We start from the raw sequence: 57,671 nt of genomic DNA on the forward strand, positions 1-57,671 counted from the left end.
CCCGATAGCGGTGTGTCAGGTTCAGAAACCGTGACTGACACACCGCCATCGGGAGCAAGCCCCCTCCCACAGTGACAGCGTTAAGCCTTAACTGACTGGCATTAGGGCTTACCCCTTACTTTTTAAGCCCCGCCGGGCCATTGCCGATCTGCCACACAAACGGCGGCTCGGTGCCATTGATCACCCAATCGCCGACAATCCGCGCCTTGTAGATCACCGGGTTGTGGGATGACACGGTGCGCGCATTGCGCCAGTGGCGGTCAAGGGCTTTGCCCTGTCGTACGTCCGACGCGCCCAGCGCGTTGAACAATTCAGTGGTGGCGCGCTGGATCAATGCCGACACCACCACCTGCGCCGTCGCCGATTCAATTTCAGCCGCCACATTGGCTTCGCGTTCTGCCGCATCGTCTCCCGCAAAGCGCGCCAGGTAGGCCCGTTGCGCCGGTACGGCAGCTTTCAAGGCGCTGGCCTTGGCGGCATACACCCACGCGGCGACTTCGCCCACCACTTGCTGAACCTGTGCGTCCTGGCTGACATGCGCGGCATTGCCATGGCTGTAGATACGCTTGCGGCTGCGCACTTGGTGAGCCACGTCATTGAGTGCCGCCTGGCCAATCCCGGCCAGGCTCGCCAGCAACACCAACTGGTAGAACGCAGTCTGGTATTTGAAGCGGGTGGAAAAGTCGATGACGTTTTCAGCTTCCACCTGCGCCTCAATAAACCGTGTGGTGCCACTGCCGGTGGTGCGCTGGCCAAAACCGTCCCAGTCGTCGCTTTGCACCACGCCGGGCTGGTGCGTGCGGGTGGCGGCGATCACATCGGCGCCGGTGTCGCTGCGCTGGGCGTAGACGTCGATCCAGTCCGAGAACAGGCTGCCGGTGCTGTAGAATTTTTCACCGTTGAGCCGCCACTTATCGCCGTCGGGGCTGACCTGCGTGACCACCTCACCGATGGCGACATTGCCGATTTCGGTCCAGGCACAGCCGACGAGGTCGCCGTCGACAAAACGCTTGAACCACAGGTCGCGCCCGGCACTCGGTGCTGCATTCAAGCGGTCTTCGGCAAAGGCAAAATGCCCGCGCAGGGCTTGGGGGACGTTTGAATCGGCTGCGGCGAGCTCGATCAACAGCTCGAACAACTGGGGCAACGAGGCACCGCCACCGCCGTATTCCACTGGGACCCGCACGGCGCCAAAACCGGCTTGCTTGAGCCACTCGATCGGCTCGTGGGGCAGGGTGCGGGTATGTTCGCGTGCAACCGCGCCCTCGGCGATACGCTGGAAGATCGGCCGGAACCGTGCGGCCAAGGTGGCGTAGTCAACGCCGACGGACAGCGGGTTGATGATGTGTTGCTCAGTCATGGGGAACAGCTCCTCGGCAGTGATCAAGTCCTGAGGCAATTGCACAGTCCGTGCCGGGCTTGCGGGCCAGTGTTTACGGGGCAAGCGCGGCGGCGCACTGTTGCTCCAGCAACAGCGGATCGACAAATAGACAGGTTGCGCGCCAGCCGCCGCCCGGCGTGCCAACCTGCTTTATTCGCCGCAGCGCCTGTAGTACGGGCCTTTGCCTGAGCCTGGCATGCTTGCTGCTCAAGCCCTCGTACATCCCTTGTGTGAGGTACAGCCAGATGAGTCAGCAAGCCGTGAAATTCGCCTATTGGGTGCCCAACGTCAGCGGTGGGCTGGTGGTCAGCAAAATCGAACAACGCACCCATTGGGGCATCGACTACAACCGCAAACTGGCGCAATTGGCCGAAGCGGCGGGCTTTGAATACGGCCTGACGCAAATTCGCTTTACCGCAGGTTACGGTGCGGAAAACCAGCATGAATCCGTGGCGTTCAGCCATGCGCTATTGGCGGCGACCACCAAGCTCAAGGTCATCGCCGCGATCCTGCCGGGGCCCTGGCAACCGGCGCTGGCGGCCAAGCAGTTGGCGACCATCGACCAGCTCACCAACGGCCGTATCGCGGTGAACATTGTCAGCGGCTGGTTCAAGGGCGAATTCCAGGCCATTGGCGAGCCCTGGTTGGAGCACGATGAGCGCTACCGCCGTTCCGAGGAGTTTATCCGCGCCCTCAAAGGCATCTGGAGCCAGGACGACTTCACCTTCAAGGGCGACTTCTACCGTTTCAACAACTACACGCTCAAACCCAAGCCCCTCGGCCAGCCGGAAGTGTTCCAGGGCGGCAGCTCGCGGGCCGCGCGGGACATGGCGGCGCGGGTGTCGGACTGGTACTTCACCAACGGTAATACCCCCGAAGGCATCAAGGCCCAGGTCGATGATATTCGCGCCAAGGCCGCAGCCAATCACCATTCGGTGAAAATCGGCGTGAATGCCTTTGTGATCGCCCGCGACACCGAAGAAGAAGCCCAGGCCGTGCTGGCGGAGATTATCGACAAGGCCGATGCACAAGCGGTGAATGCCTTTGGCGATGCAGCCCGACAGGCCGGCCAAGCGTCACCGGAAGGCGAGGGCAACTGGGCCAAGTCCAGCTTCGAGGACCTGGTGCAGTACAACGACGGCTTCAAGACCAACCTGATCGGCACGCCGCAGCAAATCGCCGAGCGCATTGTTGCGCTCAAGGCCGTGGGAGTGGACCTGGTGCTGGCCGGCTTCCTGCACTTCCAGGAGGAAGTCGAGTACTTCGGCCAGCGCGTATTGCCGCTGGTACGCGAGCTGGAGGCCAGGGCCGGCGTCAAACAGGTGGCCTGAGCAGCGGTTTTTCCAGGCGCAGGGCGGCGGTGTGGTCGGCGTAGTAGTCGTTGATCAGGGCTAAGCGCCGATAACCGTTGCGCTCATACAAGGCGAGGGCAACCGGGTTATCGGTGCGCACTTCCAGGCGCAGGGCGGCGCAGCCCTGCTCCCGTGCGCGGGCCTCCATATGCGTCAGCAATTGCATACCCAGGCCGCAGCCGCGCGCAGCCTGGGTGATCGCAATCGAATACAAGCGGGCCAGGGCGCTGCCGCGCCGCAACAGCAGCAGCGCATAGCCGAGCAACTGCCCGTCACGTTCAGCGACCCACAACTGCCCATGCGCTCGGCTGATCATCCACTGAAAACTGCGTAACGAAAGCCGATCGCTGGTGAAACACTGCTGTTCCAGTGCCATCAATTCGGGCACGTCCGCCAAGGTTGCAATGCGCAAAGAAAGAGCCATATGACCGCCGTAAAAGTTGCGTAACGAAACGGGACTTCTCTAAAAGATCGTGCTTAATAGAAAAGGTCGAGTTCTCTAAAGCGGATCAAATATTATGTCGGCGGTAAACAGTCATTGGCGTGAAGTATCCGAGCAAACTGTCGCGGCGACAATAACCTCCGAGGGTTATTTTTCCAGCGTACCCAGACGTCCAAGCCAAGTTGTGATCATTGTCGAACGCAAGGAAGACTGGGCTTCCTACTTTCCCAGCGAAGACATCGTCACTGCCCAGGAATACCTGGAACAAACCCGCGAAAGCGAGCCGGGCAAGCGCGTGCAGGTCATCAACCTGTGCCGCAGCTACAAGTACCTGGGGCACGGTTACTATTGCTCGTTGCTGGCCGAGGCGCGCGGGCACAAGGTGATTCCGTCGGTGCGCACCATCAGTGAATTGACCAGGAAGTCGCTGTATGGTTTGTCCCTGGATAACTTGGATAAAACCCTCGATAAAGCCTTGAGTCATCATCTTTACAGCAATACCGAAGGGTTTACCCTGACCCTTTACTTTGGCCGAACGCATATAGACGCGTTGCAGGAATTGGCCCGCCAGTTATTTGAAACGTTCCCCTGTCCGATTTTGTTAGTTGAGTTTCGCAAACATAACGGTTGGCATATCGAAGGGGTCAAGTCCGGCGTATTGCATAAGTTGCGCGATGATCAGGAAGACCAGTTCGCCCATGCCCTCGACAACTACAGCCGCAAGATCTGGCGCCAACCGCGCTCCCGTCGATTGGCGCGTTATGACTTGGCCATCCTGCATGATCCCCAGGAGCAACTGCCACCGTCCAACGCCCGCGCACTGGAGAATTTCGTGCGGGTCGGCAGGGGCCTGGGGATTGATGTGGAACTCATCGAGCGCAAGGATTACTCACGCCTCGCCGAATATGACGCCTTGCTGATCCGCGAGACCACCAGCGTCGACAACCACACGTATCGCTTCGCCAAAAAGGCCGAGAGCGAAGGGCTGGTGGTGATGGACGATCCGGCATCGATCCTGCGCTGCACCAACAAGGTCTACCTCACCGACCTGCTCAACAGCCATCAACTGGGCATGCCCGCCACCGAGATCCTCTATAAGGAACGCCCGCAGGATTTCGAGCGAGTCGGCGAACGCCTGGGCTTCCCGCTGGTGTTGAAGATCCCCGACGGTTGTTTCTCCCGTGGCGTGATCAAGGTGGAAAGCCAGGCGGCCTTGCTCAAGGCCACTGCCGAGTTGTTCGAACATTCCGTACTGTTATTGGCCCAGGAGTTTTTCTACACCGAGTACGACTGGCGCATCGGCGTCCTCAACCGCAAGCCGATTTTTGCCTGCCAGTACTTCATGTCCAAGGGCCATTGGCAGATCTATAACCACAAAGCCATCGGCCAGGACATCAACGGCGAGTGCCGCACCCTGGCCGTCCACGAAGCGCCCAAGGCGGTGGTGGAGCTGGCGGTGAAAACCGCCAACCTGATCGGCGACGGCCTCTACGGCGTGGACCTCAAGCAATCCGGCGACAAGGTGGTGGTGATCGAGGTGAACGACAACCCCAACCTTGATGCGGGCATCGAAGATGCCTACCTGCAAGATGACCTGTACGGCCTGGTGCTGGAGGAGTTTGTGCGGCGCCTGGAGTTGAAGCGCCAGGGGCAGGTCTGGTAATACCCGGTGTTTGCCGCCTGTAGGCGCGCGCTGGCTCGCGAAAAACGTGCTGCCTGAATGAGCGCGGCGCCTGTGAGTTTTTCGCGAGCAAGCTTCCCCTACAGGAGCTGGGTCAAACGGCGGGCTGCAGCGTCAGCACCTCGAACCCGTCCGCCGTCACCGCCACGGTATGCTCCCATTGTGCCGACAAGCTATTGTCCCGGGTCACCACGGTCCATCCATCCTTCAGGCTGCGCACTTTCGAGCTGCCCTGATTGAGCATCGGCTCCACCGTGAACACCATCCCTTCACGCAACTCCATCCCGGTGCCGGGCCGGCCGAAGTGCAGGATCTGCGGTTCTTCGTGCATCTGGCGCCCAATCCCGTGGCCGCAATACTCACGCACCACACTGTACCCATTGGCCTGCGCATGGCTCTGGATCGCATGCCCGATATCCCCCAACCGTGCGCCGGGCCTGACCTGGCGGATGCCGGCCCACATCGCCTCAAAGGTCTTTTCCACCAGCCGCTGGGCTTTGGGGGCCACGTTTCCGATCATGTACATCTTGCTGGAGTCAGCGATAAAGCCGCCTTTTTCCAGGGTGATGTCGATATTGATGATGTCGCCGTCCTTGAGGATATCCTTGGCGCTGGGCATGCCATGGCACACCACTTCATTGATCGAGGTGTTGATGCAGAACGGGTAGTCGTATTGCCCCAGGCTCGCCGGGCGGGCCTTGAGGTCGTTGCGGATGAATGCCTCGACGGCACTGTCCAGCTCCAGGGTTGAGCGGCCGGCGGCGACAAGGCCGTCGAGCAGGGTAAACACCTGGGCCAGCAGGCGCCCGGCTTCACGCATCACGGCCAGTTGTGCGGGGGTCTTGATCATCAACTGCGGCCTCGGATCAGGTCGGGTTTGTCCAGCAACAGCTTATTGATCAGTTCGTTATAGGGCAGGTGCGGGTTGAGTTCGGCGAGCAGGCCGATCTTGATCCAGAATTCGGCCTGGGCGTTGATGGAGCGGTCCATGGCGGCGCTGGCCAGGCGTAGTTGTTCGTGCAACGGGTCGGTGATCTTGATGATGCCCATAGGGTTCACTGCGTAAATGGAATATACAAAGCGTATATGTTTCATATATCGTTCGTAAAGCCCGGCGGATAAATCGAGCGTGAGCATTGACTTGCCCGCGGGTCGCCGGTTAATTTCGTTGCATGACATTTCAAGCCTTCCGCAGCCATCCAAGCATTATTACCGCCATTCCTCATTTGGCGGGATAGCACACGGCTGCACCTAAACCCGCCCTAGAGGCGGGTTTTGTTTTTCCGACTCCTGGGCGCCTGACACACCACCAGGAGCCACCCATGACTACCCTGCGCGCCGTCCAGTCCACCGACACGAGCCTGCTTGAGCACTACGTGAAAAAGATCCTTGCCGCGCCGGTTTATGACCTGGCGGTGCGCACGCCCCTGCAAGCCGCGCCGGCGCTGTCGGCGTTGCTGGGCAACCAGGTGTTGCTCAAGCGCGAAGACCTGCAACCGACGTTCTCCTTCAAGATCAGAGGGGCCTACAACCGCCTGGTGCAACTGACGGCCGAACAAAAGGCCCGAGGCGTAGTGACGGCGTCGGCGGGCAATCATGCCCAGGGGGTGGCGCTGGCGGCGCGTGAGCTGGGGATCCGCGCGCGCATTGTCATGCCGTGTACCACGCCGGAGTTGAAGGTGTTGGGCGTACGCTCGCGTGGCGCCGACGCGGTACTGCATGGGGAAAGCTTCCCGTTGGCCCTGGCCCACGCGCTGCAACTGGTCGAGACCTCGGGTTGCACGTTTGTCTCGCCCTTTGATGACCCGGATGTGATTGCCGGCCAAGGCACGGTTGCCATGGAAATACTGCGTCAGCAGCAGGGGCCGCTGGACGCGATCTTCGTGCCGGTGGGGGGCGGTGGTTTGATCGCCGGCATCGCGGCGTATGTGAAATACCTGCGGCCGCAAGTGCGCATCGTCGGGGTCGAGTCCGAAGGCTCCAGTTGCCTGTTGGCCGCCCTGCAAGCGGGCGAGCGGGTGGTGCTGCCCAGTGTCGATGGGTTTGCCGATGGCACGGCGGTGGCGCAGATCGGCGCGTACGGGTTTGAGATCTGCCACAACTGGGTAGATGAAGTCATCACCGTAAGCAACGACGAATTGTGCAGTGCCATCAAGTTGATCTACGACGATACCCGCTCCATCACCGAGCCTTCCGGCGCACTGGCGGTGGCTGGGCTACGCCGTTATGTGGCGCAACGTGATGTGCGCGGGCAAACGTTGGTGGCGGTTAATTCAGGGGCTAATATCAACTTTGATAGTTTACGACATGTTGCTGAAAGGGTCGCCGCACAAGGTCCGGTTTAATACAAGTGCGTAAGTTAAACGTTTAATCAGCGGGTTTCGACGAAAGTTCACCCGGTATAACCGGGGCATGCGTCAAGTTATATGAATCAGCCGTGTGCTTATGAGGAATGGTTACAACGCACCTTGAGTTTGCCGAGTAGGCTGATGGAGGTAAGCGTCTTCCAGGGTCGGCAAGACGTGGCAAGGCACATGCCTGCCGGACACACCATGATGTAGTTGGCAGTCTCATAAATATAAGGAGAGGTTGGTCATGCTTTCGGAATTAGAACTTCGCAGCATTATTGAAGGAAGTTTCCTGCCCAAACGGTGCGAATGCACCAAAGCCGAAGATGCTTCGCTGACGATCAAAGTCTTTGACGACCAGGATCGTGACCGGGTGGATTTGGAAGTCAAAGGGATAAACGCGGACACACTCGACAGCAGTCGAGCCATTTGTAACCTGATCACCGGGTTGCGTGAAGACCTCCGGCAAGCCCATGCACCCGTCCTGCAAAGAGTTGGCGGACGTGGCTATTACTAGGCCGACGCCTGAGGTTGAGTGACTGAAGACCGGTGGGCCTGGATACATCCCAGGCCCAGTGCCGTTACCGTGGCCGCCGCGAGCAGGCGGGCGGGGTGTGCATTTTCCTGATGCTTCATTCACAACTCAGTTCTGAAAGTCGCAGGCTTCGGACATCTTCCGGTAGCCCACGTCTTCCACCTTGCCTGCCTTGTCCACGAATTTGATATCCGCATTGATGACCTTGCACTCGTCGGTATCGGTTTCGTGCATGGCGATCACTCTGTCGATGTTCAATGGCATCCCGTATTGATATTGCACGGGTTTGGCCGCAGCCGGCGAGGTATCGGCCTGGGCCATGCCCGAGCCTGCCGCCAGAGCCAATGTGCCGGTGAACAGGCCGGTAAACAGTAAGGTACGCAGTTTCATGATGGTGCTCCGCAAAGGGTTCGACTTCACTGTCGACCGGCGGGATTAACCATCGATTAATTTTTTCCTGGCTGACAAAACCTTCATGAACCCAACTGGTGGCGATACGGCAGGTCCGGTCCGGTCTTGCTGCAGGTCATGGCGGCGGCGCGGATGGCAAAGCCGAGCATGCTGTCCACCTGCGCGCGGGTCAGCTGCTGCAGGCCCTCCACCGAATCCAGCTGTTGCTCGGTCAACCAGGCAATCAGCGCAGCCTGGAAGGTGTCACCCGCCCCCACGGTATCGGCCATCACCACCTTGACTGCCGGTTGCGACCACGTGCCGTGCTGGCGGCTGAATACGCTGGCGCCATCGCCGCCGCGGGTGAGGAATACCAGCTGGCAACGGTGCTGCAGCCAACCTTGCAGCACGCTTTCCGGCGATTGCTCGGGGTAGAGCAGGTGCAGGTCTTCATCGCTGACCTTGATCAGGTCGGCATGCTTGACCAGCTCGGCCACGCGGTCGCGCCATAGCTGGATGTCCGGCTGCGGGTTGAGGCGCACGTTGGGGTCGAGGCTGATCAAACGCTTGCCGCTTTCGCGCTTGACCAGGCTCAGCAGGGTGTCGCCCACCGGCTGTACCACCAGTGAAAATGAGCCGATATGCAAGCCACGAATGTCTGCGCCCAGCTCGGGTAGATGGGCGATCTCCAGCAGTCGGTCGGCACAGCCTTCACCACGGAAGTTGTACTGCGGCGAGCCATTGGCGCCCACGGCAACCATCGACAACGTGGTGGGTGCGGCAAACTCCACCAGGAATTGCTCATCTACGCCCTCGTCCTTGAGCACCTGCAGCAGGCGTCGCCCCAGGAAGTCGGTCGACAACCCGCCGAACAGACCGGCCGCGATACCGAGACGGCGCAGGCCCACCGCCACGTTGAACGGCGATCCCCCGGCAATCGCCTTGTAATTGACCTTGGAAGCCTGCCCGCTGGCATCTTCTTCGCTGAAAAAATCGAACAGCGCTTCGCCACACACCAGATACATAGTCGTTCGCTCTTAAAGGGTTGCCACGAGCTGCTGGTAGCGCTCGTAAGCCTGTTGATAGGCACTGACATTGCTTGCCACCGGCAGGGTACGGCTGGTGGGTTCGACACTCACACATTTGTCGCAGAGGCTGGCCAGGGATTCGCCGGACTGGCTCCACGCGGCCTGGATCGCCGCGCCCAGGGCGGCGGCTTCGCTTTGTTCGGTGCACACCACTTCGGTGTTCATGATATCGGCGACCATCTGCCGCCACACCGGGCTTTTCGAGCCACCGCCGATCAGTCGGATACTCTGGCTTTGCAGGCCGGTCTGGCGCAGCAGATCCAGGCCGTAGCGCAGGCCGAAGGTGGTGCCTTCGACCACGGCGCGGCACAGGTTGGCGCGAGTCAGGTTGGTCATGGTCAAGCCGTGCAGGCTGCCGGTGGCGTGGGGCAGGGCGGGCACGCGTTCGCCGTTGAGGAACGGCAGCATGCTCACGCCCTCGGCGCCGACCGGGGCTTGCGCGACCAGGCTGTTGAATGCCGCCAGGTCGAGCTCGAACAACTCGCGAACCACCCCGGTGGCATTGGTCAGGTTCATGGTGCAGATCAGCGGCAGCCAGCCGCCGCTGGATGAGCAGAAGGTCGCCACCGATGCCTGCGGGCTGACGCTGGGTTGGTCGGCAAAGGCATACACGGTGCCCGATGAGCCCAGGCTCATGGTGATGACGCCCGGGGCAATATTGCCGGTACCGATGGCGCCCATCATATTGTCGCCGCCACCGCTGGAAACCACCGCGCCGGGATTGATGCCCAGGCGTTCGGCGATGGCCGGCAGCACGCTGCCCACCGTCTGGTTCGCCTCGATCAGCTGCGGCAACGCGGCCTCCAGGCGGCCGCTGGGGTCGATGTGCTGGAGCAGGTCCAGATCCCACCTGCGGGTGCGCACATTGAAGTAACCGGTGCCTGAAGCATCGCCGTATTCCGCGACGGCGCGGCCGGTCAGCCAGTAGTTCAGGTAGTCGTGGGGCAACAGGATATGGGCGATGCGGGCGAATACATGCGGGTGTTGTTCGCGGGTCCAGAGCAGTTTCGACACGGTGTAGCCCGGTGCGATCGCCACACCGAGACGTTCCAGCGAGCCTTGTTCGCCCCCCAGATACGCGAGCAGGCGCTCGTTTTCAGGCGTGGTTTCGGTGTCACACCACAGTTTGGCCGGGCGCAGTACCTGGCCCTGGTCATCGAGCAAGACCAGCCCGTGCTGTTGGCCGGAAACACCGATGCCGAGGATGTCCTGGCCATCCACACCAGCCTGTTGCAGGGCGCGGTGAGTGGCTTCGGTAAAGGCGTCGAGCCACTCCTGAGTGTGCTGCTCGCGCCGGCCGTTGGCACCGCTGATCAGTGTATGCGCGGCGGCGCCCAGGCCCAGGACTTTGCCGCTGGAAGCATCAAGGACGATGGCCTTGGTGCCCTGGGTGCCACAGTCGATGCCAAGGAACAGGTTTTGCCGGGTCATGGTGGGGTGCTCAGCATTATTGTTTGATGGTAAATGCGGTCAATGTGGGAGGGGGCTTGCTCCCGATAGCGGTGCACCAGTCAATACAGACTTAACTGACCCACCGCTATCGGGAGCAAGCCCCCTCCCACAGTTTCAAGCCGGTTTCTTCAGCAGTTGCTCCAGGGTTCGGGTGACGCCGTGATCGCGCAAGCTGGAAAAGCACCGTTCAAACGCTGCCACAAACTCAGGCGAATTGGGAATAGCCGTGCCGAAAATCTCTTCAACCGCGAGCAGGCGTCGGCTGATCAAGGCGTCATCGCTCACCAGCCCCTGGCAGAATTCGGCACGCGGGTCGGGGATCTTGTAGCTCACGCCATTCTCATCCACACCCTTCAAATACAGCGCCCAGGCGGCGACTACCAGTGCTGCGCGTTCAGTCTCCCGGCCGTCGGCAATCAGGCGATTGATCGTCGGCACGGTGAACTTGGGAAACTTCGACGAGCCGTCGGAACACACGCGCTCCAGCTGGTCGGCGATCGCCCGGTTGGAAAAGCGCTCCACCAGGCTCTGTTTATAGTCGCTCAGGTTGATGCCCGGCACCGGTGCCAGGTTCGGCGTGACGTCCAGGTCCATGTAGGCACGCATATAGGCCACAAACAGCGGGTCGTTCATGGTCTCGTGCACAAACCGGTAGCCCTTGAGAAAACCCAGGTAGGTCAGCGCCAGGTGGCTGCCATTGAGCAGGCCGATCTTCATTTCTTCATACGGCGTCACGTCGTCGGTGAACTGCACGCCGACCTTCTCCCACGCCGGGCGGCCGTTGACGAAGCGGTCTTCGAGTACCCACTGCACAAAGGGTTCGCACACCACTGGCCAGGCATCGTCGATGCCATGCTCATCATGCAGTTGCAGGCGATGGGCGGTGCTGGTCATCGGGGTGATGCGGTCGACCATGGCGTTGGGAAAACTCACGTTGGCCTTGATCCAGTCGTGCAGCTCGGCGTTGTGCAGGGCGGCAAATGCCAGCAGCGCTTTGCGGGTGACCGCGCCGTTGTGCGGCAGGTTATCGCAGGACATCACGGTAAATGCCGGAGTGCCCGCCGCACGGCGTTGGGTCAACGCCGCGCAGATGAACCCGAACACCGTTTTAGGTGCGTTCGGGTGGGCCAGGTCGTGCTGGATCTGCGGCAGATGGGCCATGAACTCGCCGGTGCTGTCGTCGATGCAGTAACCGCCTTCGGTGATGGTCAGCGAAACAATGCGAATCTCGGGGCTGGCCAGTTTGTCGATCAGCGCCCGGGCACCGTCTTCGGCCAGCAGCATGTCGCTGATCGAGCCGATCACGCGCACTTCGGTGTCGTCGGTATCGCCCAGTTCATACAGGGTGAACAGGTAGTCCTGGCCGGCCAGGTCGTCGCGGGCCTTGCGATCCTCGCTGCGCAGGCCGACGCCGCAGATGCTCCAGTCCAGGCCCTCGCCGGTATTCATCAGGGCATCGGTGTAATACGCCTGATGCGCACGGTGGAAACCGCCGACGCCAATATGGGCGATGCCTTGGGTGGTGTCGGCAATCGCATAGGCCGGCAGTTTCACCTGCGGCGCCAGTTGAGTGAGGTGCTGTTTATTCAGTTTCATCACAAGTCTCGCGAAATCAGGCGGCGGCGCGCAGTGGGCGGGCCACGGCGACACCCTCGGTATCGAATAGATGGCAGTGCGCCGGGTCCAGGTGCAGGTGCAGCGTTTCGCCGTACTGGCTGGCCATGTCGCCGCGAATGCGCAGGGTCAAAGGCTCGCCGCTGGCGGTCACGACATGGCAGAAGGTGTCACTGCCCAGGCGTTCGCCGACGTCGGCGGTGACGGTCAGCGTGGTCTGGCCGGGTGCGGCGATTTCCAGGTGCTCCGGGCGAATCCCCAGGGTCACGGCACTGCCCACGCTCAAGCTGGCGCTGCTCAAGGGCAGGTTGATCAGGGTGCCGGCGTCCAGCTGCACGGCGCAGCCTTGGCTGTCGACGCGGGTGACCTGGCCTTTGAGGAAGCCCATTTTCGGCGTGCCGAGAAACCCTGCCACAAACAGGTTGGCCGGCCGGTGATACAGCTCCAGCGGCGAGCCGACTTGCTCGATGCGGCCACTGTTGAGCACCACCACCTTGTCGGCCAGGGTCATGGCTTCGACCTGGTCATGGGTCACGTAGATCATGGTCGCTTGCAGTTCCTTGTGCAGGCGTGCCAGTTCCAGGCGCATCTGCACGCGCAGCGCGGCGTCGAGGTTGGACAGCGGCTCGTCGAACAGGAATATCTTCGGGTTGCGCACAATCGCGCGTCCAATCGCCACGCGTTGGCGTTGGCCGCCGGACAGTTGCTTGGGCTTGCGCTCCAGCAACGGACCCAGTTCGAGAATGCGAGCCGCTTCGCTGACTTTGCTTTCAACCAGTTTTTTGTCGACACCGGCCAGGTCCAGGGCAAACGACATGTTCTTGCGCACACTCATGTGCGGGTACAGCGCATAGGTCTGGAACACCATCGCCAGGTCGCGCTTGGCCGGGGTCACTTCGGTGATGTCGCGGCCATCCAGTTCGATGGTGCCTTCGGTCACCTCTTCCAGGCCGGCGATCAGGCGCAGCAGGGTCGATTTACCGCAGCCCGATGGGCCGACGAACACCACGAACTCCTTGTCGTTCACTTCCAGGTCGACGCCCTTTATGATCGAGAAGCCTTCGAAGCCTTTTTGCAGATTGTTGATTTTCAGGTTGGCCATGATGGGCCTCCATCTTCAAATTATTATCAGGAAACCGTTACTTCACGGCGCCGAAGGACAAACCGCGCACCAGCTGTTTCTGGCTGATCCAGCCAAAGATCAGGATCGGCGCACAGGCCAGCGTCGACACGGCCGACAACTTGGCCCAGAACAAGCCTTCGGGGCTGGAGTACGAGGCGATCAGCGCGGTCAGCGGGGCGGCGCTGGACGAGGTCAGGTTCAGCGACCAGAACGCCTCGTTCCAGCACAGGATCAGCGACAGCAACACGGTGGAGGCCAGGCCGCCCTTGGCGATCGGCAGCAGCACGCGGACCATTTCCTGCCACAGGGTGGCGCCATCCAGGCGGGCGGCTTCGAGGATGTCCTTGGGGATGTCCTTGAAGTAGGTGTAAACCATCCAGACCACGATCGGCAGGTTGATCAGGGTGTAGATGATGATCAGCGCAATCCGTGTATCCAACAGGCCAAAGCTCTTGGCCAGCAGGTAGATCGGCATCAATACACCCACCGGCGGCAGCATCTTGGTGGACAGCATCCACAGCAGCGTGCCTTTGGTGCGCTGGGTTTCGTAGAACGCCATGGAGTAGGCGGCCGGCACCGAGATCAGCAGGCACAGGGCGGTAGCGCTGAAGGAAATCACCACGGAGTTCCAGGCGTACGCAAAGTAATTGCTGCGCTCGTTGATGTGCAGGTAGTTCTCCAGCGTCGGCGTGAAGATGAACTGCGGCGGCGTGGCAAAGGCATCGATTTCAGTCTTGAAGCTGGTCAGCACCATCCAGAAGATTGGGAAGAAAATCAGGATCGCGATGGCCCAGGCCAGCGTGCCGAGCAACACACTTTGCAGGCGGCGGGATTGTTGAAGCGTCATGGCGCGGCCCTCAAGGCTTGTCAGTCAGGTTTTTGCCGATCATCCGCACCAGGATGATCGCCGCGATATTGGCGATGACCACGGCGATCAAGCCGCCGGCCGAGGCCATGCCCACGTCGAACTGCACCAGCGCCTGGTTGTAGATCAGGTAGGCGAGGTTGGTCGAGGCGTAGCCCGGGCCACCGTTGGTGGTGGTGAAGATTTCGGCGAACACCGAGAGCAGGAAGATGGTTTCGATCATCACCACCACGGCAATCGGGCGCGCCAGGTGGGGCAGGGTCAGGTGCCAGAAGATCGCGATGGCGCCGGCACCGTCCAGGCGCGCCGCCTCCTTTTGTTCCTGGTCGAGGGATTGCATGGCGGTCATCAGCAGCAAAATGGCGAAGGGCAGCCATTGCCACGACACGATGATGATGATCGACAGCAACGGGTAGTGCGCCAGCCAGTCCACCGGCTCGGCCCCGAACAGCTTCCACACGGCGGCGAGAATCCCCGAGACCGGGTGGAAAATCAGGTTCTTCCAGATCAGTGCTCCGACGGTGGGCATGATGAAGAACGGCGAGATCAGCATCACCCGCACCAGGCCGCGGCCGAAGAACTCACTGGCTTCCAGCAGGGCACTGATCAGCACGCCGAACACCACGCTGATCAGCAGTACGCTGCCCACCAGTAGCAGGGTATTGGTCGCGCCGGGCAGGAAGCCCGAGTCGGTGATGAAGTAAGTGAAGTTTTCCAACCCCACGAATGAGTTTTCGCCGGGGTAGAGCAGGTTGTAGCGGATCAGCGAAAAGTACAGGGTCATGCCCAGCGGTACGATCATCCACAACAGCAGCAAGGCTACTGAAGGGCTGACAAGGAACCAGCCAGGGTTGGCCAGGCGGTTTTTGGCGGGTGTATTCATGGTATTCAAGGCCAGTACAGAGCGAGAATCGGAGTGCGGTCAGGGTGGGAGGGGGCAAACCCCCTCCCACATTGACGGTGAGATGCCTGGGTTACTTGGGGTAACCGGCCCGCTTCATTTCACGCTCGGTGGTGGTTTGCGCGGCGCTCAAGGCCTGGTCCACCGTCTGCTGGCCCGTCAGCGCACCGGAGAAGAACTTGCCAACCTGGGTACCAATCGCCTGGAACTCAGGAATGGTCACCAACTGGATACCGATATACGGCACCGGCTTGAGCGTCGGTTTGGTCGGGTCGGCGACTTTCAGCGATTCCAGCGTCACCTTGGCGAACGGCGCGGCCTTCATGTATTCGTCGCTGTAGGTCGACTTGCGCGTGCCTGGCGGCACATTGGCGATGCCGTCGGTCTTGGCCACCAGTTGGCTGTATTCCTTGGAGGTGGCCCAACTGGTGAACACCTTGGCGGCGTCCTTGGCTTTGGAGCTGGTCGGGATCGCCAGGCTCCACGAGTACAGCCAGGACGTGCCCTTATCGGTTTTCTCGTGGGGGGCGAAGGTGAAGCCGACGTGGTCAGCCACCTTGCTCTGGGTTTTGTCGGTGACAAATGAGCCGGCCACGCTGGCGTCGACCCAGATCGCGCATTTGCCGCTGTTGAACAGCGCCAGGTTTTCGTTGAAACCATTGCTGGACGCACCGGGCGGACCGGATTTCTTCATGTTGTCGACGTAGAAGGTCAGCGCGTCCTTCCACTCAGGCCCATTGAATTCCGGCTGCCACTTCTCATCGAACCAGCGTGCGCCGTAGCCGTTGGCCAGGGTGGTGATCAGCGCCATGTTCTCGCCCCAACCGGCTTTGCCACGCAGGCACAGGCCGTACTGCTCTTTGGTCTTGTCGGTGAGTTTGGCGGCGAATTCGCCGATCTGGGTCCAGGTGGGATGTTCGGGCATCGTCAGCCCGGCGTCCTTGAACAGGTCGGTGCGGTAATAGGTGATCGAGCTTTCGGCGTAGAAAGGCAACGCGTACAGCGAGCCTTTGACCGACAGGCCGTCACGCACCGAAGGGAATACGTCGTCGAGGTCGTAGGACGCCGGCAGATCCTTCATCGGCTCCAGCCAGCCTTTGGCGCCCCAGAGTGCAGCTTCGTACATGCCGATGGTCAACACGTCGAACTGCCCGCCCTGGGTGGCGATGTCGGTGGTCAAGCGTTGGCGCAATACGTTTTCTTCGAGCACCACCCAGTTCAGCTTGATCTCCGGATGCTCGGTCTCGAAGGTTTTCGAGAGCTTTTGCATGCGGATCATGTCGCTGTTGTTCACGGTGGCGATGGTCAGGGTTTGCGCGCCAAAGCTGACGGCGCTGAGGGTCATGCAGGTGGTCATGCAAGTAAAGGCAAGCAGAGATTTTGCTGTGAACTTCATCGCGCACTCCATTTCCGCGCCCAGAGGGCTACAGAAGGACAGTTATTGTTGTTGTGTCTTCCCACAGGGAGTCAGGAAGAGTGTGCGTTGATTACAGCCTTGAAATGGGGAGGTGACAAATCCTTGGGAGCACTTCGGCTGATACTTTTTTGCACTCGCTGCCGGTGACTGAAAGCTTCAGGCCAGGTTCTGCTCAGTCAACCGCTGCACCGCCAAACGCCGATAGTGGGACGGGGTCATGCCCTTGAGCTGCTGAAAGCGTCGGTTGAAGTTGGAGATGTTGTTGAAGCCGGATTCAAAACATACATCCGTCACCGCTTTATCGCCGTCGGCCAGCAGTTCGCAGGATTTGCTGATGCGCAGTCGATTGACGAATTCGATAAACGTGCGCCCGGTGGCCTGTTTGAAGACTCGTGAAAAATAGGTCGGCTTCATCCCCAGGTAGTCCGCCACTTCTTCCAGCGGCAGCTCGCGTGCGTAGTGGGCAAAGATATAGTCCACCGCGCGGTTGGTGCGGTCGATGCTGTGTTCATCCGCCAGTTGCGGGGTGGTGACGCCCGAGAGCAACTGGTAGTCCTCGCAGGCGCTGAGCACCTCCAGCAGGATGAAGAAGTGCCCCAGGCGCGCCATGCCCTGGGCGTCTTCGATACGTTGCATCAAGGTCATGGCTTGGGCGATGGTCTTTTTGCAGCGAAATTCGATGCCGTACTGTGCCCGCTCCAACAGCGGCGCCAAGGTCTTGAGTTCGGTAAAGATCTGGCTGCCGTTCTCCAGCAACTCATCGGTGAAATTCACCAGCATGTCGCGCTTGGGCACCACCTCGTCTTCCTCCACCTGGCTGATCCAGTTGTGGGGCAGGTTAGGGCCGGTGAGGAACAGGCTTTCCGGGTAGAAATTGCCGATATAGTCCCCGATAAACACCTTGCCGGAGCTGGCGACGATCAGGTGCAGCTCGTATTCCTTGTGGAAGTGCCAGCGCACCAGGGGGCAGGGGAAACCATGCTGGCGATAGATGATGGACAGGCCGTTGTGGTCGTCCATCAGCTCGTAGGAAGGGTCGGTGATTCGCGTTGCTCGGGTCATGCTGCCGTCGCTTTATTGTGGTTGCTGCGTAGGATAATGCCCCGTTGCATGCAACCTCGCCAGCCTCGGCGTTTAAGGCAGGCGGTTTTTTGCCTCAATCCACTGGGACATGTACTGGGTGCTTTTATGGGCATGGTGACGCAGCATGCTGCCGGTGAAGTTATCCCGTCGATGGGCCGCAAGCCGGCTGCGGCACTCCTCCAGGCACGCCACCAACGCCGGGCCGTGGACGTTCTGATCATAGCGCCGGGCCAGTAGCTGGCGGCCGTTTTCCTGGGCCTGGGTCCAGCGCTCGCGGTCTTGATACAACGCCACGGCCGCCGCAGCCAGGGCGGATGCACTCTGCTCGATCATGCCGGGCCAGGGTTGCTCGTCGCCCATGGCTTCGGCGCCGATCGGCGTGGTGATGTTCGGGGTGCCGCAAAGCATGGCATCCGCCAGTTTGCCTTTGATGCCGGCACCGAAGCGCAAGGGCGCCAGGCAGATACGCGCTGCGGTCATCACCTGCAAGGCGTCTTCGGCCCAGTTCATCACATGGAAACCCTGGGCTGGGTTGTGCAGGGCCGTGGCTTTGGGCGGGGTGTAGGCGCCGTAGATATGCAGCTGGACGCCGGGCAATTGCTGGCGGATCAGCGGCCAGAGGCTGTTTTTCATCCAGAGCACCGCATCCCAGTTCGGGGCGTGGCGGAAGTTGCCGATGCTGAGGAAGTGCGCACGGTCTTCAAAGGGCGCAAAGGGCTCGGTAGGGGGCGCCATCATCAGCGGGCACCAATGGAGCAGGGCCGCCGGCACCTTGAACTGCTCGGTGAGCAGGCGGATTTCCAGGTCGGAGATCATCAGGCTGATGTCACAGCGGTAAATCGCGGCGATCTCGCGCTTGGCCAGGTCGGTGTCGGCCATGCATTGGAATGCCGGTTGCAAATCGGCGCAGAACAGGGCGCTGAAGTCATCACCGTCGGGGTCAGCCTTGAGATGCTCCTTGAGGCGCTGATGGCGCGCATCGCGCAGGCTTTGCAGGTCTGAGGTTTCCAGTACGCGCAGGGCATCCGGGCAGCATTTTTCCACGCGCCAGCCGAACTGTTCTTCCATCATGAAACGGTCGAACAGCACGATATCCGGGGCCAGTTCGCGGATAAAGTCATCGAAACTGCTGTTATTGAGTTCGATGGCGCGTTCGGCAATGCCCAGTGCCGGCAGGTCGGCCTTATGTTCGCCAATGGTGGCGGGGCTACTGAAGGTAATGTCCCAACCTTGTGTAAGAAAGCTCTCCAGGATCTGCATCATATGCCCGCCTGCGGCAGAAGAACGGGGTTCCGGCCAGACGTAACCAATGACCAGGACTTTGGTGGCGGGCTGATTCATCAACGACGAGTTCCTTGAGGGGCGGGCGAAAGCGCGCAATTAAACCACAACGGCACGACATGACAATTTGTGTACGGCGGTAGGTAGCGACGGGACTTTGTGGTTAACTTCCGCCTCTCGAATTCGTTTCAATAAACCAGCATAAGGATTCTGTTCATGGCTCAAGTCACCCTTCGTGGTAACCCTGTGCAAGTTGAAGGCGAACTGCCGCAAGTCGGCTCCCAGGCCCCAGACTTCACCCTGACTGCCGCTGACCTGTCGGACGCCACCCTGGCGACCTTCGCCGGCAAGCGCAAAGTGCTGAATATCTTCCCAAGCGTCGACACGCCGACCTGCGCGACTTCGGTGCGCAAGTTCAACGCCCAGGCCAATGACCTGAGCAACGCTGTCGTGCTGTGCATCTCCTCGGACCTGCCATTCGCCCAAGCGCGTTTTTGCGGTTCCGAAGGCCTGGAAAACGTGAAGAACCTGTCGGACTTCCGCAGCGCTGCGTTCTCCGAAGACTACGGCGTAAACATCGTTGATGGCCCGCTGCGCAGCCTGACCGCGCGTGCCGTGGTGGTACTGGACGAAAACAACAACGTGCTGCACAGCGAGCTGGTTTCCGAAATCGGCCAGGAACCGAACTACGAAGCAGCCCTGGCTGTTTTGAAGTAACTGTTTCTGCGCGTGACTGTCGTTTTGCAGTAACACGCGTGATGCATGCTTGCGGCCTGGCCTAGTCCAGGCCGTTTTTATTTGCGTCTCAGATGCTTAGCGAAATAGCGGGCCGACTAAGCTCAGAAGTTAAAACTTGTAAGTCCAAGGTAAATAGCCGGTAAAGGCGCTTTTCTTAATGCGCCCCAGTGCTTATCTTTCAGCCTCCCAAAGAAGAAGCTCTCGCGCCCAATGGTTGATCAATCCATGCAATCCTCCCCCCGTAAGTCCCGCCGTTGGTTGTTCGGCCTGTTTGTGCTGCTGGTCATCGCCGGCCTGTGCTGGAAGTTCTGGCCTGGCAGCAGCCACAAGGACGCCGCCGCACCGAAGTCGGAAGGCCGCGCCGGCAAGTCGGGGATGATGCGGCCGGGCTTTGGCGGCTCCACCGGCCCGATCCCGGTGCGCGTGGCACCGGCGGTGCAAGGGGAGTTCCCGGTGTACTACAAGGCATTGGGCACGGTCACCGCCCTCAATACCATCAATGTACGCAGCCGGGTGGGCGGTGAGTTGGTGAAGATCGCCTTTGAAGAAGGGCAGATGGTCAAGGCCGGCGACCTTTTGGCGGAAATCGACCCGCGCAGTTACCAGAACGCCTTGCTCCAGGCCCAGGGCACGCTGTTGCAGAACCAGGCCCAGTTGAAAAACGCCCAGGTCGATGTGCAGCGTTATCGCGACTTGTATGCCCAGGACAGTATTGCCAAGCAAACCCTGGACACTGCCGAAGCGCTGGTCCTGCAATACCAGGGCACGGTCAAGACCAACCAGGGCGCGGTAGACGACGCCAAACTCAACCTCGAATTCACCAAGATCCGCGCCCCCATCAGTGGGCGAGTGGGCTTGCGTCAGGTCGACGTGGGCAACCTGGTGTCCGCCAATGACACCACCTTCCTTGCAGTGATCACTCAAACCCAGCCGATCAGCGTGGTCTTCACCCTGCCGGAAAACACCCTCGACACCGTGCTCGCCCGCTTTCACGCCGGCAACAAGTTGCCCGTGGAAGCCTGGGACCGTGGCGACGTAAAGAAACAGGCCGTCGGTGTGTTGCAGAGCCTCGACAACCAGATCGACGTCACCACCGGCACCCTGAAGTTCAAGGCGCGCTTCGATAACAAGGATCAGGCGCTGTTCCCCAACCAGTTCGTCAATGTGCACCTGCTGGCCGACACCCTGCACAATGTGGTGTTGGCACCGTCCGCCGCGATCCAGTTCGGCAATAACGGCACCTTTGTCTACAAGCTCGACGGCGACAAGAAGGTCAAGATGCAGCCGTTGGTGGTCGGTGATTCCGATGGCGACAACACGGTGATCAAGGAAGGTCTGGTCGCCGGTGACCGTGTGGTGCTGGAAGGCACCGACCGCTTGAAGGATGGCAGCGAAATCGAAGTGGTCAACGACAGTAGCGAAGTGCCGACCACCCCGACCGAGCACCTGCAAGGCAAACCCGCGGCAAAAGAGAAGACCGGTGCTGACGCCGGCAAGGCGCAAAAGGTCGGTTCATGAACCTGTCGCGGCTGTTTATCCTTCGCCCGGTCGCCACCACCCTGAGCATGCTGGCCATTGTCCTGGCCGGCATCATCGCTTATCGCTTGCTGCCGGTATCGGCACTGCCCCAGGTGGACTACCCGACCATCCGGGTGATGACCCTGTACCCCGGCGCCAGCCCGGACGTGATGACCAGCGCCGTCACCGCGCCCCTGGAGCGCCAGTTCGGCCAGATGCCCGGCCTGACCCAAATGGCATCCACCAGCTCCGGCGGCGCGTCGGTGCTGACCCTGCGTTTCAACCTCGACATCAATATGGATGTCGCCGAGCAGCAGGTACAGGCCGCGATCAACGCCGCCACCAACCTGCTGCCCAAGGATCTGCCGGCACCGCCGGTGTACAACAAGGTCAACCCGGCGGACACTCCGGTACTGACCCTGGCCATCACCTCCAAGACCATGTTGCTGCCCAAGCTCAATGACCTGGTCGATACACGCATGGCGCAGAAAATCGCGCAGATCAGCGGCGTCGGCATGGTCAGCATCGCCGGTGGCCAGCGCCAGGCCGTGCGCATCAAGGTCAACCCTGAAGCGCTGGCGGCCAACGGGTTGAACCTGTCGGACGTGCGCACCCTGATCGCCGCGTCCAACGTCAACCAGCCCAAGGGTAACTTCGACGGGCCGACCCGTGTGTCGATGCTCGACGCCAACGACCAGTTGGTCTCACCGCAGCAATATGCCGAACTGATCCTGGCCTACAACAAGGGCGCGCCGCTGCGCCTGAAAGACGTGGCACAGATCGTCGACGGCGCCGAAAACGAGCGTCTGGCCGCCTGGGCCAACGAAAACCAGGCCGTGCTGTTGAATATCCAGCGCCAGCCGGGCGCCAACGTGATCGAAGTGGTGGACCGCATCAAGGCGCTGTTGCCGAGCATCACCGACAACCTGCCGGCCGGCCTCGATGTGACGGTGCTGACCGACCGCACCCAGACCATCCGTGCCTCCGTCACCGACGTGCAACATGAACTGCTCATCGCCATTGCCTTGGTGGTAATGGTGACCTTCCTGTTCCTGCGTCGTTTCAGCGCCACGATCATTCCGTCGATCGCCGTGCCGCTGTCGCTGGTCGGCACCTTTGGCGTGATGTACCTGGCGGGTTTCTCCATCAACAACCTGACGCTGATGGCCCTGACCATCGCCACCGGTTTCGTGGTGGATGATGCGATCGTGATGCTGGAGAACATTTCGCGTTATATCGAGGAGGGCGAGACGCCACTGGCGGCGGCACTCAAGGGCGCCAAGCAGATCGGCTTCACCCTGGTCTCCCTGACCCTGTCGCTGATCGCGGTACTGATTCCGCTGCTGTTCATGGCCGATGTGGTCGGGCGGCTGTTCCGTGAATTCGCCATTACCCTGGCGGTGGCGATCCTGATTTCCCTGGTGGTGTCCCTGACCCTCACGCCGATGATGTGCGCACGTCTGCTCAAGCGCGAACCCAAGGAAGCCGAGCAGGGCCGCTTCTACAAGGCCAGCGGCGCCTGGATCGACTGGCTGATCGAAGCCTATGGGCGCAAATTGCAGTGGGTGCTCAAGCATCAACCGCTGACCTTGCTGGTGGCCGTCGCCACCCTGGGCTTGACGGTATTCCTGTACCTGGTGGTGCCCAAGGGTTTCTTCCCGGTGCAGGACACCGGCGTGATCCAGGGGATTTCCGAGGCGCCGCAGTCGATTTCCTTTGCGGCCATGAGCCAGCGCCAGCAGGAGTTGGCCAAGATCATCCTGGCTGACCCGGCGGTGCAAAGCCTGTCGTCCTACATTGGCGTAGATGGCGACAACGCCACCCTCAACAGCGGCCGCTTGCTGATCAACCTCAAGCCCCATGGGCAGCGCAACTTGAGCGCGGCCCAGGTGATTACCCGCCTGCAACCGCAAATCGACAAGCTGGTGGGGATCCGCCTCTTCATGCAGCCGGTGCAGGATCTGACTATCGAAGACCGCGTCAGCCGCACGCAATACCAGTTCAGCATGTCCTCACCGGACGCCGAGCTGCTGGCGCTGTGGAGTGACAAACTGGTGCACGCTCTCAGCCAGCTGCCGGAGCTTACCGACGTCGCCAGTGACCTGCAGGACAAGGGTTTGCAGGTGTTCCTGGTGATCGACCGCGATGCGGCCTCGCGCCTGGGCGTCAGCGTGTCGACCATCACCGATGCGCTCTACGATGCGTTCGGCCAGCGGCAGATCTCCACCATCTACACCCAGGCCAGCCAATACCGCGTGGTCTTGCAGGCCCAGTCCGGTGAAACCCTGGGCCCGGCGGCGCTGAACCAGATCCACGTGAAAACCACCGACGGCGGCCAGGTGCGGCTGTCGAGCCTGGCCCATGTGGAACAGCGCCAGGCCCAACTGGCGATTGCCCACATCGGCCAGTTCCCGGCGGTGATGATGTCGTTCAACCTGGCCCCTGGCGTCGCGTTGGGCAAAGGCGTGGAGCTGATCAACCAGACCCAGAAGGACATCGGCATGCCGATCGGCGTGCAGACCCAGTTCCAGGGGGCGGCCCAGGCCTTCGAAGCGTCACTGTCGAGCACCTTGCTGCTGATCCTGGCGGCGGTGGTCACCATGTATATCGTGCTGGGCGTGCTGTACGAGAGCTACATTCACCCGATCACCATCCTGTCGACCTTGCCGTCCGCCGCCGTGGGGGCTTTGCTGGCGTTGCTGCTCAGCGGCAATGACCTGGGCATGATCGCGATCATCGGCATCATCCTGCTGATCGGTATCGTGAAAAAGAACGCGATCATGATGATCGACTTCGCCCTCGACGCCGAACGCAACCAGGGCCTGGACCCGCAGACGGCGATCTATCAGGCGGCGCTCTTGCGTTTCCGGCCGATCCTGATGACCACCCTGGCCGCGTTGTTCGGCGCGGTGCCGCTGATGCTGGCCACCGGCTCCGGTGCGGAGTTGCGCCAGCCGCTCGGGCTGGTGATGGTCGGTGGTTTGCTGGTGAGCCAGGTCCTGACCCTGTTCACCACGCCGGTGATCTACCTGTACTTCGACCGCCTTGGCCGTCGTTGGCGCAAAGAGCCGCAAAGCCTGGAGCCGGTTGAGTCATGAACCTGTCCGGACCTTTCATCCTCAGGCCGGTCGCTACCATGCTGCTGAGCCTGGCGATCCTGTTGCTGGGCGGCGTGAGTTTCAACCTGTTACCGGTGTCGCCGCTGCCGCAGATCGATTTCCCGGTGATCGTGGTGTCGGCCAGCTTGCCCGGTGCCAGCCCCGAGGTGATGGCATCGACCGTGGCGACGCCGCTGGAGCGTTCGTTCGGCGCGATTGCCGGCATTACCACCATGAGCAGTTCGTCGAGCCAGGGCTCTACGCGGGTGATCCTCGCATTCGACTCCGGGCGTGATATCAACGGCGCCGCACGGGAAGTCCAGGCGGCGATCAACGCCTCGCGCAATCTGCTGCCCAGCGGCATGCGCAGCATGCCGACCTACAAGAAGATCAACCCGTCGCAGGCACCGATCATGGTGCTGTCGCTGACCTCCGATGTGCTGCAAAAGGGCGAGCTGTACGACCTGGCTTCGACCATCCTGTCCCAGAGCCTGTCCCAGGTGCCGGGTGTGGGCGAAGTGCAGATCGGTGGCAGCTCCCTGCCTGCGGTGCGTATCGAGCTTGAGCCCAAGGCCCTCGACCAGTATGGCGTGGCCCTGGATGACGTGCGCAACACCATCGCCAATGCCAACCAGCGCCGGCCCAAGGGCTCCCTGGAAGACAGCGAACGCAACTGGCAGATCCAGGCCAACGACCAGTTGGAAAAGGCCAAGGACTACGAACCGCTGCTGATCCGCTACCAGAACGGTGCTGCCTTGCGCCTGGGCGATGTGGCCAAGATCAGCGATGGCGTGGAAGACCGCTACAACAGCGGCTTCTTCAACAATGATGCGGCGGTGCTGTTGGTGATCAACCGCCAGTCCGGCGCGAACATCATCGAGACGGTGCGCCAGATCAAGGCCCAGTTGCCGGCCTTGCAAGCGGTGCTGCCGTCCAGCGTCAAGCTCAACCTGGCCATGGACCGCTCGCCGGTGATCACCGCCACCCTGCATGAAGCCGAGATGACCTTGCTGATTGCGGTGGCCCTGGTGGTGCTGGTGGTGTACCTGTTCCTGGGTAACTTCCGCGCCTCGCTGATCCCGACCCTGGCGGTGCCGGTGTCGTTGGTGGGGACCTTTGCGGTGATGTACCTGTTCGGCTTTTCGCTGAACAATTTCTCGCTGATGGCGTTGATCCTGGCCACCGGGCTGGTGGTGGACGATGCCATTGTGGTGCTGGAGAACATCTCCCGGCATATCGACGACGGCGTGCCGCCGATGAAGGCGGCCTACCTGGGCGCCCAGGAAGTCGGCTTTACGTTATTGTCGATGAACGTGTCGCTGGTGGCGGTGTTCCTGTCCATCCTGTTTATGGGCGGTATCGTCACCAGCCTGTTCCGTGAGTTTTCCATCACCTTGTCCTCGGCGATCATCGTCTCGCTGGTTGTGTCGCTGACCTTGACCCCGATGCTCTGCGCCCGTTGGCTCAAGCCCCATGTCAAAGGGCACATGACCGGTTTGCAGCGCTGGAGCCAGCGGGTCAACGACCGCATGGTCGCGGCGTATGCCACCAGCCTGGACTGGGTGTTGCGTCATCGGCGCCTCACACTGCTGAGCCTGTTGATCACCGTGGGGGTCAACATTGCGCTGTACGTGGTCGTGCCCAAGACCTTCATGCCGCAGCAGGACACCGGCCAGTTGATCGGGTTTGTGCGCGGTGACGACGGGCTTTCGTTCGGCGTGATGCAGCCGAAGATGGAAACCTTCCGCAAGGCCATCCTCAAGGACCCGGCCGTGCTCAGCGTGGCCGGGTTTATCGGCGGCAACAACGGTACCAATAACGCGGTGATGCTGGTGCGCCTCAAGCCCATTGCCGAGCGCAAGATCTCGGCCCAGGCGGTCATCGAGCGTTTGCGCAAGGATGTACCGTTGGTGCCGGGCGGGCGCCTGTTCCTGATGGCCGACCAGGACCTGCAATTTGGCGGCAGCCGTGACCAGAGCAGTGCGCAGTATTCCTACATCCTGCAAAGCGGGGATCTGGCCGCGTTGCGCACGTGGTTTCCGAAAGTGGTGGCGGCGTTCCACTCACTGCCGGAACTGACGGCCATCGACGCCCGTGAAGGCCGTGGCGCCGCACAGGTGACATTGATCGTCGACCGCGACCAGGCCAAGCGCCTGGGCATCGACATGAGCATGGTCACGGCGGTGCTGAATAACGCTTACAGCCAGCGGCAGATTTCCACCATCTACGACAGCCTCAACCAGTATCAGGTGGTGATGGAGGTCAACCCGAAATATGCCCAGGACCCGATCACCCTCAATCAGATGCAGGTGATCACCTCCACGGGTGCGCGGGTGCCGTTGTCCACCATCGCTCATTACGAAAACAGCCTGGCCGCCGATACCGTGCGGCACGAGGGCCAGTTCGCCTCGGAAAACATCGCCTTCGACCTGGCGCCTGGCGTGACGGTGGAGCAGGGCACTGCCGCCATCGAACGAGCGGTGGCCAAGGTCGGTTTGCCGGAAGATGTGATCGCCAAGATGGCCGGCACGGCCGATGCGTTTGCGGCGACCCAGAAGGGCCAGCCGTTCATGATCCTCGGCGCGTTGGTGGCGGTGTACCTGGTGTTGGGCATTCTGTATGAAAGCTACATTCACCCTCTGACGATCCTGTCGACCTTGCCGTCGGCGGGGGTGGGCGCATTGCTCTCCATCTACCTGCTGGGCGGCGAGTTCAGCCTGATCTCCTTGCTGGGGCTGTTCCTGTTGATCGGGGTGGTGAAGAAAAACGCGATCCTGATGATCGACCTGGCCCTGCAACTGGAACGTCATGACGGCATGAGCCCGCTGGAATCGATTCGCAGCGCCTGCCTGTTGCGCCTGCGGCCGATCCTGATGACCACGCTGGCCGCCATCCTCGGTGCCTTGCCGTTGCTGCTCGGCGCCGGCGATGGTGCGGAAATGCGCCAGCCTCTGGGCCTGACGATCATCGGCGGGCTGGTGTTCAGCCAGATCCTGACCCTTTACACCACTCCGGTGGTCTACCTCTATCTCGACCGCGCGCGCCACCGTTTCAACGCCTGGCGCGGCGTGCGTACCGATGCTGCCTTGGACACTGCGCTATGACCGATTCAACCTTTGCCCAATTGGCCATGAGCATGCCCCGTGGTTCCCGCCTGGCCGGCCTGGTGCTCTGCGGCGCTTTGCTCAGCGCCTGTGCCATCGGCCCGGACTACAAGCGCCCGGACGTTGCCGAGCCCGCGCAATTCAAGCAAGCCCAGGGCTGGCGCCAGGCGACCCCCAGCGACGCCCTGGCCCGTGGGGCCTGGTGGGAGTTGTACGGTGATCGCCAACTGAATGAACTGGTGGAACGCCTGAATAATTCCAACCAGACCGTGGCCCAGGCCGAAGCGCGCTTTCGCCAGGCCCAGGCCCAGGTGCGCAGCGCCCGTGGGGCGTTTTTCCCCACGGTTGACTTGAGCGTCGGGAAAACCCGCGCCAGCCAGGGCACCGGCAGCAGCAGCGCCAGCCTCAGCAGCTCCAGCAGCGGCATCCGCGACACCCTCAACGCCCAACTGGGGGTGAGCTGGGAGGCGGATGTGTGGGGCAAGCTGCGCCGTGGCCTGGAGGCCAACGAAGCCACCGCCGAGGCCAGCTCGGCGGACCTGGCGGCGATGCGTTTGAGCCAGCAGTCAGAGCTGGTGCAGGACTACCTGCAACTGCGCGTCATGGATGAACAGACCCGCCTGTTGCAAGCCACGCTGGAGACTTACCAGCGCTCGCTGAAAATGACCGAAAACCAATACCGCGCCGGTGTGTCGGACAAGGCGGCCATCGCCCAGGCGCAAACCCAGCTCAAGACCACCCAGGCCAGCCTGATCGATCTGATCTGGCAGCGCGCGCAGCTGGAAAATGCCATCGCCGTATTGATCGGCGAAGCTCCGGCCAACTTCAACCTGGCGGTGAGCAAGAGCATTCCGACGCTGCCGCAGGTGCCGGTCAGCGTGCCTTCACAGTTGCTTGAGCGTCGCCCGGACATTGCCTCCGCCGAACGTTCGGTAATCGCTGCCAACGCCAATATCGGTGTGGCCAAAGCCGCTTATTACCCGGATTTGACGTTAAGTCTGGCGGGCGGTTATTCCAGCAGCACCTATGCTGACTGGATCAGCCTGCCGAACCGCTTCTGGTCGGTGGGGCCGAAACTGGCCATGACTCTGTTGGATGGCGGCCAGCGCTCGGCGGAAGTCGACCGTACCATGGCCTCTTATGATGAGACCGTGGCCAAGTATCGCCAGACGGTGCTCGATGGTTTCCGTGAAGTTGAAAACTACATGGTGCAGTTGAAGGTGCTGGAAGATGAGGCGGTAGTCAGCAACGAAGCGCTGCAATCGGCCCGCGAATCGCTGCGCTTGACCGAGAACCAGTACAAGGCGGGGCTGATTGGTTATCTGGATGTGGTCACGGTGCAGGCGACAGCCTTGAGTAATGAACGCACCGTGTTGACCTTGCTGCAGACTCGGCTGGTGGCGAGTGTGCAGTTGATAGCGGCGTTGGGCGGGGGATGGGATGGGCATACGTCGGCAGAGGGCAAGGACTGATAGGGGGCGAACCGTTGTTGCGGTGCCGGGGCCCCGGCGGCCGGCTTTTTGGAGCGACTGGAATGTAGAAGCGAGCTTGCTCGCGAAAAACCTCAACGATAACGCGTGTTGCCTGAATGAACGCGGTGCCTGTGAATTCTTCGCGAGCAAGCTCGCGCCTACAGGGGCAAATGCCACTAGTGGCATTTTGACGATTAAGCGAGCCGCCGATAATTTTTCTCGCTACAATCGCCGCCTTTTCCATCTGGTACGGGTTTTTTTCAGCCCCGTCGGTTCTGAGAAAACCCATGCTCATCGGTAGTTATTCTCCCTCTCTGGTGGTGATTTCCCTGTTCGTGGCGATCCTGGCGTCCTATACCGCGCTGGACATGGCCGGCCGCATCGCGACCACCCAGGGTCGTGCGGTGTATTTATGGATGACCGGCGGCGCATTGGCGATGGGCGTGGGGGTGTGGTCCATGCACTTTATCGGCATGCTGGCTTTGCGCCTGCCGTTTGCATTGGGATTCGACGTCGAGATCACCGCGCTATCGTTGCTGATTGCGGTCTTGTCCAGCGGCTTTGCCCTGTGGCTGGTCAGCCAGCAACGCCTGCCTGTTTGGCAACTGGGGTTCGGTGCGTTGGTGATGGGCGCGGGTATCAGCAGCATGCACTACACCGGGATGGCGGCGATGCGCATGACCCCGGGCATCGACTACGACCCCAGCCTGTTTGGCGCATCTTTGCTGATCGCCGTGGTGGCCTCGGGCGCTGCGTTGTGGATCGCCTTCAACCTGCGGCGTAATACGCCGTATGTCCGCTTGGCCCGCGCAGGCGCGGCAGTGGTCATGGGGGTGGCCATCGTCGGCATGCACTACACCGGAATGGCGGCCGCCCAGTTTGCCGAAGACAGTTATTGCGGCGCCGCATTGTCGGGGCTGAGTGGCAAAGGCCTGGATAATCTGGTGCTGGTCACCAGCCTCTCGGTACTGATCATTGCGTTGTTGACCTCCTTGCTGGATGCTCGACTGGAGGCGCGTACCGCCGTGCTGGCCGACTCCCTGACGCTGGCCAACCAGGAACTGACCCACCTGGCCTTGCACGACATGCTCACCGGGTTGCCCAACCGCATGTTGCTTTCCGACCGCATCCAGCAAGCGATGCAGACGGTGAACGAGCAGGGTGGCTGCTTCGCATTGATGTTTATCGACCTGGACGGTTTCAAACCGGTCAACGATGCCTTCGGCCACCACATGGGTGACCAGTTGCTGCGCGAAGTGGGTGTACGCTTGCGCGAAGACCTGCGCAGCCAGGACACCCTGGCCCGTATCGGTGGCGATGAGTTCGTGCTGCTGGTGCAACTGATGCAACCGGACGACGCCATGAGCCTGGCCGCGCGCCAGGTCGACCTGATCAACCGCACGTTCAGGGTGGCCGAGCATGACCTGCAGATCTCCGCCAGCGTCGGTATCGCGTTGTTCCCGGGCAATGGCAATAGCCCCGAAGACCTGTTGATGAACGCCGATGCCGCTATGTATCACGCCAAGGGCATGGGCAAGAATGGCTACAGCTTCTTCGATGTCTCGATGAACACCAATGCGCGCAAACAACTGCAGTTGTTGCAGGACTTGCGCAACGCAATCGAACAGCAGCAGTTGCGCCTGCATTACCAGCCCAAATTCGATGCGCTCAGTGGTCGGGCGGTGGGTGCCGAAGCCTTGCTGCGTTGGGAGCATCCGCAACAGGGCTTGTTGTTGCCCGCCACCTTTATCGAATTGGCGGAAAAGACCGGCTTGATCATTGCCATCGGTGACTGGGTGCTCAATGAAGCCTGTCGGCAGATGGCCCTCTGGCGCGCCGAGGGCTATCAGGATTGGCGGATCGCGGTGAACCTGTCCGCATTGCAGTTCTGCCATGCCGGGTTGGTCAAGAGTGTGGCCGCCGCCCTGGCCCGTCACCAATTGCCGGCCAACAGCCTGACCCTGGAAATCACCGAGACCACCGCGATGAGCGACGCCGATGCCAGTATGGCGGTATTGCAGCAGCTCTCGGACATGGGCGTCGACCTGTCCATCGATGACTTCGGCACCGGCTATTCCAGCCTGATGTACCTCAAGCGCCTGCCGGCCAACGAGTTGAAGATCGACCGGGGGTTCGTGCGTGACCTGGAACACGACAGCGACGATGCGGCGATCGTTTCGGCGATCGTCGCGCTGGGTCAGGCCCTGGGCTTGCGCATCGTTGCCGAAGGCGTGGAAACGGATGTTCAGCAAAGCTTTCTGACGCGCCTGGGCTGCAACGCTCTGCAGGGCTACTTTTTGGGCCACCCGTTACCCGCCGACAGGTTCATGGCGGATATCCGGCGTGCCGAAGACGCGGCAGCGCCTGACAAGAACGAGGTGTGACAGGTATTCTGGATTCAACCCTAAACGTTTGGTTGAATCAGGAGGCAGCACCCATGGATAAAGTCGTCATTATCACCGGAGGTAGCCGAGGGATTGGCGCCGAGACGGCACTGCTGGCTGCCCGGCAGGGTTATCGCATCTGCATCAACTATCAGTCGGATGAAGCCGCGGCCCTGCGCGTGCTGGAACAGGTCCGCGCGCTAGGGGCGCAGGCGATCGCCGTGCGGGCGGATGTCAGCATTGAAGATGAGGTGATCGCGCTGTTTCATCGCGTGGATACCGAGCTGGGCCGTGTCACCGCGCTGGTCAACAACGCCGGTACGGTGGGGCACAAGTCGCGGGTCGATGAGATGTCCGAATTCCGTATCCTGAAAATCATGAAAACCAACGTGCTGGGCCCGATCCTGTGTGCCAAGCACGCGCTGCTGCGCATGTCGCCAAGGCACGGAGGGCAGGGCGGCAGTATCGTCAACGTGTCGTCGGTGGCGGCGCGGCTGGGTTCACCGGGTGAGTATGTCGACTATGCGGCGTCCAAGGGCGCTCTGGATACCTTCACCATTGGCCTGTCAAAGGAAGTGGCGGGCGAGGGCATTCGCGTCAATGCGGTGCGCCCCGGCTACATTTTCACTGACTTCCATGCCCTCAGTGGCGACCCGGACCGCGTCAGCAAGCTGGAGTCCGGTATCCCGATGGCCCGTGGCGGGCGCCCGGATGAGGTGGCGGAGGCGATTATCTGGCTTTTGTCGGATAAAGCGTCCTACACCACCGGTACGTTTCTCGATTTAGGCGGTGGCCGGTAAGGCCGCTCAACCTCAGGAGTGCAAAGACTTCAATGCTGAATAGCCTTTGGTGGAAAACTCTTTCAGTACGCTGGCTTCCGAGTTATCCACGGTATTGAAGCCATTGCTGGAAAAGCCATCAATCTGCCCGTTGCGGCTATGGCTTTTGTTCAGTTGGCGGTCGTCCAGGTTATCGATGAACCGCAATACCTTGTCCAGGTCGTACGCCGCGTTAGCTCTGGCCTCAGGATCGGTGTTGGCGGCTGTCCAGTCGCCGACCTGCTGTTTCAGGTCATCGAGCAAGTGATAATTGTCGCGGTTGTCCAGAAAGTTCCTCAGTACAGGACTGCGATCGATGATTGTGTCCGCCGAGCGATGATCACCGTCGGGGCGTCCCATCGGGCCGTTCATTTCACGGACTTGTTTCTGTTCCTCTGCGCGCATGTAGTTGGGAGGAATCGGAAGTGACCTGAGGTAGGTAGGAGAAGAAACAGTCATGGGAAGTCTCAGCTTTCAGTGAAGGATTGCCCACCCTTTGATGTGGGATGGGCGTGCTTCCTTATGTGGTTCATTTCGCAATGTGGTTCCCGTTCAAAACGACCGCACAATCTTTCCCAACGTCTCCATGGCCTTCTCTGAAGCCTCGGTCCAGGGGCTGCCGTAATTCAAGCGGATACAATTTCTGAAGCGCTGGGTTGCCGAAAAAATCGGCCCCGGCGCGATGCTGATGCCTTGGGCCAAGGCCATCTGGAACAGCTTGAGCGAATCGGTCTGCTCCGGCAGTTCCAGCCACAGGAAATACCCGCCGGCCGGTTGGCTGACCCGCGTCTGTGCGGGGAAGTAACGGGCGATGGCGGCCAGCATGGCACTCTGCTGTTCTTCCAGGGCGTAGCGCAATTTACGTAAGTGCCGGTCATAGCCGCCGTGTTGCAGGTAGTCGGCAATCGCCGCCTGCGCCGGCATGGAGGGGCACAGCGAGGTCATCAGCTTCAAGCGCTCGACCTTCTGTGCAAAGCGCCCGGCCGCCACCCAGCCGACGCGGTAGCCCGGCGCCAGGCTCTTGGCAAACGAGCCGCAGTGCATCACCAAGCCTTCGCTGTCGAAGGCTTTCGCCGGTTTGGGCGGCTGTTGCCCGTAGTACAACTCGGCGTAGACATCGTCTTCGATCAACGGCACCTGGTGGCTGCGCAACAGTTCCACCAACGCCTGTTTCTTGGCTTGCGGCAGTGTCGCGCCCATGGGGTTCTGAAAGCTGGTCATGGTCCAGCAGGCTTTGATCGGGTAGCGCTCAAGGGTTTGTGACAAGGCATTGAGGTCGATGCCGTCACGCGGGTGCACGGGGATTTCCACGGCCTTGAGTTTCAAGCGTTCCAGCACTTGCAGGCAGGCATAGAACGCGGGCGCCTCGATGGCTACCAGGTCGCCCGGTTCGGTCACGGCTTGCAGGCAGAGGTTCAGGGCTTCGAGGGCGCCGTTGGTGATCAGCAACTCCTCCATAGGCAGCATCAGGCCGCCGACCATGTAGCGCAGGGCAATTTGCCGACGCAGTTGCGGGTTGCCCGGCGACATGTCGGTGACCACCAGGCGCGGGTCCATCGCACGGCTGGCGCTGGTCAGGGAGCGCGCCAGGCGTGGCAATGGGAACAGCATGGGGCTGGGGAAGGCCGAGCCGAAGGGCACGGTATTCGGGTCCTTGATGGAGTCGAGTACCGAAAATACCAGTTCGCTCACATCCACTTCGGTGGACTCGTGCACGTGTTCGCTCACGACCGGTTCGGAAAACGGGCGGGGGGCATGGGTGTTGACGAAGTAGCCCGAACGCGGCCGTGCGCGGATCAGCCCGCGGCGCTCCAACAGGTAGTAGGCCTGGAACACGGTGGATGGGCTGACGCCGTAGGTCTGGCTGGCATAGCGCACCGATGGGACGCGCTGGCCGGGGCCGAGGACGCCGGTGCGGATCAGTTCTGCGATGTCGTCGGCGAATTTTTCGTAGCGTTTCATGGGGGCCTTGGTGATTTTTTAGAATGAACACGGCTAAAAGTGTGGGAGGGGGCTTGCTCCCGGTGCCAAGTTGAAACCTGTGGCGAGGGAGCTTGCTCCCGTGGCGGTCTGTCAGCCGACCGGGATGTGGGTCGTGTACATATCCATTGCTGCGGTAACGGCGGCTTTTGGTTCCGCCCTTACGGCGGGTCACTTTTGGAAGAGCGCCAAAAGTAACCAAAAACGCTTTGCCCCACCACTCGGCACCTCGCTCAGGCTCGGTGTGCCCGAACACAGGCTTGAATCCGTGGGCCGCCGCCACGCGCCATCCATGGCGCGGGGCGGCTAACCCGGCGTCCTGCCGGGTTACCCACGGATTCAAGCCTGTGTTCGGCCAGCGTGGTTTAACGGGGCGCCTAAGATCAAGATCAAAAGCAGATCAAAAGCAGATCAAAAGCGCAGCAGTCAGTGCCATCGTTTCAACACTGGGTTTTCATCGGTTCATCGGCGCCACAAAGCGGCTATCGGCGGCGCTATGGATCCAGGGCTCGTCGATGTCCGTCACCTTGAAGCGCAGGGTCTGCGAGCTGGTGGTCGGTTTGTCCGCCAGCAGGACCACCGACACCGGTATATCGCTGATTTCCCCCGGTGCCAGGCTGATCTCGGTCTTGCCTTGCAGCTGGAAGCCTGCGGCGTCTTCCAGTTCCAGGCGGTAGTCCTGGCGCTGTTGGGTCTTGTTGATGACCTTGAGGCTGTAGATGTTCTCGATCAAGCCCTGGCTGTTCTCGCGGAACATGCCACGGTCCTTGGTGACGTCCAGCGACACCATCGGCCGCCCCACCAGGGCCACCACCAGTGCGGCGATCATCACCAGCAGCACGGCACTGTAGCCGATCAGGCGCGGCCTGAGCAGGTGGGTTTTGCCGCCTTGCAGTTGATGTTCAGAGGTGTAGCTGACCAGGCCACGGGCATAGCCCATTTTGTCCATGATCGAGTCGCAGGCGTCGATGCACGCCGCGCAGCCGATGCATTCCATTTGCAAGCCGTCGCGGATGTCGATGCCGGTGGGGCAGACCTGTACGCACAGCTGGCAGTCGATGCAATCGCCCAGCCCGACGTCGGAGGGTTTGACCTCGCGTTTGCGCGGGCCACGGTGTTCGCCACGGGCCGCATCGTAGGAAATGGTCAGGGTGTCCTTATCGAACATCACACTCTGGAACCGCGCATAGGGGCACATGTGCATGCACACCGCTTCGCGCAGCCAGCCCGCGTTGAGGTAGGTCGCGCCGGTAAAGAACAACACCCAGAACAGACTGACCCCGCCCATCTGCAGACTCAGCAGTTCGGCGGCCAGGGGGCGGATCGGTGTGAAATAGCCGACAAAGGTCAACCCGGTCAGCACACTGATGCCCAGCCATAAGGTGTGCTTGGCCGAGCGCCGCGCCAGTTTGTTGAGACTCCAGGGCGCCGCCTGCAGCTTGATGCGCTGGTTGCGTTCGCCTTCGGTGACCTTCTCGCACCACATGAACAGCCAGGTGAACGAACTCTGTGGGCAGGTATAGCCGCACCACACACGACCGGCGAATACGGTGATGGCAAACAGCCCAAAGGCGCAGATGATCAGCAACGCCGACAGCAGGATGAAGTCCTGGGGCCAGAAGGTCGCACCAAAAATGTGGAATTTACTCTCCGCCAAGTCCCACAGCACCGCCTGGCGCCCGCCCCAGTTCAGCCACACGGTGCCGAAAAACGCCAGGAACAGAAAGCCCGCACCGGCCATGCGCAAGGTGCGGAACAGGCCGGTGAAGCTGCGGGTATGGATCAGGTTGTCGCTGGATTTGGCCTTCACCTTCTTTGGGTGGATGGGCTCAAAGGTTTCCACGGTAGGGATTCTTTCGCTCATGGTCGTTCGCTCATCAGCCTCCATCAGGCCAATGACTATGCGCGTGGCGCTGTTTGCATAACAGACTCAGCTATGGCGATAAAAAGCGGATCAGATGGGCTGTGACGCAACGCCTGCGACAATCTGCAGCACCCGGTGTCATGCACAGTGCAGCGGTGATTCAGCCCAGCTGGATACAGATCAGTCAAATCACCGAATCATCATCCGTCGCCTTCACATGCTTGCGACCATCCTGGGCGCCTGCAACGGTCAAGGCATCCGCCTCAGCTTCGGTGATGTAGAGGCGCCGGTCATCGAGTTGCACATAGGACATGGACTTTGCGCTGTCTGTGCTCACGGTCACGTCGGTGGCGTCGAGACGTTGCTCCTGGCCGCTTTCGTCGATCTTGAAGTAACAGGTCTGGTGTTCGATACGGACGGGCATGCTGATTTCCTTTTGATTACCCCGGATGACTTTTAGGACTCGCGGTTTGCCTGGGGTTCAAGGCAACTGACTGGCGGTCGCTGCTGTCCATCCGGTAACCATCATAAAAAAAGGACAAGCTTAATGGACACGTGGTTGCACGAAGTGTGGCGCACCCTGTTGGCCGAGTTCGCCGATATCGGCGATGCCAGGCAGCTCACCCAAGTCACTGTACGGCTGGTGATTGCCGCGATCCTGGGGGGCATCCTCGGCTTTGAACGGGAACAAAAAGGCAAGGCGGCCGGGGTCCGCACTCATATGCTGGTGGCCTTGGGCGCGGCCTTGTTCGTGCTGGTGCCGCAGATGTCCGGGAGCCAGGCGGACGCCATGAGCCGGGTACTGCAGGGGGTCATTGCGGGGATTGGCTTTCTGGGGGCCGGCACCATCCTCAAGGGCAAGGAAGATGAGGAGGGCCAGCACGTCAAAGGGCTGACCACCGCCGCGGGCCTGTGGATGACCGCCGCGATTGGCGTGGCGGCGGGGATGGGGCGTGAGTCCACGGCGGTGCTCAGTACGCTGTTGGCCCTGGCGGTGTTCAGCATCATGCCGCGGATCGTCAAGCTGTTGGAGAAGGACTGACGATTACCGGCGGCATGGTGGTCGGCGGTTCTTCCACCGGCGGCGGCTGGGTTTCCGGTGGTTCTTTCTCCGGGATCGGCTCCGGCTCTGTCGGTGGAAGCGTCGGTTTGTCGATATTCGGGTCCGGGGTTTGCGCTGGGATCGGGATAGTCATCGGTGTGGCCTCCTTTGTGCTTTGCTCTATCGGTGGACAGCCACCCGGGCGAATTGATTCCCCGCCCGATGGCGGCATATCCGCCTGAACTTTTAACCCAGGCCCAGGCTCGGACCTATGACGGCCCGATCCAGGCTGAGCACTGGGCGTCTGGCCATTAGGATCAAGCACACAAGCGCGTCCACAGGGCGTTAGGGGGAGAGGCTCGATGACTGCTGAAACACAGGCTCCAGAAGATTCCCGATTACCGCTGTCCCAGGCGCTGTTATTGCCCCGGATCGCGATTGAGAGCACCACACCTGTGATCGACGGCGGCGAGTTTGCCGTGAAAGCCGTGGTCGGGCAGCGCGTCAACGTCACCAGCAAGGTGTTTGCCGACGGCCATGACCAGCTTGCGGTGCTGATCCGCTGGCGCGCCCTGGATGAGCAGAGTTGGCACAGCGTGGTGATGACGGATGTCGGCAACAACGGCTGGGAAGGCGCGTTCACCGTCACGACCCAAGGCCCCCACGAATTTTGCATCGAAGCCTGGATCGATACCTTCGCCAGCTTTTGCTATGAGCTGCGCAAGAAGCATGAGGCCGGGGTGCCGGTCAGCCTCGAGTTGCAGGAGGGCCGCAGCCTGGTGCTGCAGGCCGCCGAACGCAGTGACAATGAGCTGCGCGACCGCTTGATGCTGCTGCATCACGAACTCTCCGGCTTGCTGGAAACCGAGCAGGTCGCGCAGTTCCTGCACGAAGACAGTGCACACCTGATGACCCAGGCCGACCATCGTGCCTACCTGAGCATCAGTAAGATCTATCCGATCGACGTGGAGCGCGAGCGCGCGCAGTTCGCCAGCTGGTACGAGCTGTTTCCCCGCTCGATCACCGACGACCCCGCGCGTCACGGCACCTTCAACGATGTGCACTCACGCCTGGCGATGATCCAGGACATGGGCTTTGACGTGCTGTACTTCCCGCCGATTCACCCGATTGGTCGCAGCCACCGCAAGGGTCGGAACAACGCGTTGACGGCAGGCCCCGATGACCCTGGCAGCCCCTACGCGATTGGCAGCGAAGACGGCGGCCACGAGGCGATTCACCCGCAATTGGGCAGCCGCGACGACTTCCGCCGCCTGGTCCAGGCAGCTGCCGAGCATGGGCTGGAGATTGCGCTGGACTTCGCCATCCAGTGCTCCCAGGACCATCCGTGGCTCAAGCAGCACCCGGGCTGGTTCAACTGGCGCCCGGACGGCACGATCAAATATGCCGAGAACCCACCGAAAAAATACCAGGACATCGTTAACGTCGACTTCTATGCCGCCGATGCGATCCCTAGCCTCTGGACCGAGCTGCGCGACATTGTCGTGGGCTGGGTGGAAGAGGGCGTGAAGACCTTTCGCGTGGATAACCCGCACACCAAGCCGCTGCCGTTCTGGCAATGGTTGATCAGCGACGTGCGCGCCCAGTACCCCGAGGTGATCTTCCTGGCTGAAGCGTTCACCACGCCGGCGATGATGGCGCGCCTGGGCAAGGTCGGTTATTCCCAGAGCTATACCTATTTCACATGGCGTAATACCAAGGCCGAGCTGAGCGAATACTTCACGCAGTTGGGTCAATCGCCATGGCGCGAGTGCTATCGGCCGAACTTCTTCGTCAACACGCCTGACATCAACCCCGGCTTCCTGCATGAGTCCGGCCGCCCCGGCTTTTTGATCCGCGCCGCGCTGGCCACCATGGGCTCGGGGTTGTGGGGCATGTATTCGGGCTTTGAGCTGTGTGAAGCCGCGCCGGTGCCGGGCAAGGAAGAATACCTGGACTCCGAGAAGTACGAGATCCGCCCACGGGACTTCACCGCGCCCGGCAACATCATCGCCGAGATCGCCCAGCTCAACCGCATCCGTCGCCAGAACCCGGCATTGCATACGCACTTGGGGTTGAAGCTGTACAACGCCTGGAACGACAACATCCTCTACTTCGGCAAGCGCACTGAGGAGGGCGACAACTTCATCCTGGTCGCGGTCAACCTTGACCCCTATAACGCCCAGGAAGCGCACTTCGAACTGCCGTTGTGGGAGCTGGGCCTGCCGGACGACGCCCAGACCCAGGGCGAAGACCTGATGAGCGGCCATCGCTGGACCTGGTATGGCAAGACCCAGTGGACGCGGCTTGAACCGCATATGCCGTTCGGCATCTGGCGCATCAGCGTTGCTTGAGTCCTGTGGGATCCGGCCTGCACAAATAGCCTATTCAGGAGTTTCCAATGGCGAAGAGACCCAGTTCCGCGACGTTCATCAAAGACCCACTGTGGTACAAGGACGCGGTGATCTATCAGGTTCACGTCAAATCCTTTTTCGACGCCAATAACGACGGCATCGGCGACTTTGCCGGGCTGATCGACAAGCTTGACTACATCGCCGACCTGGGCGTCAACACGATCTGGCTGCTGCCGTTCTACCCCTCGCCACGCCGCGACGACGGCTACGATATCGCCGAGTACCAAGGCGTGCACAGTGACTACGGCACCCTGGCCGACGCCAAGCGTTTTATCGCTCAAGCGCATCAACGCGGGTTGCGGGTCATCACCGAGCTGGTGATCAACCACACCTCCGACCAGCACCCCTGGTTCCAGCGCGCGCGCAAGGCCAAGCCGGGTTCGGCGGCGCGGGATTTCTATGTGTGGTCCGACGACGACCAGAAATACGATGGCACCCGGATCATTTTCCTCGACACCGAAAAGTCCAACTGGACCTGGGACCCGGTCGCCGGCCAGTATTTCTGGCACCGTTTTTACTCCCATCAGCCCGACCTGAACTTCGATAACCCGCAAGTCATGAAGGCGGTGCTGTCGGTGATGCGGTACTGGCTCGACATGGGTATCGATGGCTTGCGCTTGGACGCCATTCCCTACCTGATCGAGCGTGATGGCACCAACAATGAGAACCTCCCCGAAACCCACGCGGTGCTCAAGCAGATCCGTGCGGAAATCGACGCCCATTACCCTGACCGCATGCTGCTGGCGGAGGCCAACCAGTGGCCGGAAGACACGCAGCTTTACTTCGGCGAACAAACGGGCGATGACGGCGATGAATGCCATATGGCCTTTCACTTCCCACTGATGCCGCGCATGTACATGGCACTGGCCCAGGAAGACCGTTTCCCCATCACCGATATTCTGCGCCAGACCCCGGAGATCCCCGCCAATTGCCAATGGGCGATTTTCCTGCGCAATCATGATGAGCTGACCCTGGAAATGGTCACCGACAAAGAGCGTGACTATCTGTGGAATTACTACGCGGCCGACCGTCGTGCACGGATCAACCTGGGGATCCGTCGGCGCCTGGCGCCGCTGATGGAGCGCGACCGCCGCCGGATCGAGTTGCTCAACAGCCTGCTGCTGTCGATGCCCGGCACGCCGACCCTGTATTACGGCGACGAAATTGGTATGGGTGACAATATCTACCTCGGCGACCGCGACGGGGTGCGTACGCCCATGCAGTGGTCCATCGACCGTAACGGCGGGTTCTCGCGTGCCGACCCGGCCAGCCTGGTGTTGCCGCCGATCATGGACCCGCAATACGGCTACCTCTCGGTCAACGTCGAAACCCAGACCCAAGACCCGCATTCATTGCTGAACTGGACCCGGCGCATGTTGGCGGTGCGCAAGCAGTCCAAGGCGTTCGGCCGGGGTAGCTTGAAAATGCTCTCGCCGAGCAACCGCCGCATTCTGGCTTACACCCGCGAATACACGGGGGAAGACGGAAGTACCGAAATCATCCTGTGTGTGGCCAACGTGTCACGCAGCGCCCAGGCCGCCGAGCTGGACCTGTCGGCGTTCGCCGGCATGGTGCCGGTGGAGATGCTCGGGGGCAACGCGTTCCCGCCCATCGGCCAACTGCATTTCCTGCTGACCTTGGCGCCCTATGGTTTCTATTGGTTCGTGCTGGCGGCGCAGAACCAGATGCCCAGTTGGCATGTGGAACCTGCGCAAAGCATGCCCGACTTCACCACCCTGGTACTGAAAAAACGCATGGAAGAATTACTCGAAGAACCGTGTCGCACCACCCTGGAACAGACCGCGCTGCCGACTTGGTTGCCCAAGCGGCGTTGGTTCGCCGGCAAGGACGCGACCATCGACCGTGTGCATATTGCCTATGGCGTACGTTTCGGCGATCCCGCGCACCCTGTACTCCTCAGCGAAATCGACGTGACCAGTGGCGGCCAGGTCAGCCGTTACCAGTTGCCGTTCGGCTTCTTGCCCGAAGACCAGTTCACCAGCGCCTTGCCCCAGCAACTGGCCATGGCCCGCGTACGCCGGGCGCGTCAGGTTGGGCTGGTGACCGACGCGTTCAGCCTTGAGCACTTTGTGCGCGCCGTGATCCAGGGGTTGCAGGCCGGTTCGGTGCTGAATACCGCAGAAGGCGATCTGCGGTTCGAAGCCACCGAGCATCTGGGCAGCCTGGGGCTGACGGAGAGCGCCGAGGTGCGCTATCTCTCGGCCGAGCAGTCCAACAGCTCGGTGGTGGTGGGTGAACACCTGGTACTCAAGCTGATCCGCAAGGTCAGCAGCGGCGTGCACCCGGAACTGGAGATGAGTGCTTACCTGACCGCCGCCAACTACCCCAATATCTCGCCGCTGTTGGGCTCGGTGATCCGCCGCGATAGCCAAGGCCAGGACAACCTGTTGATGATCGCCCAAGGCTATTTGAGTAACCAGGGCGATGCCTGGGCCTGGACGCAAAACAACCTGGAGCGGGCGCTTCGCGATGAGCTGGCGCAGGCCGTGTCCGAACAGGAGCAGCATTACAATGCCCTCGGCGAACTCAAGGACTTCGCCGGTTTGCTGGGGCAACGCCTGGGTGAAATGCACCAGGTACTGGCCAAGCCGACCGCCAACCCAGACTTCAAGCCTGAAGCCACCACGCTCAAGCACACCCAGGCCTGGGCCAAGGATGTCGGCGCACAAATCGAGCGTGCGCTGCAATTGCTCAAGCTTCATCAACAACAGTTGAACCCCGCCGACCAGGCGTTGGTCAGTGAACTGCTGGCGCAGAAAAAAGCCATTGCCGGGCATGTCCAGGCGCTGGCGAGAGCCACGGCGGGCGGGCTGCGGATTCGCGTGCATGGCGATTTGCATCTGGGCCAGGTGCTTGTGGTCAAGGGGGATGCGTTCCTGATCGATTTTGAAGGGGAACCCGCGCGGCCGTTGCATGAACGGCGTGGCAAGCACAGCCCCTACAAAGATGTGAGCGGCGTGTTGCGCTCCTTTGATTACGCGGCGGCGATGGCCCTGAATGTGCAGGGGCAAGGCGTGGATAACTCGCCTGAAGCCGAGCAGGCGCGCAAACGCGTGACCGATCGCTACCTCAAGGAGGCCAGGCAAGCGTTCACCGAGGCTTATCAGGTGGCGACGTCTACACTGGCGCATGACTGGCAGGATGCCGGTGGCCAGGATGCAGCGCTGACGTTGTTCAGCCTGGAGAAGGCCGCGTACGAAGTAGCCTACGAAGCGGAAAACCGCCCGAGCTGGTTGCCGGTGCCCTTGCAGGGGCTGCACAGCTTGCTCAATGGGCTTGTACCTATATCGAAAAATGCACGCGGTGGAGAGATGTCATGAGTTATACGCACAAAGAACCGCTGCAGCCCAAGTTGACTGCAATGCCGGCGTCCAGGGACGTCGAAGCGCTGGTGCGCGCCGAGCACCCGGACCCGTTCTCGATCCTGGGGCCGCACGATGACGAACAAGGTGGCCAATTCATCCGCGCATTTTTGCCGCAGGCCCTGAGTGTCCAGGTACTCAGCCGTGATAGCGGCGAGCCGATCGGCAGCCTGGATCAAACCCAGGTGCCGGGGCTGTTTGTCGGGCAGTTCGGCACGCGCCAGGCCTATCTGCTGAAAATCCACTGGGCCGGTGGTGAACAGATCACCGAAGACCCTTACAGTTTCAGCCAGTTGCTCCTCGGGGAAATGGACCTGTACCTGTTTGCCGAAGGCAATCATCGTGACCTGGGCAGTTGCCTGGGCGCCCAGGTGACCACGGTCGATGGTGTGCAGGGCGTGCGTTTTGCCGTGTGGGCACCGAATGCACGGCGCGTATCGGTGGTGGGCGATTTCAACATCTGGGACGGCCGTCGCCACCCGATGCGCCTGCGCCATCCTTCGGGCGTATGGGAAATCTTTATTCCACGCCTGCAACCGGGCGCGGCGTACAAGTTCGAGATACTCGGCGCCCACGGGATTCTGCCGCTCAAGGCCGACCCCATGGCCCTGGCCACCCAGCTGCCGCCGGACACGGCATCCAAAGTCGCGGCCCCCTTGCAGGTGGACTGGCAGGACCAGGCGTGGATGCAGTCACGCAGCGAACGGCAGAAGAGCAGCGCCCCGTTGTCGATCTACGAGCTGCATGTGGGCTCCTGGCAATGCGAGCTGGACGAGGCGGGCGAAGTAGCCCGCCAATACGGCTGGCGTGAACTGGCCGAGCGGTTGATTCCCTATGTGCAGTCACTGGGCTTCACCCATGTCGAGTTGATGCCGATCATGGAGCATCCGTTCGGCGGCTCGTGGGGCTATCAGGCGTTGTCGCAGTTCGCACCGAGCGCCCGATTCGGTTCGCCGGAGGATTTCGGCTATTTCGTCAATGCCCTGCACCAGGCGGATATCGGGGTGATCCTGGATTGGGTGCCGGCGCATTTTCCTACCGATGCCCATGGCTTGGCGCAATTCGACGGCACGGCGCTGTACGAATACGCCAACCCCCTGGAAGGCTTCCACCAGGACTGGGACACCCTGATCTACAACCTGGGGCGTACCGAGGTCCATGGCTTCATGCTGGCTTCGGCCTTGCACTGGCTCAAGCACTTTCACGTCGATGGGCTGCGAGTGGATGCGGTGGCGTCGATGCTGTACCGCGACTATTCCCGCAAGGCCGGCGAATGGGTGCCCAACCGCCACGGCGGTCGGGAGAACCTGGAAGCCATCGACTTCCTGCGCCACTTGAACGATGTGGTCGCACTGGAGGCGCCAGGGGCGCTGGTGATCGCCGAGGAGTCCACCGCTTGGCCGGGCGTCAGCCAGCCCACCCAACAGGGCGGCCTGGGTTTCAGCTACAAATGGAACATGGGCTGGATGCACGATTCGCTGCATTACATCCAGCAAGACCCGGTGTACCGCGCTCACCATCACAACGAACTGAGTTTCGGCCTGGTGTATGCCTGGTCCGAGCGCTTTATCCTGCCGATCTCCCACGACGAAGTGGTGCACGGTAAACACTCGCTGATCGACAAGATGCCCGGTGATCGCTGGCAGAAGTTCGCCAACCTGCGGGCCTACCTGAGTTTCATGTGGATGCACCCGGGCAAGAAACTGCTGTTCATGGGCTGCGAGTTCGGCCAGTGGCGCGAGTGGAACCACGACCAGCAACTGGACTGGTACTTGTTGCAGTACGCCGAGCACAAAGGTGTGCAGAAGCTGGTGGGTGACCTGAACCGACTGTACCGCGAGGAGCCGGCGCTGCACGAACAGGACGATGTACCCCAGGGCTTCCAGTGGCTGATCGGCGACGACGCGATCAACAGCGTCTATGCCTGGCTGCGCTGGAGCAAGGAGGGCCGGCCGGTTCTGGTAGTTGCTAACTTCACCCCCGTGCCGCGCGAAGCTTATAGCGTTGGCGTACCGTTTGCCGGGCGTTGGAGCGAGGTGATCAACAGTGACGCCGACACCTACGCCGGCTCCAACTATGGCAATGGGGGCGCCGTGTTCACCCAGGAGGAACCACGCCATGGGCAACCGGTGTCGCTGTCGTTGAATTTGCCGCCGCTGGGGGTGTTGATTTTGCGTCCTGAAGGGCTTTGAGGGCTCTGGCATCGGAGAGACGGTTGTCCCAGCTGCTGGCCGGATGCCACAATGCTGGCTTTATCATGGCAATCGAAGCAGGCTGACTTCATGAGCAACCTTGGGCATGGGCTGGACCCGGATTGCGTGATCGAAGAGCAGGTGCGAACGGACCGTTTGCACCAGCTGTTTCGCCAATCGTTCGCCGCGATCTTCGGCAGTTTCCTCGGCGCCGCCATGCTCTGCTGGCTGTGTTGGGACCGCTTCAACCACCAGGTCATGCTGATCTGGTTGGTGGCGTTGTCGGTGTCCTCACTGTTGCGCCTGAAAATGTTCATGGACTGGTTTCGTTGCCCTGATATCGACCGTACGCCCGCACGCTGGGAACGACGTTATGCGGTCACGTTGATGTTGTCGGCCGGGATCTGGGGCATGGGCGCGTTGGCGGTGATGCCCCCCGACGACCGTGTGTCCCAGGTGCTGGTGATGTTGTTCACGGTGGGCATGTCGGTCAGTGCGGTTTCGTGTTATTCGGCCTATCGCTACATGACCCTGGGCGCCATGGCCCTGGTGTTATTGCCATGTACGCTGTGGTTGCTGTTTCAGCCGACCCTGATGCAAGTGGGGGTGGCAATCGCAGTGCTGGTGTTTTCGACCTTCGTGGTCAGCGCTACGCGTAAATTTTCCGATGCCCTGGAAAAGGCCTTTCGCCTGACCCGGCAAATGGAGCGCGCCCATAACGCCTCCACACGGGCCGCCCAGACTGACGAGCTGACCGGGCTGATGAATCGCCGTGCGTTCTTCGAACACGCCCAGCAGCGGTATGCGCAATGTCGCGATAACCAGCAGCCGGTGTGCGCATTGATGATGGACATGGACCATTTCAAGAGTGTCAACGACACCTACGGCCACCAGGCCGGTGATCACGTGCTGCGGCAGATTGGTGGGGTGATCAGTGCATCGTTTCGCCATTCGGATGTATATGGCCGCCTCGGCGGCGAAGAGTTTGCGGTGTTGCTGCCCAACACGTCGCTGGAAACCGCGCGCGATATCGCCGAGCAATTGGTCAAGACGATTTCCGGGCTGACGGTCGAACCGGTGCAGGGCCTGACGGCCAGTCTCGGCGTGGCCCTTGTACGCAGCCCCGATCAGGACCTGCACAGCTTGATGAACAGCGCAGACAAGGCGCTGTATCGCGCCAAGGCCATGGGGCGTAACCAAGTGGCTGTGGCGGAGTGGGGCGTGGCGGAGTAGGGCTCAGTCCCGGCGCATCGATTTGGCCAGCGTCCATGCCACCTGATCGGCGGAATAGGGCTTGGCCAGGAATTCGAAGCCCTCATAGCCACTGTCGGCCAGCTCTTCGCTGTAGCCTGAGGTGAGCACCACCGGCAGGTCCGGCCGTCGCTGGCGCAGCAGCTTGGCCATGGCCACGCCCGTCATGCCGGGCATCACCACATCCGAAAAGATGCCGTCGAAGGCCATCGCGTCCTCACCCGCCAGCGCCAGTGCCTGTTCGGCATCGGTAGCCCAAGTGGTCCGGTAGCCCAGGTCCTGGAGGATCTGGTTGGCGAAACGGCCGACTTCGAGGTTGTCTTCGACGATCAGGATATGCCCCATGGCCATGTCCCGCAGTGGGCTGTGTGCCAGGTCCTGCGCCGTGTTCTGGGAGACCGGCGCTTCCACCTCGGGCAGGTAGAGGGTAAACACTGTGCCTTGGCCCAGGGTGCTGGCCACGTCGATGTTACCGCCGGACTGCTTGGCAAACCCGAACACCTGGGACAGGCCCAAACCTGTGCCTTTGCCGACGGCCTTGGTGGTAAAGAACGGTTCGAAAATACGCTCGAACGTTTCACGCGGGATGCCCGTGCCCGTGTCGGTGAGGGACACCGTCACGAACGGCTGTTGGACTGGGGCATCGCCACGGATGCGCGGCAGCGCTGAGACGCGCGCGACGCGCAGGGTCAGGGTGCCTTGGCCACCCATGGCATCGCGTGCGTTGAGGGCAATGTTGATCAGCGCAGTCTCGAACTGGCTGGCGTCGACACACACATGGCAGGGACGCCCAGGCACTTCGACCTGCACATGAATGCGTGAACCGGTGACGCTTTCGAGCATCTCGCCGATATTTTGCACGCGCCGGCTCAGGTCGAAGGCTTCCGGGTTCAGCGGCTGGCGGCGGGCGAACGCAAGCAACTGGCTGGTGAGCTTGCTGGCCCGCTCGACGGTGTCGGAGACGGCGCCGAGGTAGCGCCGGCGGCGTTCCTCGGACAGCCCTGGCTGGCGCAGAAAATCCACGGACGAGCGAATGATCGTCAGCAAATTGTTGAAGTCGTGAGCCACGCCACCGGTCAATTGGCCGATGGCTTCGAGCTTTTGCGATTGGTGCAGCGCGGCTTCAGCCTGGGTGAGTGCGAGGGTGCGCTCTTGCACCCGTTGTTCCAGGGTGGCGTTCAGTTCGGTGATGGCCGCCAACCCTTCGCGCACGGCAGCGTCGGCGCGTACGCGTTCGATATGTGCCCAGGAGCGTTCGGTGACTTCACCCACCAGCGCCAGGTCATATGGCGACCAGACGCGCTGGGTTTTGTGATGCACCGCCATCAGGGCCGTCAGGCGACCCTGCTTGATCAGCGGGAAGCACACCGTCGCCGTGGCGCCCAGGGCCTGGTAGCGGGCCGACTCCTCGGGCGTGAACTCTATCCGGTTGTCGCGAATCACCAGGGGTTCGCCCGAGTGCAGTTTGCGTACTGCGCGTGCCCCGAACGAGGCCAGGCGATAGCGCCCGACAATGCTGGGCGAACCGGGCGCGGCCCAGTTGCCGCGAATGGTGAAACCGTCTTCATCGGCATCCATATCGGCATAGGCGCAATTGGAGACCTGCAAGTGCTCGGCCAGCAGGCGCGTGGTGATGCTCATGATCGCCTGCGCGTCGGTGGCGCCGGCCACGGCATTGCCGATGGCATCCAGCGCGGCGAGGCGGCGGGCGAGGAAGACGGTGGTGGTGGTTTCGGTGACGGTGTCGAGCAGGCCCACGACCTTGCCTTGGGAGTCGCGGATCGGGCTGTAGCAAAAGGTGAAATACGCCTGCTCAGGGCCGGCGCCACGCTCGATCACCAGGGGATAGTTTTCGATGTAGGTGGCATGGCCTTGATAGGCCGCGTCGGCGATCGGGCTGATTTCGTGCCAGGCCTCTTGCCATATCTCACTGAACGAGCGTCCGAGGGCAAACGGCTTGTCGCCCAGAATCGGCACAAAGGCGTCATTGTACAGCGTCGTCAGGGACGGCCCCCAGACGATGGCCTGCGGGAAGCTTGAAGCAAAGCACAGCGCGACCGTGGTCTTGAGCACGTCCGGCCATTGCTCCAGTGGCCCCAGCGGAGTACTGGCCCAATCATGGCGGCGCACCTGCTCGGCCATGTCGCTGCTGCTTTGCAGCCAATTCATCATTGCACTAACACCTTGTTTGCCACGTACTGTCGATGCCTGAAAGGCAGCCTGACAAGCAACAGACCGGAATCAGCGCGGCCAGTTCAGCGCGATTATCCAGGAGGTGGCAATTTGATGTCGCTTTTTATTTGAGTCGGCAGAAGCCCGGCATGCCGGGCTTGTGTACCGTTACTGTTGTGCGCCGAAATCCGCCGTCCAGTAGATCCCCGCATCACTCTTCGGGTCCATGGCGTAGGCCGCACCCAGCTCGCGGAATTGCGGGTTCATCAGGTTGGCGCAATGCCCTGGGCTGGCGAGCCAACCGTCTACCACCTTGCGTGGCGTATCGAGGCCGGCGGCGATGTTTTCGCCGATGTTCTTCGCGCTGTACCCGGCCAGCTCGGCCCGATCGCCCGGAGTGCGGCCGTCGTGGTCCAGGTGGTCGAAGAAGTTGCCGTTGGCCATGTTGCGGGTATGACTGTTGGCGGCCCCCGCGAGGTCGTCGTTCCACGTCAGTGGCGTGGTCGCGTTGAAGGCCTGGGTGCCGCACTGGCGCGCCTGGGCGCGGGCGGTATTGATCAGGTTGAGCAGTTGCTTGCCTTCGGTCGACCAGTCACCCAGGCCGCTGGTCAGCAGCGGTCGGGCCAGCACGATGCGCCAGTCCTGGCCGCTGTTGCTCACGCCGATGTCGACGAATTGCGGGTCCAGCACTACGCGGCAGAAGCTCTCGCGCACGGCTTTCATCGCCGCTTGCGCATCCTTGGGCCCGGACAGGCTGATGGCCTGCACGTTGACCATCGGATACGCCGCCCGCGCCAGCGATTGCTGCAAATCGCCGACGTTGGTCGCCGGCAGTACCAGCCGTGTGTCGCTGGTCAGCGGCGGCAGTTCCTGGGAACCCTGGTCACCACAGCGTTGCACCTGGCTGCGGTACTGGTTGATCTGTTGTACCAACTGACTTTCTTCATTCGCCATCGCGCTGGCGCAGAACACCGTAGTGGCGGCCAGCGTCGTCAGGCCCATCATCAATGACAGAACGCGCATGGACGTTACCCTTGAGCTTGAAAGTGCCCATGATGCGCGATCCGGGTGCATCCATGCACCCATTGATCTGAACTTTTTGCCTCAGTTCTTGAATGTCGAGTGTTTGCGACCCTGGTCGCACAAGGCGAACACCACTACCAGCAACGCCGAAACAGCGAGGATGATCACCACGCCATCGGTGGAGTGGGTGGCCGACGCCGCCACCATTGACAGCGCACCCAAGGGTGCCAGGCCGCCGGCGATGGCGGTGCCGATTTCACGTCCGGTGCCGAAGCCCGAGGAGCGCGTCTGGGTCGGGAACTGGCGGCTCAGGAACGAGCCCTGCGGGGCAAACATCATCGGTGCGAGAATGCCGGTGCCAACGCCGATGGCGAGGTAGATCATCAGGCTTTCGCCACTGTTGAGCAGGGCCAGGAACGGGTAGGCGAACAGCAGCGAAAACACCCCGCCGAGCATCAGTACGGTCTTGCTGCTCCACTGGTCGCACAGCCAGCCGAAGCAGGGCACCGCGACGATGGCGATCAGGCTGGCGATCGTCACCGACAATGAGGTGACATGCACATCGACACCTTTGAACTGGGTCAGGTAGGCCAGGGAGAAGGTCTTGAAGATGTAGCTCAGGGCGTTATAGCCAACGGCCACAAAGAACACCACCGCCAGCCCCTTCAGGTCGTTCTTGAACAAGGCCTTGAGCGGCGAAGCCTTGACCTTGGCGGCCTCTTGGCTCAGTTCCTTGAACTGCGGGGTTTCCGGAATGCTGTTACGCACCCACAGGCCGATCCCCACCAGCACGATGCTGCACACGAACGGAATGCGCCAGCCTCCGGCCAGCAGGAACTCATTGCCGTTCATGGTGAGCAAGTACACGGTGAGTGACGACAGCAACAGGCCCAGGTTCAGGCCCAGCGCCGGCCACGCCCCCTGGCTGCCGCGTTTGCCCTGGGAGGCGTGTTCATAGGACGTCACTGCGGCACCCGACAGCTCGGCACCGGCGCCCAGGCCTTGAATGATGCGGATAAACACCAGCACGATCGGCGCCCAGATACCGATGGAGGCGTAACTGGGGATCAGGCCGATCAGTGTGGTACACACGCCCATCAGGCAGAAGGTCAGCACCAGCACTTGCTTGCGGCCGAACTTGTCGCCCAGGTAACCAAACAGGATGCCGCCGAACGGGCGGGCGATAAAACCGATGGCGAAGGTGGAGAACGCCATCAGCGAGGCGGTCTTCGGGTCGCTGTTATCGAAGAAAATCTTCGAGAACACAATCGCCGCCATGGTGGCGTACAGGTAGAAGTCATACCACTCCAGCATGGAGCCGAAGATGGTCGCGGCGGCGACTTTGCGCAGGCGTTTGCGGGTTTGCTCGGGCGTTTCGTGGGTGGCGATAGAGACGGGGGCCGTCATGCTGTACTTCCTTCTGAGTCTTTATAGTTATTGTCAAATGGACGCGTATTGCCGGGTGCTACTGGGGAGTGAACAGGCGGTCGGCGATCATTGCGCCGATGGGCATGGCTGACGTGGCGGCCGGCGAGGGCGCGTTGCAGACGTGCAGCATTCGTGGGGTTTGGGCGAACAGGAAGTCGTGCACCAGGCTACCGTCGCGCATCACCGCCTGGGCGCGAATACCGGCTTCGCAGGGCAACAGGTCGTCGAGGGTCAGCGATGGGCAGTATTTGCGGCACTGCTCCAGATAGCCGGACTTGAACAGTGAGTTCTTCATCTCGGTGGTGCCCGAGCCGAGGTTTTGCCAGAGGGTTTTCCAGAAGCCGGGGAAACTGGCGTACTGCGCCACGTCGCGCCAGTTCACCGAGAACTTGCGGTAGTTCTCGCGGCCCAGGCCCAGCACCGCGTTCGGGCCGACGGTCACGCTGCCGTCGATCATGCGGGTCAGGTGCACGCCGAGAAACGGCAACTCCGGGTCAGGAATCGGGTAGATCAGATGGTTGACGAGGGTGTTTTTCGACGCGGGCAGGCGGAAGTACTCGCCACGGAACGGGATGATCTGGTGATTGATCGCTACCCCGGCCAGGGTGGCCAGACGATCCGACTGCAAGCCGGCGCAGACCACCAGGTGCCGAGCCTGCCAGGTTTCGCCGAGGGTGCTGACGCTGACTTTGTCGGTGTCCTCGTGGATCGCGGTGACGGTGCGTTCCAGGCAGATCTCGCCGCCGCCGCGACGGATCACTTGGGCCATGGTTTCGCACACCTGGCGGTAGTCGACGATGCCGGTGGCGTCGAGAAACAGCGCGCCCAGGCCGACGATGTTCGGTTCGCGCTGACGCAACTGGTCGGCGTCCAGGCGTTCGACGTGCATGCCGTTGAGCTGGGCGCGGGCGTACAGCGCTTCCATCCGCTGCATTTCCAGGGCGCTTGAGGCCACCAGCATCTTGCCGCACACCTCGAACTTGATGCCGTGCTCGGTGCAGAACTGTTTGGTAGCTGCGGCGCCGCGCTTGCACAGGTCTGCCTTGAGGCTGCCTGGTGCGTAGTAGATGCCGGCGTGGATGACACCACTGTTGTGACCGGTCTGGTGCTTGGCCAGCACCGGTTCTTTTTCCAGGATCACCACCGAAGCGCCCGGTTGGCGCTTGAGCAGCTCCATCGCGGTGGCCAGGCCGACGATGCCGCCACCGATAATGCAAAAGTCGTGAATCATTGCGTGAAATACCTACCGTTATACATTTTGGTCTGCTTATCAGGTTGTCAGACTAATGTTTTTGTTAAAAAAAGGGCGTGTCCAGGACACGCTATTCATAGGATCAGGCGGTAGTCGGCAGTTCCAGGCTCAGGCGCCGGGCTGCGGCTCGCAAATGCGCCTCGGCACTGGCGGCGGCGCGTTGCGCATCACCGTCGGCAATCGCCTGGTAGAGCCGTTGGTGTTCCTGCGTCGCATCAGCGGAGCCGGTGGCAAAACGCGACGCCGAGTTTTCCCAGGCAGTCTTGCGGGCACTGGCCAACTGGCTACGCAGGAAGTCGTGGAAGGCCACGAAGTAGTCATTTTTACTGGCGTCGGCAATGGCGCGATGGAATTCCACATCGGCGATGGCGGCGGCTTCGAAGTTATCGCGGTTGTCCTGCATGGCTTGCAAGGCGCCTTTCATGCGCTGCAGGTCGGCCTCATCGCGGCGCCGGGCAGCGATTGAAGCGGCTTGGGTTTCGATCCACAGACGCACCTCGAACATTTGCGCCAGGTCCGGACGGCGGCCATCTTGCTGCGGAAAACGGAACACTGTGCCGGCCGGCGTCTGTGAAATGAACGAACCCAGGCCCCGTCGTGCGGTGATGACGCCATCGGCCTTGAGCTGTGCGATGGCTTCGCGCACCACGGAACGGCTGACGTTGAGCTGCTCGGCCAGTTGTTGCTCTGTGGGCATGCGGGACTCCGGCGGCAGTCGGCCGGAATCGATTTCTGCGCGAATTGCGCTGACAACCCGTACGACCAGCGAGTCGGGGCGTTGAAGCTCAAGCATGGGACAGCCTTGTTGATCAGGTTGTCAGACAATAGTCGTTACGATTTTATCTTGTCAATATTTGTGTCGTATTGCGACCGCCAACAGGATCAGCCCCAGCGCGACGCTGAAGGTCGCATGCAGGCCGTTGACGACCGATTGTGCGGGGGCATTCGTAACATCCGGCGCGGCCCAGGCAAACACTGCGCCGAGGGCCGAAGTGCCGATAATCAGGCCCAGGTTGCGCGACAGGTTCAGCAGGCCCGAGACCGTGCCTCGGTGGGTCGCGTGCACGTCGCTCATCACCGCGGTGTTGTTAGCCGCCTGGAACAGGCTGTAGCCGCAGGTCAAAACCACCAGTGCCGTCAGGTACGCCGGCAGGCCGCTGGCGCATGACAACAGCAGGGCGCCACAGAACAACAAGCCCAGGCCGGCAAGGGTCATGCGGCGGCTGCCGAAGTGGTCGGTGAGACGGCCCGCCGGTACGCCGGCGCAGGCCGCCACGCAGGGGCCAACGGCCATGGCCAGGCCCATCCAGGTCGCATCGAGCCCCAGGCCACGGGACAAATAAAACGGACCGACGACAAAGGTCGCCATGATCACGGCGGCAATCAGCGCGCTCATCGCCAGGCCGGCGCGCAACGGCCCGTCTGCCAGCGCGACACGCCAGCCCAGGCCGGTGGCATTCGATCTGCGCAGCCGATCAGCCGGCAGGTAGCGATAGGCGAGGGTGGTCGCCAGCATGCCCAATGGCAGGCCGACCAGAAACAGCGCCCGCCAACCCCACAGGCTGAGCAGTACTCCGCCGACGCTCGGACCCAGGGCGGTACCCAGCGCCGACATTGTGCCAAGCAACCCCATGACACGGCCCGTGTGCGCTTTGGTGACGGTGTCGCCGACCAGCGCCAAGGTCATTGCCATCATGCTCGCCGCCCCCAGCCCCTGCAGTCCCCGTGCGACCACCAGCCATGGCAGCGACGGCGCGGCCGCACACAACCCGCAGGCCAGCGCAAACAGCAGCAGCCCGATCAGCAATAAGCGTCGGCGCCCCACGCGATCACCCAGGCTGCCGGCCGCCACAATCACCGCCGTGATTGCCAGCAGATACACCAGTACCACCCACTGCACGGCATGAAATGACGTCTCGAACACCTGCGCCAACGAGGGTAAGCCGACATTGGCAATGCTGGTGCCGAGCGAGGCCAGCAACATGGACAAACACAGGCTCCAAAGAGCGCCTCGGGAGGAGGTCTGCATGGACGATTCCTTGAATGAATGCGGATGTCACCAATCTACGACCTCGTTTAACATGGCGGAAGGCGCATGGTTTGTAGTTAATACGTGCGTATAACGCCTTGTCAGGAGTGCCGATGCCCGATCTCAATCTGCTGATTACCCTGGACGTCTTGTTGAGCGAAGGCAGCGTCGCCGGTGCCGCCAAGCGCCTGGGCTTGAGCCCGTCGGCCATGAGCCGGGCACTGGCGCGTCTGCGCGAAACCACCGGCGACCCGTTGCTGGTCCGCGCCGGTCGCCGACTGGTGCCCACGCCACGTGCCCAGGCATTGCGCGAACAGGTCGGCAGCCTGGTGCAGCAGGCCCAAGGCGTGCTGCGCCCCGCACAATCCCTGGATATGCGCCGCGTGACGCGCAGCTTTACCCTGCGCACCAGCGAGGAGTTCGTCGAAAGCTTCGGCCCGGCGCTGCTCGCGCGCATCGGCCGGGACGCGCCGGGCGTGCGGCTGCGCTTCATCAATAAAACCGACAAACACACGGACTGGCTCCGCGACGGCAGTGTCGACCTGGAAACCGGCGTGGTCGACGCCGGCGCCGGCCCCGAGGTGCTGACCCAGGCGCTGTTTCGCGACCGGTTGATCGGGGTGGTGCGCAGCGGCCATCCGCTGAGCCAGGGTGAAATCAGCGCTGCGCGTTTTGCCGAAGGCGGCCACGTGTATGTCTCGCGGCGCGGCCAGGACCGTGGCCAGATTGACGATGCCCTTGAAGCGCAGGGCTTGAGCCGGCAGGTCTGCACGGTGGTGGCGGGGTTCTCCACCGCTGTCGCCCTGGCCCGCGCCAGCGATCTGATCGCCAGCGTGCCCGAACGCTACACGGCCAATCAGCCCGAGGGGCTGTTCCGGTTTACCTTGCCGGTTGCGCTACCGCCTTTCACCGTGGCGATGCTCTGGCACCCACGTCAGGACGCCGACCTGGCCCATCGCTGGCTGCGCGGCTGTTTGCGTGAGGTGTGCCTGCAACAGGTACAATCGCCGTTGCCTTGACGCGAAACCCCAGGAATTTGCATGTTCAGCCTTACCCGTTACACCACGCCGTGCCCCGAAGCCATCAATGGCCAGATCCTGCAGATGGTGGTGGACAACCTCACCGACATCAGCAGTGTCGCGCTGCCGCCGAGCAACTTGCTCTACAACATCTACCAATACGCCATCGGTTTTGAGGTGCACCTGTACCTGGAGGCCTTGGATGGGGCAAAGGGCATTGCCGTCGAACTGGTCGTGGCGATGGAAGAGGAACGGGTGGTGGGCTTTTGCCTCTATCTGCCGGTGAAGGATGATCCGCACGCCTGCGGCATTGCCTTCATGGCCGTGCAAGCCGGGTATCGGCGCCAGGGGATCGCGCGGGCGATGCTGCAGGACGTACTCGCACGCTATCCCCATGCCGAGCTGGCGTGCGCCGTGGAAAAGGTCGCGACCTTCGAGGCCATGGGGTTTCAAGTGCGTGGTGCGCGTGGCACGCAGGTGCTGATGAACACTCGCGACTATGGCACCGACGGCCTGATGGGCGTGCTGGATGTCGCGGCCATCTACCGCTCGTTGGAAGTGCGGCAGATTCACACCTACCTGCTGCAAAAACACGGCAAGCGCGCCATGGTCGATGCCGAGAAGCAGCGCGATCGCCATCTGGATCAATTGGCGCGCAAGGTGCAGTTGTTTCTACAGGCTCGCGGTTGAAACTCACGCCCTTGCGGCAGATGTGCATTCAACTGCGATTGACCATCGCCAGAATCGTCGCCAGCAGTTCCTGTTGCGCCTCTTCACGGCTGAGTTCGCCGCTGGCGGCGGCCTGGGACAGGGCTTCCGCTGCCCCCAGCATGGCCCGCAGCCCGGCTTGGGAGACCTGCTTGCCAGGAGCGAATGGTGACAGCGCCTCACGGCATTTATCGAGGAAGATCGCCTCGTATCGTCGCTTGAGCGCCTCCAGTTCCGGCGAGCTGCTGAGTGCGGCGATCACCCCGGGAATCTCCCGCCCCTGCAATAACACGCAATCGACGTAACACGCGGCGATCACCCCGGCCCGATCTTCCAGGGTAGCCGCGCTGGCTTCGATGGCCTCGGCAAAAAGCTGATTCTGCCGCCCGTCAAAATCTTCATACAGTGCAGCCAACAACCCCGCCCGCGTGACGAAATGGTCATACACCACCGGCTTGGTGACACCTGCCAGTTCCGCCAGGCGACCCAGCGTGAGCGCGTCGGTGCCTTCTTCGCGCACCAGTTGCCAGGCCACGTCGAGCAATTGGCGAAAGCGATCTTCGCGAGACAAGCGTCGACGTGGGGCAGGGGATTCATGACTTGACATGCTTATATACCAAACGTAACTTACTAGAGGTAACTTACTAAAAGTAATTTAGGTGCAGCCTAAACCGAAAGGGAGTCATTGTCATGCACGCTTTGATCGTTGTTGCTCACCACGACCCGGCATCGCTCACTCACAGCCTGGCGGCGCAGGTCGCTGCTGGCCTCACCGCGTCCGGGCACAGCTATGAAATCGCTGACCTTGCGGGCGAAGGCTTCGATCCGCGCTATACCCTGGCCGATCACCAAGTGCATCGCGCCCGCGCCACCCCACCGGCTGACGTGCTTGCCGAACAGGCGCGTATCGACCGCGCGGATGCGTTGGTGCTGGTGTTTCCGATTTATTGGTGGTCGTTGCCGGCTTTGCTCAAGGGCTGGGTGGACCGCGTGTTCGTCAACGGTTGGGCGATCGACTACGGCCCGGATTTGCCGGTGGTGAAAAAGCTGCGCCATGTGCAGGTGCACTTGCTCGCAGTCGGTGCGGCGGATGAGGGGGCGTTTGAGCGGCACGGTTACGCCCAGGCCATGCGCACGCAAATCGACTACGGCATCTTTGATTACTGCGGGGCGCAGGTGGTGACATCGCAGCTGTTGCTGGAATCGGAAAGTGGCACTGCGCAGGCGCATTTGCAGACGGCGAAGGCCATCGGGCAGAGGGTGTTTGAGGACGAGCCGGTCGCCAGCTGATTCAGCCTTCGCGAAACAGGTCGTGGGCATCCAGCAAGCGGTAGGCAATTTCCGGGCGTTTCTCCATGCCGCGACGAATCGCCGCCGGGATCGCCTGCCGGGTCTTGCGACACATGCCGGGCAGTTCATCGATGACGATCTGGATCCCGCGCATGCTCTTGACCTCGGTATGCCCCGGCGCGATATGCAGGCGGATGCCCAATAACTCGTACATCCGCTGTTGCATGTGTTCCAGGTCTTGCAGGCTCTTGAGGTCTTCGAGGCGTTCGATCAGGCGTTTCTCTTCCTGGCGCGTCAGATGCAGGATACGTAAGTCGGCACCGGGCACGTCCAGCAATTGTTCGCGATCGCAAACGCAGGCGCCGGGTGGGCAGGGTTGGCGAATTGTCATGTGCACGACCTCCCCATTCCGACGCCGCCGGCTTCAGTAGCTCAGCGTAACCCCAAGGCTACCCAGGGCCTTCCAGTATTCAGGATAGGTCTTGGCCACGCAGTCGGGGTCTTGGATGCGGATACCCGAGACTTTCAGCCCGGCCAGGGCA

General features: G+C 61.5%; 46 protein-coding genes and 1 pseudogene (1 of these 47 running past the window's edge). 19 read left to right on the forward strand and 28 right to left on the reverse strand.

The window, feature by feature from the left end:
• Positions 1-115: 115 nt before the first annotated feature.
• Positions 116-1,360, reverse strand: coding sequence for an acyl-CoA dehydrogenase family protein (locus tag C9383_RS22060; protein ID WP_090371410.1), 1,245 nt, complete (start codon positions 1,358-1,360; stop codon positions 116-118).
• 266 nt (positions 1,361-1,626) lie between these two features.
• On the opposite strand from C9383_RS22060, the gene sfnG reads away from it, so the two are divergent.
• Positions 1,627-2,712, forward strand: a complete 1,086-nt coding sequence (gene sfnG / locus C9383_RS22065) for a dimethylsulfone monooxygenase SfnG (RefSeq protein WP_090371408.1) — start codon at positions 1,627-1,629, stop codon at positions 2,710-2,712.
• Here the strand turns inward: sfnG and C9383_RS22070 are convergent.
• Positions 2,708-3,157: pseudogene (locus tag C9383_RS22070) on the reverse strand (GNAT family N-acetyltransferase); the annotation flags it as partial. The gene sfnG and the pseudogene C9383_RS22070 sit on opposite strands and share 5 nt — an antisense overlap.
• Before the next feature lie 94 nt (positions 3,158-3,251).
• On the opposite strand from C9383_RS22070, the gene C9383_RS22075 reads away from it, so the two are divergent.
• Positions 3,252-4,838, forward strand: coding sequence for a RimK family ATP-grasp domain-containing protein (locus C9383_RS22075; protein ID WP_090371404.1), 1,587 nt, complete (start codon positions 3,252-3,254; stop codon positions 4,836-4,838).
• Positions 4,839-4,950: 112 nt separating this feature from the next.
• Here the strand turns inward: C9383_RS22075 and map are convergent, their stop codons facing one another.
• Together map and C9383_RS22085 are read right to left on the reverse strand one after the other, a co-directional pair.
• The gene (gene map, locus C9383_RS22080; protein WP_090371402.1) at positions 4,951-5,706 is read right to left on the reverse strand and encodes a type I methionyl aminopeptidase; all 756 of its coding nucleotides are present in this window, start codon (positions 5,704-5,706) and stop codon (positions 4,951-4,953) included.
• Entirely contained in the window at positions 5,706-5,906 is a 201-nt protein-coding gene (locus C9383_RS22085) for a ParD-like family protein (RefSeq protein WP_060757061.1), read from the reverse strand. Before C9383_RS22085 ends, map begins: the two co-directional genes overlap by 1 nt.
• 272 nt (positions 5,907-6,178) lie before the next feature.
• Between C9383_RS22085 and ilvA the strand changes: the two genes are divergently transcribed.
• Entirely contained in the window at positions 6,179-7,201 is a 1,023-nt protein-coding gene (gene ilvA / locus C9383_RS22090; RefSeq protein ID WP_090371400.1) for a threonine ammonia-lyase, biosynthetic, read from the forward strand.
• 250 nt (positions 7,202-7,451) lie between these two features.
• Positions 7,452-7,721, forward strand: coding sequence for a DUF1652 domain-containing protein (locus tag C9383_RS22095; protein ID WP_060757060.1), 270 nt, complete (start codon positions 7,452-7,454; stop codon positions 7,719-7,721).
• A gap of 126 nt (positions 7,722-7,847) precedes the next feature.
• Here C9383_RS22095 and C9383_RS22100 read toward each other — a convergent pair whose 3' ends face one another.
• The 10 genes from C9383_RS22100 to C9383_RS22145 all read right to left on the reverse strand — a co-directional run bounded on the left by C9383_RS22100 (position 7,848) and on the right by C9383_RS22145 (position 19,013).
• Positions 7,848-8,129, reverse strand: a complete 282-nt coding sequence (locus tag C9383_RS22100) for a DUF2790 domain-containing protein (protein ID WP_060757059.1) — start codon at positions 8,127-8,129, stop codon at positions 7,848-7,850.
• Between the two features lie 83 nt (positions 8,130-8,212).
• Positions 8,213-9,154, reverse strand: a complete 942-nt coding sequence (locus C9383_RS22105) for a carbohydrate kinase family protein (protein WP_060757058.1) — start codon at positions 9,152-9,154, stop codon at positions 8,213-8,215.
• Between the two features lie 12 nt (positions 9,155-9,166).
• Positions 9,167-10,648 carry a xylulokinase gene (xylB, locus tag C9383_RS22110; protein WP_090371398.1) on the reverse strand — a complete coding sequence of 494 codons (1,482 nt, stop codon included), beginning with the start codon at positions 10,646-10,648 and terminating at the stop codon, positions 9,167-9,169.
• Between the two features lie 135 nt (positions 10,649-10,783).
• On the reverse strand, positions 10,784-12,265 hold the full coding sequence (locus tag C9383_RS22115; RefSeq protein ID WP_060757056.1) for a mannitol dehydrogenase family protein: 1,482 nt from the start codon (positions 12,263-12,265) through the stop codon (positions 10,784-10,786).
• A gap of 16 nt (positions 12,266-12,281) precedes the next feature.
• Positions 12,282-13,385 carry an ABC transporter ATP-binding protein gene (locus tag C9383_RS22120; protein ID WP_060757055.1) on the reverse strand — a complete coding sequence of 368 codons (1,104 nt, stop codon included), beginning with the start codon at positions 13,383-13,385 and terminating at the stop codon, positions 12,282-12,284.
• Positions 13,386-13,422: 37 nt separating this feature from the next.
• Positions 13,423-14,253 carry a carbohydrate ABC transporter permease gene (locus C9383_RS22125; protein WP_060757054.1) on the reverse strand — a complete coding sequence of 277 codons (831 nt, stop codon included), beginning with the start codon at positions 14,251-14,253 and terminating at the stop codon, positions 13,423-13,425.
• A gap of 10 nt (positions 14,254-14,263) precedes the next feature.
• A complete protein-coding gene (locus tag C9383_RS22130; protein ID WP_060757053.1) occupies positions 14,264-15,154 on the reverse strand; it encodes a carbohydrate ABC transporter permease in 891 nt (296 codons plus the stop codon).
• Between the two features lie 91 nt (positions 15,155-15,245).
• The gene (locus tag C9383_RS22135; RefSeq protein WP_413037849.1) at positions 15,246-16,529 is read right to left on the reverse strand and encodes an ABC transporter substrate-binding protein; all 1,284 of its coding nucleotides are present in this window, start codon (positions 16,527-16,529) and stop codon (positions 15,246-15,248) included.
• 216 nt (positions 16,530-16,745) lie between these two features.
• Complete coding sequence (locus C9383_RS22140; RefSeq protein ID WP_060757051.1) at positions 16,746-17,651, reverse strand: AraC family transcriptional regulator; 906 nt, start codon at positions 17,649-17,651, stop codon at positions 16,746-16,748.
• A 72-nt stretch (positions 17,652-17,723) separates the two neighbouring features.
• Entirely contained in the window at positions 17,724-19,013 is a 1,290-nt protein-coding gene (locus C9383_RS22145; RefSeq protein WP_090371394.1) for a glycosyltransferase, read from the reverse strand.
• A gap of 156 nt (positions 19,014-19,169) precedes the next feature.
• Between C9383_RS22145 and tpx the strand changes: the two genes are divergently transcribed.
• The 7 genes from tpx (at position 19,170) to C9383_RS22185 (ending at position 32,067) form a co-directional block, all read left to right on the forward strand.
• Entirely contained in the window at positions 19,170-19,670 is a 501-nt protein-coding gene (tpx, locus tag C9383_RS22150; RefSeq protein WP_090371392.1) for a thiol peroxidase, read from the forward strand.
• 231 nt (positions 19,671-19,901) lie between these two features.
• Complete coding sequence (locus C9383_RS22155) at positions 19,902-21,209, forward strand: MdtA/MuxA family multidrug efflux RND transporter periplasmic adaptor subunit (RefSeq protein ID WP_090371390.1); 1,308 nt, start codon at positions 19,902-19,904, stop codon at positions 21,207-21,209.
• Positions 21,206-24,307, forward strand: coding sequence for an MdtB/MuxB family multidrug efflux RND transporter permease subunit (locus C9383_RS22160; protein WP_090371387.1), 3,102 nt, complete (start codon positions 21,206-21,208; stop codon positions 24,305-24,307). Before C9383_RS22155 ends, C9383_RS22160 begins: the two co-directional genes overlap by 4 nt.
• Positions 24,304-27,411: an efflux RND transporter permease subunit gene (locus C9383_RS22165; RefSeq protein WP_060757046.1), complete on the forward strand. Its 3,108-nt coding sequence runs from the start codon at positions 24,304-24,306 to the stop codon at positions 27,409-27,411. The genes C9383_RS22160 and C9383_RS22165 overlap by 4 nt, the downstream gene beginning before the upstream one ends.
• A complete protein-coding gene (locus C9383_RS22170; protein ID WP_090371384.1) occupies positions 27,408-28,883 on the forward strand; it encodes an efflux transporter outer membrane subunit in 1,476 nt (491 codons plus the stop codon). Before C9383_RS22165 ends, C9383_RS22170 begins: the two co-directional genes overlap by 4 nt.
• Positions 28,884-29,170: 287 nt before the next feature.
• Complete coding sequence (locus tag C9383_RS22180; RefSeq protein WP_090371382.1) at positions 29,171-31,267, forward strand: putative bifunctional diguanylate cyclase/phosphodiesterase; 2,097 nt, start codon at positions 29,171-29,173, stop codon at positions 31,265-31,267.
• A gap of 53 nt (positions 31,268-31,320) precedes the next feature.
• Positions 31,321-32,067, forward strand: coding sequence for an SDR family oxidoreductase (locus C9383_RS22185; RefSeq protein ID WP_060757043.1), 747 nt, complete (start codon positions 31,321-31,323; stop codon positions 32,065-32,067).
• Positions 32,068-32,079: 12 nt separating this feature from the next.
• Here the strand turns inward: C9383_RS22185 and C9383_RS22190 are convergent, their stop codons facing one another.
• The 4 genes from C9383_RS22190 to C9383_RS22210 form a co-directional block, all read right to left on the reverse strand.
• Positions 32,080-32,544 carry a hypothetical protein gene (locus tag C9383_RS22190; RefSeq protein ID WP_235863271.1) on the reverse strand — a complete coding sequence of 155 codons (465 nt, stop codon included), beginning with the start codon at positions 32,542-32,544 and terminating at the stop codon, positions 32,080-32,082.
• A gap of 93 nt (positions 32,545-32,637) precedes the next feature.
• Positions 32,638-34,047 carry a GntR family transcriptional regulator MpaR gene (gene mapR, locus C9383_RS22195; RefSeq protein WP_090371376.1) on the reverse strand — a complete coding sequence of 470 codons (1,410 nt, stop codon included), beginning with the start codon at positions 34,045-34,047 and terminating at the stop codon, positions 32,638-32,640.
• 472 nt (positions 34,048-34,519) lie between these two features.
• Positions 34,520-35,929 (reverse strand): cytochrome c oxidase accessory protein CcoG, encoded by a 1,410-nt coding sequence (gene ccoG / locus C9383_RS22205; protein ID WP_060757041.1) that lies wholly within the window; start codon positions 35,927-35,929, stop codon positions 34,520-34,522.
• Positions 35,930-36,113: 184 nt separating this feature from the next.
• Positions 36,114-36,353: a DUF3203 family protein gene (locus C9383_RS22210; protein WP_090371374.1), complete on the reverse strand. Its 240-nt coding sequence runs from the start codon at positions 36,351-36,353 to the stop codon at positions 36,114-36,116.
• A gap of 123 nt (positions 36,354-36,476) precedes the next feature.
• Between C9383_RS22210 and C9383_RS22215 the strand changes: the two genes are divergently transcribed.
• Positions 36,477-36,971 carry an MgtC/SapB family protein gene (locus C9383_RS22215; RefSeq protein ID WP_090371370.1) on the forward strand — a complete coding sequence of 165 codons (495 nt, stop codon included), beginning with the start codon at positions 36,477-36,479 and terminating at the stop codon, positions 36,969-36,971.
• Here C9383_RS22215 and C9383_RS28225 read toward each other — a convergent pair.
• Positions 36,949-37,125 carry a hypothetical protein gene (locus C9383_RS28225; RefSeq protein WP_162843534.1) on the reverse strand — a complete coding sequence of 59 codons (177 nt, stop codon included), beginning with the start codon at positions 37,123-37,125 and terminating at the stop codon, positions 36,949-36,951. The genes C9383_RS22215 and C9383_RS28225 overlap by 23 nt on opposite strands.
• A gap of 208 nt (positions 37,126-37,333) precedes the next feature.
• On the opposite strand from C9383_RS28225, the gene C9383_RS22220 reads away from it, so the two are divergent.
• From C9383_RS22220 to C9383_RS22235, 4 genes are read left to right on the forward strand one after another with little or no spacing between them, the layout of a single operon-like run.
• Positions 37,334-39,322 carry an alpha-1,4-glucan--maltose-1-phosphate maltosyltransferase gene (locus C9383_RS22220; protein WP_090371368.1) on the forward strand — a complete coding sequence of 663 codons (1,989 nt, stop codon included), beginning with the start codon at positions 37,334-37,336 and terminating at the stop codon, positions 39,320-39,322.
• A 47-nt stretch (positions 39,323-39,369) separates the two neighbouring features.
• Positions 39,370-42,723: a maltose alpha-D-glucosyltransferase gene (gene treS / locus C9383_RS22225; RefSeq protein WP_090371366.1), complete on the forward strand. Its 3,354-nt coding sequence runs from the start codon at positions 39,370-39,372 to the stop codon at positions 42,721-42,723.
• Positions 42,720-44,957 carry a 1,4-alpha-glucan branching protein GlgB gene (gene glgB, locus C9383_RS22230; protein WP_090371364.1) on the forward strand — a complete coding sequence of 746 codons (2,238 nt, stop codon included), beginning with the start codon at positions 42,720-42,722 and terminating at the stop codon, positions 44,955-44,957. Before treS ends, glgB begins: the two co-directional genes overlap by 4 nt.
• Before the next feature lie 51 nt (positions 44,958-45,008).
• The gene (locus tag C9383_RS22235) at positions 45,009-46,190 is read left to right on the forward strand and encodes a GGDEF domain-containing protein (protein ID WP_060757035.1); all 1,182 of its coding nucleotides are present in this window, start codon (positions 45,009-45,011) and stop codon (positions 46,188-46,190) included.
• Between the two features lie 3 nt (positions 46,191-46,193).
• Here the strand turns inward: C9383_RS22235 and C9383_RS22240 are convergent, their stop codons facing one another.
• The 6 genes from C9383_RS22240 to C9383_RS22265 form a co-directional block, all read right to left on the reverse strand.
• On the reverse strand, positions 46,194-48,380 hold the full coding sequence (locus tag C9383_RS22240; RefSeq protein WP_090371362.1) for an ATP-binding protein: 2,187 nt from the start codon (positions 48,378-48,380) through the stop codon (positions 46,194-46,196).
• A gap of 168 nt (positions 48,381-48,548) precedes the next feature.
• Complete coding sequence (locus tag C9383_RS22245) at positions 48,549-49,403, reverse strand: CAP domain-containing protein (RefSeq protein ID WP_090371360.1); 855 nt, start codon at positions 49,401-49,403, stop codon at positions 48,549-48,551.
• 81 nt (positions 49,404-49,484) lie between these two features.
• Complete coding sequence (locus tag C9383_RS22250; protein ID WP_060757032.1) at positions 49,485-50,810, reverse strand: MFS transporter; 1,326 nt, start codon at positions 50,808-50,810, stop codon at positions 49,485-49,487.
• A 58-nt stretch (positions 50,811-50,868) separates the two neighbouring features.
• A complete protein-coding gene (gene lhgO, locus C9383_RS22255) occupies positions 50,869-52,062 on the reverse strand; it encodes an L-2-hydroxyglutarate oxidase (RefSeq protein ID WP_090371358.1) in 1,194 nt (397 codons plus the stop codon).
• A 103-nt stretch (positions 52,063-52,165) separates the two neighbouring features.
• A complete protein-coding gene (locus tag C9383_RS22260) occupies positions 52,166-52,876 on the reverse strand; it encodes a FadR/GntR family transcriptional regulator (protein WP_090371356.1) in 711 nt (236 codons plus the stop codon).
• A 54-nt stretch (positions 52,877-52,930) separates the two neighbouring features.
• Positions 52,931-54,112 carry an MFS transporter gene (locus C9383_RS22265; protein ID WP_090371354.1) on the reverse strand — a complete coding sequence of 394 codons (1,182 nt, stop codon included), beginning with the start codon at positions 54,110-54,112 and terminating at the stop codon, positions 52,931-52,933.
• A gap of 113 nt (positions 54,113-54,225) precedes the next feature.
• On the opposite strand from C9383_RS22265, the gene C9383_RS22270 reads away from it, so the two are divergent.
• Both C9383_RS22270 and C9383_RS22275 read left to right on the forward strand, forming a co-directional pair.
• Positions 54,226-55,131 (forward strand): LysR family transcriptional regulator, encoded by a 906-nt coding sequence (locus C9383_RS22270; protein ID WP_090371352.1) that lies wholly within the window; start codon positions 54,226-54,228, stop codon positions 55,129-55,131.
• 21 nt (positions 55,132-55,152) lie between these two features.
• Entirely contained in the window at positions 55,153-55,821 is a 669-nt protein-coding gene (locus C9383_RS22275) for a GNAT family N-acetyltransferase (protein WP_090371349.1), read from the forward strand.
• Between the two features lie 28 nt (positions 55,822-55,849).
• Here the strand turns inward: C9383_RS22275 and C9383_RS22280 are convergent, their stop codons facing one another.
• A complete protein-coding gene (locus C9383_RS22280; RefSeq protein ID WP_090371348.1) occupies positions 55,850-56,446 on the reverse strand; it encodes a TetR/AcrR family transcriptional regulator in 597 nt (198 codons plus the stop codon).
• A gap of 83 nt (positions 56,447-56,529) precedes the next feature.
• Between C9383_RS22280 and C9383_RS22285 the strand changes: the two genes are divergently transcribed.
• Positions 56,530-57,129, forward strand: a complete 600-nt coding sequence (locus C9383_RS22285; protein ID WP_090371346.1) for an NAD(P)H-dependent oxidoreductase — start codon at positions 56,530-56,532, stop codon at positions 57,127-57,129.
• A 1-nt stretch (position 57,130) separates the two neighbouring features.
• On the opposite strand, the gene C9383_RS22290 is transcribed toward C9383_RS22285, so the two are convergent.
• Positions 57,131-57,520, reverse strand: a complete 390-nt coding sequence (locus C9383_RS22290; RefSeq protein WP_060757024.1) for a hypothetical protein — start codon at positions 57,518-57,520, stop codon at positions 57,131-57,133.
• 33 nt (positions 57,521-57,553) lie between these two features.
• Positions 57,554-57,671: the end of a 3-phosphoshikimate 1-carboxyvinyltransferase gene (locus C9383_RS22295; protein ID WP_090371344.1), read on the reverse strand. It continues 1,139 nt past the right edge of the window; the window shows 118 of its 1,257 coding nt (coding positions 1,140-1,257); the start codon falls outside the window, past its right edge; the stop codon is at positions 57,554-57,556.

Origin of the sequence: Pseudomonas palleroniana (assembly GCF_003031675.1) — a bacterium.
In the GTDB taxonomy this organism is placed as follows: Bacteria; Pseudomonadota; Gammaproteobacteria; order Pseudomonadales; family Pseudomonadaceae; genus Aquipseudomonas; species Aquipseudomonas palleroniana.

What these genes read in the sequence shown, in the direction of transcription:
- C9383_RS22060 (WP_090371410.1), bottom strand. Translation starts at nt 1,360, where the DNA reads ATGACTGAGCAACACATCATCAACCCGCTGTCCGTCGGCGTTGACTAC.
- sfnG (WP_090371408.1), top strand. Translation starts at nt 1,627, where the DNA reads ATGAGTCAGCAAGCCGTGAAATTCGCCTATTGGGTGCCCAACGTCAGC.
- C9383_RS22075 (WP_090371404.1), top strand. Translation starts at nt 3,252, where the DNA reads ATGTCGGCGGTAAACAGTCATTGGCGTGAAGTATCCGAGCAAACTGTC.
- map (WP_090371402.1), bottom strand. Translation starts at nt 5,706, where the DNA reads ATGATCAAGACCCCCGCACAACTGGCCGTGATGCGTGAAGCCGGGCGC.
- C9383_RS22085 (WP_060757061.1), bottom strand. Translation starts at nt 5,906, where the DNA reads ATGGGCATCATCAAGATCACCGACCCGTTGCACGAACAACTACGCCTG.
- ilvA (WP_090371400.1), top strand. Translation starts at nt 6,179, where the DNA reads ATGACTACCCTGCGCGCCGTCCAGTCCACCGACACGAGCCTGCTTGAG.
- C9383_RS22095 (WP_060757060.1), top strand. Translation starts at nt 7,452, where the DNA reads ATGCTTTCGGAATTAGAACTTCGCAGCATTATTGAAGGAAGTTTCCTG.
- C9383_RS22100 (WP_060757059.1), bottom strand. Translation starts at nt 8,129, where the DNA reads ATGAAACTGCGTACCTTACTGTTTACCGGCCTGTTCACCGGCACATTG.
- C9383_RS22105 (WP_060757058.1), bottom strand. Translation starts at nt 9,154, where the DNA reads ATGTATCTGGTGTGTGGCGAAGCGCTGTTCGATTTTTTCAGCGAAGAA.
- xylB (WP_090371398.1), bottom strand. Translation starts at nt 10,648, where the DNA reads ATGACCCGGCAAAACCTGTTCCTTGGCATCGACTGTGGCACCCAGGGC.
- C9383_RS22115 (WP_060757056.1), bottom strand. Translation starts at nt 12,265, where the DNA reads ATGAAACTGAATAAACAGCACCTCACTCAACTGGCGCCGCAGGTGAAA.
- C9383_RS22120 (WP_060757055.1), bottom strand. Translation starts at nt 13,385, where the DNA reads ATGGCCAACCTGAAAATCAACAATCTGCAAAAAGGCTTCGAAGGCTTC.
- C9383_RS22125 (WP_060757054.1), bottom strand. Translation starts at nt 14,253, where the DNA reads ATGACGCTTCAACAATCCCGCCGCCTGCAAAGTGTGTTGCTCGGCACG.
- C9383_RS22130 (WP_060757053.1), bottom strand. Translation starts at nt 15,154, where the DNA reads ATGAATACACCCGCCAAAAACCGCCTGGCCAACCCTGGCTGGTTCCTT.
- C9383_RS22135 (WP_413037849.1), bottom strand. Translation starts at nt 16,529, where the DNA reads ATGACCACCTGCATGACCCTCAGCGCCGTCAGCTTTGGCGCGCAAACC.
- C9383_RS22140 (WP_060757051.1), bottom strand. Translation starts at nt 17,651, where the DNA reads ATGACCCGAGCAACGCGAATCACCGACCCTTCCTACGAGCTGATGGAC.
- C9383_RS22145 (WP_090371394.1), bottom strand. Translation starts at nt 19,013, where the DNA reads ATGAATCAGCCCGCCACCAAAGTCCTGGTCATTGGTTACGTCTGGCCG.
- tpx (WP_090371392.1), top strand. Translation starts at nt 19,170, where the DNA reads ATGGCTCAAGTCACCCTTCGTGGTAACCCTGTGCAAGTTGAAGGCGAA.
- C9383_RS22155 (WP_090371390.1), top strand. Translation starts at nt 19,902, where the DNA reads ATGGTTGATCAATCCATGCAATCCTCCCCCCGTAAGTCCCGCCGTTGG.
- C9383_RS22160 (WP_090371387.1), top strand. Translation starts at nt 21,206, where the DNA reads ATGAACCTGTCGCGGCTGTTTATCCTTCGCCCGGTCGCCACCACCCTG.
- C9383_RS22165 (WP_060757046.1), top strand. Translation starts at nt 24,304, where the DNA reads ATGAACCTGTCCGGACCTTTCATCCTCAGGCCGGTCGCTACCATGCTG.
- C9383_RS22170 (WP_090371384.1), top strand. Translation starts at nt 27,408, where the DNA reads ATGACCGATTCAACCTTTGCCCAATTGGCCATGAGCATGCCCCGTGGT.
- C9383_RS22180 (WP_090371382.1), top strand. Translation starts at nt 29,171, where the DNA reads ATGCTCATCGGTAGTTATTCTCCCTCTCTGGTGGTGATTTCCCTGTTC.
- C9383_RS22185 (WP_060757043.1), top strand. Translation starts at nt 31,321, where the DNA reads ATGGATAAAGTCGTCATTATCACCGGAGGTAGCCGAGGGATTGGCGCC.
- C9383_RS22190 (WP_235863271.1), bottom strand. Translation starts at nt 32,544, where the DNA reads ATGACTGTTTCTTCTCCTACCTACCTCAGGTCACTTCCGATTCCTCCC.
- mapR (WP_090371376.1), bottom strand. Translation starts at nt 34,047, where the DNA reads ATGAAACGCTACGAAAAATTCGCCGACGACATCGCAGAACTGATCCGC.
- ccoG (WP_060757041.1), bottom strand. Translation starts at nt 35,929, where the DNA reads ATGAGCGAAAGAATCCCTACCGTGGAAACCTTTGAGCCCATCCACCCA.
- C9383_RS22210 (WP_090371374.1), bottom strand. Translation starts at nt 36,353, where the DNA reads ATGCCCGTCCGTATCGAACACCAGACCTGTTACTTCAAGATCGACGAA.
- C9383_RS22215 (WP_090371370.1), top strand. Translation starts at nt 36,477, where the DNA reads ATGGACACGTGGTTGCACGAAGTGTGGCGCACCCTGTTGGCCGAGTTC.
- C9383_RS28225 (WP_162843534.1), bottom strand. Translation starts at nt 37,125, where the DNA reads ATGACTATCCCGATCCCAGCGCAAACCCCGGACCCGAATATCGACAAA.
- C9383_RS22220 (WP_090371368.1), top strand. Translation starts at nt 37,334, where the DNA reads ATGACTGCTGAAACACAGGCTCCAGAAGATTCCCGATTACCGCTGTCC.
- treS (WP_090371366.1), top strand. Translation starts at nt 39,370, where the DNA reads ATGGCGAAGAGACCCAGTTCCGCGACGTTCATCAAAGACCCACTGTGG.
- glgB (WP_090371364.1), top strand. Translation starts at nt 42,720, where the DNA reads ATGAGTTATACGCACAAAGAACCGCTGCAGCCCAAGTTGACTGCAATG.
- C9383_RS22235 (WP_060757035.1), top strand. Translation starts at nt 45,009, where the DNA reads ATGCTGGCTTTATCATGGCAATCGAAGCAGGCTGACTTCATGAGCAAC.
- C9383_RS22240 (WP_090371362.1), bottom strand. Translation starts at nt 48,380, where the DNA reads ATGATGAATTGGCTGCAAAGCAGCAGCGACATGGCCGAGCAGGTGCGC.
- C9383_RS22245 (WP_090371360.1), bottom strand. Translation starts at nt 49,403, where the DNA reads ATGCGCGTTCTGTCATTGATGATGGGCCTGACGACGCTGGCCGCCACT.
- C9383_RS22250 (WP_060757032.1), bottom strand. Translation starts at nt 50,810, where the DNA reads ATGACGGCCCCCGTCTCTATCGCCACCCACGAAACGCCCGAGCAAACC.
- lhgO (WP_090371358.1), bottom strand. Translation starts at nt 52,062, where the DNA reads ATGATTCACGACTTTTGCATTATCGGTGGCGGCATCGTCGGCCTGGCC.
- C9383_RS22260 (WP_090371356.1), bottom strand. Translation starts at nt 52,876, where the DNA reads ATGCTTGAGCTTCAACGCCCCGACTCGCTGGTCGTACGGGTTGTCAGC.
- C9383_RS22265 (WP_090371354.1), bottom strand. Translation starts at nt 54,112, where the DNA reads ATGCAGACCTCCTCCCGAGGCGCTCTTTGGAGCCTGTGTTTGTCCATG.
- C9383_RS22270 (WP_090371352.1), top strand. Translation starts at nt 54,226, where the DNA reads ATGCCCGATCTCAATCTGCTGATTACCCTGGACGTCTTGTTGAGCGAA.
- C9383_RS22275 (WP_090371349.1), top strand. Translation starts at nt 55,153, where the DNA reads ATGTTCAGCCTTACCCGTTACACCACGCCGTGCCCCGAAGCCATCAAT.
- C9383_RS22280 (WP_090371348.1), bottom strand. Translation starts at nt 56,446, where the DNA reads ATGTCAAGTCATGAATCCCCTGCCCCACGTCGACGCTTGTCTCGCGAA.
- C9383_RS22285 (WP_090371346.1), top strand. Translation starts at nt 56,530, where the DNA reads ATGCACGCTTTGATCGTTGTTGCTCACCACGACCCGGCATCGCTCACT.
- C9383_RS22290 (WP_060757024.1), bottom strand. Translation starts at nt 57,520, where the DNA reads ATGACAATTCGCCAACCCTGCCCACCCGGCGCCTGCGTTTGCGATCGC.